The 55,859-nt window shown below is 71.0% G+C and carries 51 protein-coding genes and 1 tRNA gene (1 of these 52 running past the window's edge); 39 read left to right on the top strand and 13 right to left on the bottom strand.

Annotated elements, in window-relative coordinates:
- The 5 genes in view from V6M57_RS11280 to V6M57_RS11260 are tightly spaced (at most 13 nt apart) and all read left to right on the top strand, a layout consistent with a single transcriptional unit that may run on beyond the window.
- On the top strand, positions 1–862 hold the 3' portion of the coding sequence (locus V6M57_RS11280) for an ABC transporter substrate-binding protein (protein WP_332815088.1). The gene continues 122 nt to the left of window position 1, outside the view; the window shows 862 of its 984 coding nt (coding positions 123–984); its start codon lies off the left edge, out of view; its stop codon occupies positions 860–862.
- Positions 862–1,617, top strand: a complete 756-nt coding sequence (locus V6M57_RS11275) for an ABC transporter permease (RefSeq protein WP_332815087.1) — start codon at positions 862–864, stop codon at positions 1,615–1,617. Before V6M57_RS11280 ends, V6M57_RS11275 begins: the two co-directional genes overlap by 1 nt.
- A complete protein-coding gene (locus V6M57_RS11270; protein WP_332815086.1) occupies positions 1,614–2,435 on the top strand; it encodes an ABC transporter ATP-binding protein in 822 nt (273 codons plus the stop codon). The genes V6M57_RS11275 and V6M57_RS11270 overlap by 4 nt, the downstream gene beginning before the upstream one ends.
- A 13-nt stretch (positions 2,436–2,448) precedes the next feature.
- The gene (locus V6M57_RS11265) at positions 2,449–3,204 is read left to right on the top strand and encodes an ABC transporter permease (RefSeq protein WP_332815085.1); all 756 of its coding nucleotides are present in this window, start codon (positions 2,449–2,451) and stop codon (positions 3,202–3,204) included.
- Complete coding sequence (locus V6M57_RS11260) at positions 3,201–3,839, top strand: isochorismatase family protein (protein WP_332815084.1); 639 nt, start codon at positions 3,201–3,203, stop codon at positions 3,837–3,839. Before V6M57_RS11265 ends, V6M57_RS11260 begins: the two co-directional genes overlap by 4 nt.
- 124 nt (positions 3,840–3,963) lie before the next feature.
- On the opposite strand, the gene V6M57_RS11255 is transcribed toward V6M57_RS11260, so the two are convergent.
- Positions 3,964–4,455: a YqaA family protein gene (locus V6M57_RS11255; protein WP_332815083.1), complete on the bottom strand. Its 492-nt coding sequence runs from the start codon at positions 4,453–4,455 to the stop codon at positions 3,964–3,966.
- A 143-nt stretch (positions 4,456–4,598) separates the two neighbouring features.
- Between V6M57_RS11255 and dusB the strand changes: the two genes are divergently transcribed.
- From dusB to purH, 3 genes are read left to right on the top strand one after another with little or no spacing between them, the layout of a single operon-like run.
- Positions 4,599–5,642 carry a tRNA dihydrouridine synthase DusB gene (gene dusB, locus V6M57_RS11250; protein ID WP_332815082.1) on the top strand — a complete coding sequence of 348 codons (1,044 nt, stop codon included), beginning with the start codon at positions 4,599–4,601 and terminating at the stop codon, positions 5,640–5,642.
- A complete protein-coding gene (locus V6M57_RS11245; protein WP_324918258.1) occupies positions 5,639–5,875 on the top strand; it encodes a Fis family transcriptional regulator in 237 nt (78 codons plus the stop codon). Before dusB ends, V6M57_RS11245 begins: the two co-directional genes overlap by 4 nt.
- A 33-nt stretch (positions 5,876–5,908) precedes the next feature.
- Positions 5,909–7,501: a bifunctional phosphoribosylaminoimidazolecarboxamide formyltransferase/IMP cyclohydrolase gene (gene purH, locus V6M57_RS11240; RefSeq protein ID WP_332815081.1), complete on the top strand. Its 1,593-nt coding sequence runs from the start codon at positions 5,909–5,911 to the stop codon at positions 7,499–7,501.
- Positions 7,502–7,573: 72 nt separating this feature from the next.
- On the opposite strand, the gene hemL is transcribed toward purH, so the two are convergent.
- Both hemL and thiD read right to left on the bottom strand, forming a co-directional pair.
- Complete coding sequence (gene hemL / locus V6M57_RS11235) at positions 7,574–8,872, bottom strand: glutamate-1-semialdehyde 2,1-aminomutase (protein WP_332815080.1); 1,299 nt, start codon at positions 8,870–8,872, stop codon at positions 7,574–7,576.
- 101 nt (positions 8,873–8,973) lie between these two features.
- On the bottom strand, positions 8,974–9,900 hold the full coding sequence (gene thiD / locus V6M57_RS11230; protein WP_332815079.1) for a bifunctional hydroxymethylpyrimidine kinase/phosphomethylpyrimidine kinase: 927 nt from the start codon (positions 9,898–9,900) through the stop codon (positions 8,974–8,976).
- A gap of 113 nt (positions 9,901–10,013) precedes the next feature.
- Here thiD and V6M57_RS11225 point away from each other — a divergent pair, with 113 nt between their 5' ends.
- The 12 genes from V6M57_RS11225 (at position 10,014) to V6M57_RS11170 (ending at position 24,675) form a co-directional block, all read left to right on the top strand.
- The gene (locus V6M57_RS11225; protein WP_324918270.1) at positions 10,014–10,166 is read left to right on the top strand and encodes a rubredoxin; all 153 of its coding nucleotides are present in this window, start codon (positions 10,014–10,016) and stop codon (positions 10,164–10,166) included.
- 70 nt (positions 10,167–10,236) lie between these two features.
- Entirely contained in the window at positions 10,237–10,629 is a 393-nt protein-coding gene (locus tag V6M57_RS11220; protein ID WP_332815078.1) for a response regulator, read from the top strand.
- A 28-nt stretch (positions 10,630–10,657) separates the two neighbouring features.
- Positions 10,658–11,023 (top strand): response regulator transcription factor, encoded by a 366-nt coding sequence (locus V6M57_RS11215; RefSeq protein ID WP_332815077.1) that lies wholly within the window; start codon positions 10,658–10,660, stop codon positions 11,021–11,023.
- 19 nt (positions 11,024–11,042) lie between these two features.
- Positions 11,043–11,573 carry a chemotaxis protein CheW gene (locus tag V6M57_RS11210; protein WP_332815076.1) on the top strand — a complete coding sequence of 177 codons (531 nt, stop codon included), beginning with the start codon at positions 11,043–11,045 and terminating at the stop codon, positions 11,571–11,573.
- Positions 11,574–11,598: 25 nt separating this feature from the next.
- The gene (locus tag V6M57_RS11205) at positions 11,599–13,884 is read left to right on the top strand and encodes a methyl-accepting chemotaxis protein (protein WP_332815075.1); all 2,286 of its coding nucleotides are present in this window, start codon (positions 11,599–11,601) and stop codon (positions 13,882–13,884) included.
- A gap of 76 nt (positions 13,885–13,960) precedes the next feature.
- Positions 13,961–20,074 carry a hybrid sensor histidine kinase/response regulator gene (locus V6M57_RS11200; protein WP_332815074.1) on the top strand — a complete coding sequence of 2,038 codons (6,114 nt, stop codon included), beginning with the start codon at positions 13,961–13,963 and terminating at the stop codon, positions 20,072–20,074.
- 71 nt (positions 20,075–20,145) lie between these two features.
- Positions 20,146–20,745, top strand: coding sequence for a YqgE/AlgH family protein (locus tag V6M57_RS11195; RefSeq protein ID WP_332815073.1), 600 nt, complete (start codon positions 20,146–20,148; stop codon positions 20,743–20,745).
- Positions 20,742–21,158: a Holliday junction resolvase RuvX gene (gene ruvX / locus V6M57_RS11190; protein ID WP_332815072.1), complete on the top strand. Its 417-nt coding sequence runs from the start codon at positions 20,742–20,744 to the stop codon at positions 21,156–21,158. Before V6M57_RS11195 ends, ruvX begins: the two co-directional genes overlap by 4 nt.
- The gene (gene pyrR / locus V6M57_RS11185) at positions 21,155–21,649 is read left to right on the top strand and encodes a bifunctional pyr operon transcriptional regulator/uracil phosphoribosyltransferase PyrR (protein WP_332815071.1); all 495 of its coding nucleotides are present in this window, start codon (positions 21,155–21,157) and stop codon (positions 21,647–21,649) included. The genes ruvX and pyrR overlap by 4 nt, the downstream gene beginning before the upstream one ends.
- Positions 21,649–22,611, top strand: a complete 963-nt coding sequence (locus V6M57_RS11180; protein WP_332815070.1) for an aspartate carbamoyltransferase catalytic subunit — start codon at positions 21,649–21,651, stop codon at positions 22,609–22,611. The genes pyrR and V6M57_RS11180 overlap by 1 nt, the downstream gene beginning before the upstream one ends.
- Positions 22,612–22,621: 10 nt before the next feature.
- Positions 22,622–23,932, top strand: coding sequence for a dihydroorotase (locus V6M57_RS11175; protein ID WP_332815069.1), 1,311 nt, complete (start codon positions 22,622–22,624; stop codon positions 23,930–23,932).
- 2 nt (positions 23,933–23,934) lie between these two features.
- Entirely contained in the window at positions 23,935–24,675 is a 741-nt protein-coding gene (locus V6M57_RS11170; RefSeq protein ID WP_332815068.1) for a lysophospholipid acyltransferase family protein, read from the top strand.
- Here V6M57_RS11170 and V6M57_RS11165 read toward each other — a convergent pair.
- Entirely contained in the window at positions 24,663–25,763 is a 1,101-nt protein-coding gene (locus V6M57_RS11165) for an ABC transporter ATP-binding protein (RefSeq protein WP_332815067.1), read from the bottom strand. The two genes, V6M57_RS11170 and V6M57_RS11165, sit on opposite strands and share 13 nt — an antisense overlap.
- A gap of 85 nt (positions 25,764–25,848) precedes the next feature.
- Here V6M57_RS11165 and V6M57_RS11160 point away from each other — a divergent pair, with 85 nt between their 5' ends.
- Positions 25,849–27,459, top strand: coding sequence for an ABC transporter permease (locus tag V6M57_RS11160; RefSeq protein WP_332815066.1), 1,611 nt, complete (start codon positions 25,849–25,851; stop codon positions 27,457–27,459).
- 60 nt (positions 27,460–27,519) lie between these two features.
- Here V6M57_RS11160 and V6M57_RS11155 read toward each other — a convergent pair whose 3' ends face one another.
- A complete protein-coding gene (locus V6M57_RS11155; protein ID WP_332815065.1) occupies positions 27,520–27,753 on the bottom strand; it encodes a hypothetical protein in 234 nt (77 codons plus the stop codon).
- A 203-nt stretch (positions 27,754–27,956) separates the two neighbouring features.
- Here V6M57_RS11155 and V6M57_RS11150 point away from each other — a divergent pair.
- Positions 27,957–28,031 (top strand) — tRNA-Arg (locus V6M57_RS11150).
- Positions 28,032–28,149: 118 nt separating this feature from the next.
- On the opposite strand, the gene V6M57_RS11145 is transcribed toward V6M57_RS11150, so the two are convergent.
- The 3 genes from V6M57_RS11145 to V6M57_RS11135 form a co-directional block, all read right to left on the bottom strand.
- Positions 28,150–29,340, bottom strand: a complete 1,191-nt coding sequence (locus tag V6M57_RS11145; RefSeq protein WP_332815064.1) for a vWA domain-containing protein — start codon at positions 29,338–29,340, stop codon at positions 28,150–28,152.
- A gap of 14 nt (positions 29,341–29,354) precedes the next feature.
- Positions 29,355–29,948 carry a GNAT family N-acetyltransferase gene (locus tag V6M57_RS11140; protein ID WP_332815063.1) on the bottom strand — a complete coding sequence of 198 codons (594 nt, stop codon included), beginning with the start codon at positions 29,946–29,948 and terminating at the stop codon, positions 29,355–29,357.
- A gap of 142 nt (positions 29,949–30,090) precedes the next feature.
- Positions 30,091–30,933 carry an AAA family ATPase gene (locus tag V6M57_RS11135; protein ID WP_332815062.1) on the bottom strand — a complete coding sequence of 281 codons (843 nt, stop codon included), beginning with the start codon at positions 30,931–30,933 and terminating at the stop codon, positions 30,091–30,093.
- An 85-nt stretch (positions 30,934–31,018) separates the two neighbouring features.
- Between V6M57_RS11135 and V6M57_RS11130 the strand changes: the two genes are divergently transcribed.
- Positions 31,019–31,717: a c-type cytochrome gene (locus V6M57_RS11130; RefSeq protein ID WP_332815061.1), complete on the top strand. Its 699-nt coding sequence runs from the start codon at positions 31,019–31,021 to the stop codon at positions 31,715–31,717.
- A gap of 259 nt (positions 31,718–31,976) precedes the next feature.
- Here the strand turns inward: V6M57_RS11130 and V6M57_RS11125 are convergent, their stop codons facing one another.
- The gene (locus V6M57_RS11125) at positions 31,977–32,411 is read right to left on the bottom strand and encodes a DUF1841 family protein (protein ID WP_332815060.1); all 435 of its coding nucleotides are present in this window, start codon (positions 32,409–32,411) and stop codon (positions 31,977–31,979) included.
- Between the two features lie 79 nt (positions 32,412–32,490).
- Here V6M57_RS11125 and pcaF point away from each other — a divergent pair, with 79 nt between their 5' ends.
- The 5 genes from pcaF (at position 32,491) to V6M57_RS11100 (ending at position 37,317) form a co-directional block, all read left to right on the top strand.
- Positions 32,491–33,696, top strand: a complete 1,206-nt coding sequence (pcaF, locus tag V6M57_RS11120; protein ID WP_332815059.1) for a 3-oxoadipyl-CoA thiolase — start codon at positions 32,491–32,493, stop codon at positions 33,694–33,696.
- Entirely contained in the window at positions 33,693–34,454 is a 762-nt protein-coding gene (locus tag V6M57_RS11115; RefSeq protein WP_332815058.1) for a sulfite exporter TauE/SafE family protein, read from the top strand. The genes pcaF and V6M57_RS11115 overlap by 4 nt, the downstream gene beginning before the upstream one ends.
- 89 nt (positions 34,455–34,543) lie before the next feature.
- Positions 34,544–35,161: a ParA family protein gene (locus tag V6M57_RS11110; RefSeq protein ID WP_332815057.1), complete on the top strand. Its 618-nt coding sequence runs from the start codon at positions 34,544–34,546 to the stop codon at positions 35,159–35,161.
- Positions 35,162–35,258: 97 nt separating this feature from the next.
- Positions 35,259–36,092 carry a glycine zipper 2TM domain-containing protein gene (locus tag V6M57_RS11105; protein WP_332815056.1) on the top strand — a complete coding sequence of 278 codons (834 nt, stop codon included), beginning with the start codon at positions 35,259–35,261 and terminating at the stop codon, positions 36,090–36,092.
- A 115-nt stretch (positions 36,093–36,207) separates the two neighbouring features.
- Positions 36,208–37,317 carry a glycosyltransferase family 2 protein gene (locus V6M57_RS11100; RefSeq protein ID WP_332815055.1) on the top strand — a complete coding sequence of 370 codons (1,110 nt, stop codon included), beginning with the start codon at positions 36,208–36,210 and terminating at the stop codon, positions 37,315–37,317.
- A 39-nt stretch (positions 37,318–37,356) separates the two neighbouring features.
- On the opposite strand, the gene V6M57_RS11095 is transcribed toward V6M57_RS11100, so the two are convergent.
- Positions 37,357–38,409: an AraC family transcriptional regulator gene (locus V6M57_RS11095; protein ID WP_332815054.1), complete on the bottom strand. Its 1,053-nt coding sequence runs from the start codon at positions 38,407–38,409 to the stop codon at positions 37,357–37,359.
- A gap of 98 nt (positions 38,410–38,507) precedes the next feature.
- Between V6M57_RS11095 and V6M57_RS11090 the strand changes: the two genes are divergently transcribed.
- The 9 genes from V6M57_RS11090 (at position 38,508) to V6M57_RS11050 (ending at position 47,271) form a co-directional block, all read left to right on the top strand.
- Positions 38,508–40,115: a carboxyl transferase domain-containing protein gene (locus tag V6M57_RS11090; protein WP_332815053.1), complete on the top strand. Its 1,608-nt coding sequence runs from the start codon at positions 38,508–38,510 to the stop codon at positions 40,113–40,115.
- 133 nt (positions 40,116–40,248) lie between these two features.
- The gene (locus tag V6M57_RS11085) at positions 40,249–41,037 is read left to right on the top strand and encodes an enoyl-CoA hydratase/isomerase family protein (RefSeq protein WP_332815052.1); all 789 of its coding nucleotides are present in this window, start codon (positions 40,249–40,251) and stop codon (positions 41,035–41,037) included.
- Between the two features lie 33 nt (positions 41,038–41,070).
- Positions 41,071–41,700, top strand: coding sequence for a DUF4126 domain-containing protein (locus V6M57_RS11080; protein WP_332815051.1), 630 nt, complete (start codon positions 41,071–41,073; stop codon positions 41,698–41,700).
- 150 nt (positions 41,701–41,850) lie between these two features.
- Positions 41,851–43,857 (top strand): acetyl/propionyl/methylcrotonyl-CoA carboxylase subunit alpha, encoded by a 2,007-nt coding sequence (locus tag V6M57_RS11075; protein ID WP_332815050.1) that lies wholly within the window; start codon positions 41,851–41,853, stop codon positions 43,855–43,857.
- A 23-nt stretch (positions 43,858–43,880) separates the two neighbouring features.
- Positions 43,881–44,801 carry a 2-hydroxyacid dehydrogenase gene (locus V6M57_RS11070; protein WP_332815049.1) on the top strand — a complete coding sequence of 307 codons (921 nt, stop codon included), beginning with the start codon at positions 43,881–43,883 and terminating at the stop codon, positions 44,799–44,801.
- Positions 44,802–44,822: 21 nt separating this feature from the next.
- Positions 44,823–45,731, top strand: a complete 909-nt coding sequence (locus V6M57_RS11065; protein ID WP_332815048.1) for a hydroxymethylglutaryl-CoA lyase — start codon at positions 44,823–44,825, stop codon at positions 45,729–45,731.
- A gap of 138 nt (positions 45,732–45,869) precedes the next feature.
- Positions 45,870–46,373, top strand: coding sequence for a YbaK/EbsC family protein (locus V6M57_RS11060; RefSeq protein WP_332815047.1), 504 nt, complete (start codon positions 45,870–45,872; stop codon positions 46,371–46,373).
- Complete coding sequence (locus V6M57_RS11055) at positions 46,370–46,642, top strand: DUF1289 domain-containing protein (RefSeq protein ID WP_442968817.1); 273 nt, start codon at positions 46,370–46,372, stop codon at positions 46,640–46,642. The genes V6M57_RS11060 and V6M57_RS11055 overlap by 4 nt, the downstream gene beginning before the upstream one ends.
- The gene (locus tag V6M57_RS11050; protein ID WP_332815046.1) at positions 46,639–47,271 is read left to right on the top strand and encodes a 2-hydroxychromene-2-carboxylate isomerase; all 633 of its coding nucleotides are present in this window, start codon (positions 46,639–46,641) and stop codon (positions 47,269–47,271) included. The genes V6M57_RS11055 and V6M57_RS11050 overlap by 4 nt, the downstream gene beginning before the upstream one ends.
- A 100-nt stretch (positions 47,272–47,371) precedes the next feature.
- On the opposite strand, the gene V6M57_RS11045 is transcribed toward V6M57_RS11050, so the two are convergent.
- Genes V6M57_RS11045 through V6M57_RS11035 form a run of 3 tightly spaced genes read right to left on the bottom strand, consistent with a single transcriptional unit; the run spans position 47,372 to position 49,017 of the window.
- Complete coding sequence (locus V6M57_RS11045) at positions 47,372–48,151, bottom strand: methyltransferase domain-containing protein (protein WP_332815045.1); 780 nt, start codon at positions 48,149–48,151, stop codon at positions 47,372–47,374.
- A gap of 10 nt (positions 48,152–48,161) precedes the next feature.
- Positions 48,162–48,398, bottom strand: a complete 237-nt coding sequence (locus tag V6M57_RS11040) for a zf-HC2 domain-containing protein (RefSeq protein ID WP_332815044.1) — start codon at positions 48,396–48,398, stop codon at positions 48,162–48,164.
- Complete coding sequence (locus tag V6M57_RS11035; protein ID WP_332815043.1) at positions 48,385–49,017, bottom strand: sigma-70 family RNA polymerase sigma factor; 633 nt, start codon at positions 49,015–49,017, stop codon at positions 48,385–48,387. Before V6M57_RS11035 ends, V6M57_RS11040 begins: the two co-directional genes overlap by 14 nt.
- Positions 49,018–49,163: 146 nt before the next feature.
- On the opposite strand from V6M57_RS11035, the gene V6M57_RS11030 reads away from it, so the two are divergent.
- On the top strand, positions 49,164–49,940 hold the full coding sequence (locus V6M57_RS11030; RefSeq protein WP_332815042.1) for a methyltransferase domain-containing protein: 777 nt from the start codon (positions 49,164–49,166) through the stop codon (positions 49,938–49,940).
- A gap of 132 nt (positions 49,941–50,072) precedes the next feature.
- Positions 50,073–55,859, top strand: a 5,787-nt coding sequence (gene uvrA, locus V6M57_RS11025) for an excinuclease ABC subunit UvrA (RefSeq protein ID WP_332815041.1), incomplete at its 3' end; no start/stop codon positions are given.

The raw sequence follows: 55,859 nt of genomic DNA, 5'->3' as shown, positions 1-55,859 counted from the left end.
GATGGTCCAGTCCTGGTGGCCCACCACGGTCGGGGTCGCCGCGCAACGGCTCAAGCTGTTCGAGAAGGAAGGCATCAACGCCGAGGTCACCGTCTACAAGGGCGGTGCGCCGTCGTTCGAGGCAATGGCCGCCGGTGCCGCCGACTTCAACGTCAACGGCGCGTACCTGGTCGCCCTGGGCCGCGGCAAGGGCGTGAACTCGCGCATCGTGGCCACCGCCGGGACCAAGTACGCCGGCTGGCACCTGGTGGTCAAGGGCAATTCGCCGATCAAGTCGCCGGCCGAACTGGCCGGCAAGAAGGTGGGCATTTCCGCCAACGGCTCGATTTCCGACTTCCTCTCGCTGTGGACGATGGCCAACCGCAACGTGAAGTTCACGCGCGTGCCGCTGGGCGCGGGCGGCATGGTCCCCAGCCTGGCTTCGGGCAACGTCGACGCGATGGTGATCTGGAGCCCGGTGAGCTACAAGATCATGCAGGACGGCACGGCGCGCAGCATCCTGAACTTCGCCGATGCGGTGCAGGAGGACCTGAACGCCGGCTGGATCGCGACCGACGAGATCATTGCCAAGCGGCCGCAGGCCGTGCAGGGCACGCTGAACGCGCTGTACGGTGCGATCCAGTACCTCAAGCAGAACCGCGCCTACGCGATCGACCTGATTGCCGAGGTCAATGACATTCCGAAGGACGTGGCCGCCAAGGAATACGAATCGTCGATCCTGTCCGCTTCGAGCGACGGCGCCATCGACCCGAAGACGGCGGAACGCTCGGTCGAACTGGGCAAGGCGGGCGGCCTGGCCAACTTGGCCCCCGCCCAGGACACCTTCATCCAGAAATTCAAGCCCGTGCCCACCCGCCCGTGATGCGCACGCTGGCCCGTTTCGCGCAGCACCCGCTGTTCGTCGTCGCGCTCTTCTTCGGTGCGTGGGAGGCGGTGGCGCGTACCGGCTTGGTGGCCGCCGCGCTCCTGCCGCCGCTGACGGCGGTCATCGGCGTCCTGGTCGAGCTGCTGCAGCGGCCCACCGTGTGGATGGCCATCGCGGTCACCGCGGGCGAGGTGCTCGCCGCCTTCGCGATCGCGCTGCCGCTGGGCGTGGCGATCGGGCTGGCGTTGAGCGAGAGCCGGTTCTGGGGCGCCGTGTTCAGGCCGGTCTTCCAGTTCCTGTTCAGCATCCCTAAGTCGGTCTTCCTGCCGATGTTCATCCTGGCCATCGGGATCGGCATTCCGCAGAAGATCGCCTATGGCGTGTTCTCCATGATCTTCATCGTGGTCATCAGCATGAGCGCCGCGGTGGAGAGCGTGCGCGGCAGCCACCTGCTGGTGGCGCGCTGCTACGGCGCCACGCGCGCGCAGGTGTTCCGGCACGTCTACCTGCCCAGCATGCTGCCGGCGTTGCTGGAGACCGTCCGGCTGGGAATGATCTTCAACTTCACCGGCGTCATCCTGGCGGAGATGTACGTCTCGCAGGTGGGCATCGGCAAGCTTATCGGTACCTGGGGCGAGAACTACCAGTTGCCCCAGCTGCTGGCCGGCATCCTGCTGGTGTCGGCGGCTGCCGTGCTGTTCAACGAGTCGATCCGTGTCATCGAAACGAAGTACGGACACTGGAGACAATGAACATGAGGAATCTGGAATCGGGTGGGGGCGCAGCTCCGCTAGGCGCGAAGGCGGCCGCCACCGCCATCGACGTGCAGGAGGTCAGCCTCACCTACACGTCCGGCAGCGGCCAGCAGGTGGTCGCCCTGGACCGGGTGTCGTGCTCGATCGAGGCCGGCAAGTTCGTGGTCCTGATCGGCCCGAGCGGCTGCGGCAAGTCGTCGCTGCTGATGATGATGGCGGGCCTGCGCCAGCCGACCCAGGGCGTCATCCGCTGCATGGGCACGCCGATCGCCGGGCCCGACCCGGATCGCGTCGGCGTCGTGTTCCAGGAGGCCAACCTCTACCCCTGGCTCACCGCGCAGAAGAACGTGGAGTTTCCGCTGATGCTGCGCAAGACGCCGCAGGCCGAGCGCAGCCAACTCGCGCGGGAGGCGCTGGAGCTGGTGGGGCTGGCCAAGTTCGCCAACAGCTACCCGCACGAGCTGTCGGGCGGCATGAAGCAGCGCGTCTCGATCGCCCGCGGGCTGGTGCACCACCCGAGCGTGCTGCTGATGGACGAGCCGTTCGCCGCCCTCGACGAGCAGACCCGCCTGACGATGGGCGACGAGCTGCTGCGCATCTGGCAGCGCACCGGGCAGACCCTGGTGTTCGTCACGCACAGCCTCACCGAGGCGGTCTACCTGGCCGACGAGATCATCGTCATGTCGGCGCGGCCCGGGCGGATCGCCGAGCGCCTGCAGATCCCGCTGGCGCGGCCGCGCACCATGGAGATGATGTCGACCGAGCAGTTCGGGCAACTGCGCGGCCGGATCTGGAAACTGATCCAGAACGCATGAGGGCGTGATGCGCATGTCACCGACCACTGCCCGCTGGATCCTGCTGGGCGCCCTGCTGGTGGCCTGGGAGGCGGCGCCCCGGCTCGGCCTGATCCACACGCTGTTCCTGCCGCCGCTGACCGATGCGCTGCAGGCCGCCTGGCGCAGCTGGCCGATGTACCTGGAGAACACGGTGGTGACCCTGTGGCAGATCCTGGCGGCCCTGGCGATCGCGTGCGGCGGCGGCATCGCCCTGGGCGCGCTGATCGGCAGCGTGCCCGGCCTGCGGCGCTCGATGACGCCGCTGCTGTCCAGCGCCTACGCCATCCCGCTGGTGGTGCTGTACCCGCTGATGGCGGCCTGGTTCGGCATCGGCGCGAGCTCGCAGATCGCCTTCGCCGGGCTGTACGGAATCATCCCCGCGGCACTGGCGACGGCCGCCGGCATCCAGAGCATCGACCCGCAGCTGTCGCTGACGGCCCGCAGCATGGGCGCCACGCTGGGCCAGCGCATCGTGCACGTGGTGCTGCCCGCCGCCATTCCTTCCGTGCTCAACGGCATCCGCATCGGTGGGGCGCTGGCGATCGTCGGCGTGGTGCTGGCGCAGATGCTGGTGTCCACCGAAGGCCTGGGCTTCGTGATCACGACCTACCGCACCATGCTGGACGGGGCGCACGTGTTCGCCGCCATCCTGTTCGTCCTGGCCATCGCGCTCGCCTTCGACTGGTGCGTCGGCCTCCTGGAGCGGCGGACCGCCGCCTGGAACCCAAGCTCGGCATCCAAATCATGACGACCATCAAGAATCAAGACATCCTCACCTACCGGCGCCAGGGCTTCGGCGCGCCCCTCCAGATGCTCGCGCCCGTGGGGCTGCTGATCATCGACTTCGTCAACGGGTTCGCCGACCCCGACGCGTTCGGCGGCGGCAACATCCGCAGCGCGATCGACCGGACCGTGGGCCTGCTGCAGTTCGCGCGCGAGCACAAGTGGCCGGTGGCGCACACGCGCATCGTCTATGCCGACGATGCCGCCGACCGGAACGTGTTCGCACTGAAGGTGCCCAGCCTGCTGGGCCTGACCGAGGATGCCCCGGGCAGCGCCATCGTCCCGGAATTGGCGCCCGCCCCTGGAGAACTGGTCGTGCGCAAGACCGCGCCGTCCGGCTTCTTCGGCACCACGCTGGCGGCCTGGCTGACGCAGCAAGGCGTCAAGACGCTGATGGTGGCCGGCTCCACTACCAGCGGGTGCGTCCGCGCTAGCGTGGTCGATGCCATGTGCCACGGCTTCCGGCCGGTGGTGGTGTCGGATTGCGTCGGCGACCGCGCCCTTGCGCCCCATGAGGCCAACCTGTTCGACATGCAGCAGAAGTACGCGGCGGTGATGGACAGGGACGAAGCCTTGCGCGCGGCCGCTCCACTGGGCTGAAGCGGTACCCGGGCCGCGCCGCTCCCGGTTCGCCGGGCTTGCGGTGCGGATCGCCCTGAATGTCGACCGGCCGTCCGGTGTGCTTCCCGGGGCTGCGGGTGTCGCGACAACGTCTGAGCAGGGGTCAGCCTCCTGCGGCGGGCAGGGCGCCCGGGAAGGCCTCCAGCAGTGCGGTGGTCATGACCACGTAGCGCCCGAACTTGCCCACCAGCATCCAGCCGGCGCAGGGCCAGAACGGAAGCCGCAGCCAGCCGGCCACCGCGCACAGCGGGTCGCCGACCACCGGCAGGAAGGACAGGATGCAGGCCTTGGGCCCGAGCTTGCGCAGCCACTCCAGCGCCTTCACGTGCGACGCCGAGTGCCCCCACTTGTCGGCCACGTGGTGCGCGCCATAGCCCATCCACCAGTCGACCATGCCGCCCAGCGTGTTGCCGGCGGTGGCCACCAGCACCGCCGGCCAGAACAGTTCCGGATTGAGCTTGAGCAGGCCGAACAGGGCCGGCTCGGAGCCGAGCGGCAGCAAGGTGGCCGAAACGAACGCGACAAGGAAGAGCGTCGAGAGCCCGAAGCGGGGCAGCGCGAGCAGCGCCAGCAGGGACTCGAGCCACGGGTGCATTCGCGCGCATGTTACGGCACGCGATGCGCGCCGACGCGGGCGATCCGGATCGCTGCGCCGGCCGTGGCCCCTCGGGGCCGGGGCGGGCCGGGCATACAATCGTGCCTCATTTTTCAGCAGCGAACCCGCCCTCGTTCCCTTCCATGCACATCGGCCCGCACCAACTGGCGAACAAGCTGTTCGTCGCACCCATGGCCGGTGTGACGGACCGCCCGTTCCGCCAGCTGTGCCGGCGCCTGGGCGCGGGCCATGCCGTCAGCGAGATGGTGACCTCGCGGCGCGAGCTGTGGAACAGCCTGAAGACCTCGCGCCGCGCCAACCACGAGGGCGAGCCCGGCCCGGTCGCGGTGCAGGTCGCCGGCACCGATGCCGCCATGATGGCCGAGGCCGCGGCCTACAACATCGACCGCGGCGCGCAGATCATCGACATCAACATGGGCTGCCCGGCCAAGAAGGTCTGCAACAAGTGGGCCGGCTCGGCGCTGATGCAGGACGAGCCGCTGGCGCTGGCGATAGCACAGGCGGTGGTGCGGGCCTGCGAGCCGCACGGCGTGCCCGTCACGCTGAAGATGCGCACCGGCTGGAGCGCCGCCCATCGCAACGCGGTGCGGCTGGCGCGCGCGTTCGAAGGCGCCGGCATCCGCATGCTGGCGGTGCACGGGCGCACGCGCGAGCAGGGCTACAAGGGCGAGGCGGAATACGAGACGGTGGCAGCCGTCAAGCAGGCGGTGCGCATCCCGGTGGTGGCCAACGGCGACATCGATTCGCCGGCCAAGGCGCGCGAGGTGCTGGCGATCACGGGCGCCGACGCGCTGATGATCGGCCGCGCGGCCCAGGGCCGGCCGTGGATCTTCCGCGAGGTTGCGCATTTCCTGGCCACGGGCGAGCTGCTGGCTCCGCCGCTGGTGGCGGAAGTCAAGCGGCTGCTGCTCGAGCACCTGCAGGACCACTACGGCCTGTATGGCGAGTACACCGGCGTGCGCAGCGCGCGCAAGCACATCGGCTGGTACGTGCGCGGCCTGCCCGGCGGCGAAGCTTTCCGCGAGTGCATGAACGGCATCGAGGACTGCGCGGCGCAGCTGCAGGCGGTCGCCGCGTACTTCGACGAGCTCGGCGGGCAGGGCGACCGGCTGCCGGCTGCGGGACAACAGAACGACCGGGAACGGACGGCGCGACAGGAAGCATGAGCAAGAAACAGATCGAGGAGTGCGTGCGCAACAGCCTGGAAGGCTATTTCCGCGACCTGCGCGGCACCGAGCCGGACGGCATCTACGAGATGCTGGTCAAGGTCGTCGAAAAGCCGCTGCTGGAAGTGGTGATGGCCAAGGCCGAGCAGAACCAGTCGCGCGCCGCCGAGTGGCTGGGGCTGAACCGCAACACCCTGCGCAAGAAGCTGGTCGAGCACAAGCTTCTCAAGTGATTTCCATCTTCGCGGGCTGACGCCCTGACCACCATGAACGCACTCCTTTCCGTCTCGGACAAGACCGGGATCGTCGAACTCGCCCGCGGCTTGCACGCGCTGGGCATCCGGCTCGTTTCCACCGGCGGCACCGCCCGGCTGCTGGCCGGCGAGGGGCTGCCCGTCACCGAAGTGGCCGAACTGACCGGGTTTCCGGAGATGCTGGACGGCCGCGTCAAGACGCTGCACCCGATGGTGCACGGCGCCCTGCTGGCGCGCCGCGACCGGCCGGCGCACATGGCGGCGCTCGAGGCGCACGGCATCGGCACCATCGACCTGCTGGTGGTGAACCTCTATCCCTTCGAGCAGACGGTCGCGCGGCCGGGCTGCACGCTGGAGGACGCGATCGAGAACATCGACATCGGCGGCCCGGCCATGGTGCGCAGCGCGGCCAAGAACTGGAAGGACGTGGGCGTGCTGACCGACGCCGCGCAGTACGGGCCGGTGCTGGCCGAACTGCGCTCGGCCGGCAAGCTGTCGGACGAGACGCGCTTTGCGCTTTCCGTCGCCGCGTTCAACCGGGTCAGCGACTACGACGGCGCGATCAGCGACTGGCTGTCGCGTGTCCAGTTTTCCGGGTCCAGCCCGGGGCAGGCCCCTGTCCTCGCCCTGTTCGGCGGCCAGGCCAACGGCCGCTTCGTCAAGGTGCAGGACCTGCGCTACGGCGAGAACCCGCACCAGCAGGCCGCGTTCTACCGCGACCTGCACCCGGCCCCGGGCTCGCTGGTGACGGCCCGGCAGTTGCAGGGCAAGGAGCTCTCCTACAACAACATCGCCGATGCCGACGCGGCCTGGGAATGCGTCAAGAGCTTCGACGGGCCGGCCTGCGTGATCGTCAAGCACGCCAACCCGTGCGGGGTGGCGCTGGGCCGCGACCCGCAGCAGGCCTACGCCAAGGCCTTCCAGACCGACCCGACCTCGGCGTTCGGCGGCATCATCGCCTTCAACCGGCCGCTGGACGGCGCCGCGGCCCAGGCGGTCTCGAAGCAGTTCGTCGAGGTGCTGATGGCGCCGGGCTTCTCGCCCGAGGCGCTGGCCGTGTTCAAGGCCAAGGCCAACGTGCGCCTGCTGCAGATCGAGCTGCCGCCGGGCGGCGACACCGACTGGGCCAACGGCCGCAACCTCATGGACATCAAGCGCGTCGGCTCGGGCCTGCTGATGCAGACGGCCGACAACCGCGAGCTGGGCGTGGCGGAGCTGAAGGTGGTGACCGCGAAGCAGCCGTCGCCGCAGCAGCTGCAGGACCTGCTGTTCGCCTGGAAGGTGGCCCGGTTCGTCAAGTCCAACGCCATCGTGTTCTGCAAGGACGGCATGACCATGGGCGTGGGCGCCGGCCAGATGAGCCGGCTCGATTCGGCCCGCATCGCCAGCATCAAGGCCGAGCACGCGAAGCTGTCGCTGAAGGACACCGTGGTGGCGAGCGACGCCTTCTTCCCGTTCCGCGACGGCCTGGACGTGGTGGTGGACGCGGGCGCCGGCTGCGTGATCCAGCCGGGCGGCAGCATGCGCGACGAGGAAGTGATCGCGGCGGCCAACGAGCGCGGCGTCGCGATGGTGTTCACGGGGGTCCGGCACTTCCGGCACTGAGGGCGGCAGGCCGCGCCGCGCCGGGTCGCGCCCATGGATTGCGGGTCAAGCCCGCAAAGACATACTCCGGGGTCAGGCCCGCAGGGAAGCGAACACCTCGCGCGCCGCCGCAACCGTCTCGGCGATCTCCGGCTCGCCATGCGCCGCGCTGACGAAGCCGGCCTCGTACAGCGCCGGGGCGATGTATACGCCCCGGTCCAGCAGGCCGTGGAACAGCTGGTTGAAGCGGGCGCCGTCGGTTTTCATCACCTCGCCGTAGTTGCGTGGCAGCTGCGGCAGCAGGAAGAAGCCGAACATGCCGCCTTCGCTGTCGGCGCAGAAGGGCACGCCGGCCTGTTGCGCGGCAGCGGCCAGCTGCTCCATCAGGCCGCGCGTCTTCGCACCGAGCGACTCGTAGAAACCGGGCTTGCCGACTTGCTGCAGCGTCGCCAGCCCGCAGGCGGTGGCCACCGGATTGCCCGACAGCGTGCCGGCCTGGTAGACCGGCCCCAGCGGCGCGAGCTGTTCCATGATTGCGCGCGGGCCGCCGAAGGCCGCCAGCGGCATGCCGCCGCCGATCACCTTGCCCAGCACCGTCAGGTCGGGGCGGAAGCCGGGAATCCGCTGCGCGTAGTGCGCCTGGGCGCCGCCCAGGCCGACCCGGAAGCCCGTCATCACCTCGTCGAACACCAGCAGCGCGCCATGCTGCGTGCACAGCTCGCGGCAGCGCCGCATGAAGTCGACGCCGGCGCGCACGAAGTTCATGTTGCCGGCGATCGGCTCGATCATCAGGCAGGCGATGTCGGGCCCGTGCAGCGCGAATGCTTCCTCCAGTTGTGCGAGGTTGTTGTATTCGAGCACCAGCGTGTGCTGCACCACCTCGGCCGGCACGCCGGCGCTGGTGGGGTTGCCGAAGGTGGCCAGCCCGGAGCCGGCCTTGACCAGCAGGGAATCGGCGTGTCCGTGGTAGCAACCCTCGAACTTGACCAGCTTGCTGCGCCCGGTGGCGCCGCGCGCCAGCCGGATCGCGCTCATGGCAGCTTCGGTGCCGGAGCTGACCAGCCGCACCATCTCCAGTCCCGGCATCACGGCCGCGATGGCCTCGGCCAGCTCGATCTCGCGCTCGGTCGGCGCGCCGAACGAGAAGCCGTCCCGCACGGCGCGCTGCACGGCCTCGACCACCGCCGGGTGGCCATGCCCCAGGATCATCGGGCCCCAGGAGCCGATGTAGTCGATGTAGCGGCGGCCGTCGGCGTCCCAGAAGAAGGGCCCCTGTGCGCGCGAGACGAAGCGCGGGGTGCCGCCGACCGCGCGGAAGGCGCGCACCGGCGAGTTGACGCCGCCGGGAATGATGCGGCGGGCGCGTTCAAAGAGTTCTTCGTTGCGGTCCATGTGTCCGGTTTCAAGCGACCACCGCAGGGCCGGCTTTGCCGGACCGCAGGTGGCGCCCCCTCGGGCGAGGAGCGGCCGTGGGCCGCTTCGGGGGCGGGTTTTCAGTGTTTGGTGTCATGGGCCGGCATGTCCAGGACCTGCAGGGCCTGGGCTTCCTCCGTGGTGAGCTCGCCGGGATCGCCTTCGGGCTGGGCCCAGAACAGCCGGTCGGGCACCACGTTGCCCATGCCGGGCCGGAACCCGGCATCGAGGCACCGGTCCAGGTAGGCGAGCGCCTCGGTGGTGGCCGCTGCCAGGTCGGTGCCGCTGGCCACCAGCGCGGCCAGCGCGGCCGACAGGGTGTCGCCGGCGCCGGAGAACACGGCCTCGAAGCGCTCGAACTTCTCGCTGCCCAGCACCGACTGCGGCGTGGCCAGCACGTTGTCCAGGTACTGGTCGGGCAGCGGGATGCCGGTGACCAGGGTGTAGGGCACCCCCATGTCCGAGGCGGCCTTGGCGATCTCGCGCGCGCCGGGGCTGCGGTCGCCGCTCCAGTCGGGCAGCAGCCAGCGCCACAGGGTGCTGTGGCTGCCCACCAGCACCGTGACCTGCGGCAGCATCAGCTCGCGGAAGGCGTCCAGGTACAGGTCGGCCTGCGACTCGTCCCACCAGGCCAGGTTCGGCATGTAGGCGATCACCGGCACGTCGGCATAGTCGGCGGCAATGGCGGCCACGGTGCCGACCGCCTCGGGGCTGCCTAGGAAGCCGACCTTGAACACCTGCGCCGGCGTGTCCTCCAGGATGGCGCGCGCCTGCTCGCCGATGGCGTCCTCGTCGAAGGCGAAGTGGTCGTGGATTTCGGCCGTGTCGCGCGCATAGGCCCCCGTGACGACCGGCAGCGCGTGGGCCCCGACCGAGGCGATGGCGGTGACGTCCGCCGCCAGCCCGCCGGCCCCGCTGGGGTCGCTGGCGTTGAACGCCATCACGCATGCGGGACCTGCGTCGTCGTCGTCCTGCGTGCCGGCGCTGGTGGGGTCGGGGTTTGTCATGAGCCTGAATCTTCCAGGCATCGGCACCGTGACGTTTCTGCGCAGGTGCCCTCGATACAATCGTTGCATTCTATTCGAAGGCCCCTTAAGCTGTGACTGAAGCGAGAACCTGGATGTGTCTGATCTGCGGCTGGATCTATGACGAGGCCGCCGGCGCACCGGATCACGGAATTCCCCCCGGCACCCCCTGGGAGCAGATCCCCATGAACTGGACCTGCCCCGAGTGCGGCGCCCGCAAGGAAGACTTCGAGATGGTGCAGGTCTAGGGGGGCGACCCGGATACATACCCGATGGCGGTGCAGCCCCGCGGAAGTTACGAATGAGGAGCGGCGTCAATTGAGCACGACTGGGTTCAAGGTGCTGGTGATCGACGACAGCAACACCATCCGGCGCAGCGCCGAGATCTTCCTGAAGCAGGGTGGCCACGAGGTCCTGCTGGCCGAGGACGGATTCGACGCCCTGTCCAAGGTCAACGACTACCAGCCGCACCTGATCTTCTGCGACATCCTGATGCCGCGCCTGGACGGCTACCAGACCTGCGCCATCATCAAGCGCAACGCGAAATTCGCCTCGGTGCCGGTGGTCATGCTGTCCTCCAAGGACGGCGTGTTCGACAAGGCGCGCGGGCGCATGGTCGGCTCGCAGGACTACCTGACCAAGCCCTTCACCAAAGACCAGTTGCTGCAGACCGTGCAGCAGTTCGGCGCCGCATCGCAGCCGGCGCAGTAAGAAGACCCAGAGGAAAGAGGAGTACGCGATGTCGATCCGGAAAGTGCTCGTGGTGGACGATTCCAAGACCGAGCTGATGTTCATGACCGACCTGTTGCAGAAGAACGGCCTTTCGGTCAAGACGGCCGAGAACGCCGAGGATGCCTTCCGCCGGCTGGCCGAGGAGAAGCCCGACCTGATCCTGATGGACGTGGTGATGCCCGGCCAGAACGGCTTCCAGCTCACCCGCGCGATCACGCGCGACCCGCTCTATGCCGACGTGCCCATCATCATGTGCACCAGCAAGAACCAGGAGACCGACCGGGTCTGGGGCATGCGCCAGGGCGCGCGCGACTACATCACCAAGCCGGTCGACGCCAGCGAGCTGATGGCCAAGATCAAGGCGCTGGGCTGAGCCCCGCCCGACGCCGCCCATGGCCAACCGCGAAGCGCTGCGCGAACTCCAGACCCGCCTGGCCGCCCGCCTGCAGGCGGCGCGCGCCGAGGGCCTGCAGGCTTCGTGGCTGGCGGTCGAGGCGGCCGGCGCCCGCTACCTGTTCCCGCTGGCGCAGTCCGGCGAGATCTTCCCGTTCGCCCAGCCGCAGCCGGTGCCCTACACGCAGCCCTGGTTCCTGGGCGTGGCCAACCTGCGCGGCGGCCTGTACGGCGTGGTCGACCTGGCCGGCTTTGCCAGCGGCCGCCCGCCCGCGGCGCGCACCGAGGCCGGCCGCGCCGAGTCGCGCCTGGTGGCCCTGAACGCCGCGCTGGAAGTCAACTGCGCGCTGCTGGTCGACCGGCTGGCGGGCCTGCGCAACCTGGAGGCCTTCGCCTCCTCCAGCGACCCTCCCGAAGGCTCGCCGCCCTGGTTCGGCAGCGGCTACACCGATGCGGGCGGCGCCCGATGGCAGGAAATCAACCTGCAGGCCCTGTCCCAGCAACCCCAGTTCCTCAGCATCAGCGCTTGAAGCACTTCCGGAAGGCTTTGCAACCATGTCCGTCGTCGACCCCCTGAAGAACCTCTTCGCCAGGAAGAAGAAATCCCCCGCCCAGGAGGACGGCGCCGGCGGCGGTGCCGCGGTCGAGCAGGCCTCCGCCGACCCGCTGGGCGGCAGCACGATCGAGGCCGGCGAGGTGCTGTCCGAAATCGATCCCGACAGCGTCGATTCCCCCGACTCGCTCGATGCGGCCGAACTGGCCGCCGAGGGCGAGCGGGTCAGCGTCCCGCTGCTGGGGCGGCGCACCATCGCCACCCACCAGCGCATCCTGTTCACGCTGCTGGCCTTCGCGCTGCTGGTGCTGGGCTCGGTGGCGGTGTTCGCGGTCAACCAGGGCGACAAGGTCGCCCAGCAGGTGAAGAACACCGGCGACTCGCTGACGCAGTCGCAGCGCCTGGCCAAGTCGGTCGCACAGGCGCTGGTGGGCAGCGAGCAGGCCTTCGTCGAGGTGCGCGACAGCGCCAACGTGCTGGCCCGCTCGGTGCGCGGCCTCAGGTCCGGCGACGCCGGCCTGCGCCTGGACCCGGTCGCCATCGAGTTCCAGGAGGACATGGACAAGATCCTGCCGCTGATGGAGCGCGCCGAGAAGAACGCCGGGGTCGTGCTGGGCCAGCAGAAGATCCTGACCCAGGTGGGCGCCGCGCTGCGCACCATCAACCGCCAGTCGTCCGACCTGCTGGAGATCGCCGAGACGGTGTCCTCGCTCAAGCTGCAGCAGAACGCGTCGGCGGCCGAGATCTCGGCCGCCGGCCAGCTGGTGATGCTGACCCAGCGCATCGGCAAGTCGGCCAACGAGTTCATGACCGCCAGCGAGGGCCTGTCGCCCGAGGCGGTGTTCCTGCTGGGCAAGGACCTCAACTCGTTCAAGGAGATCGCGCAGGGCCTGCTGGAAGGCAGCCCCGAGCTGCGGCTGGGCGGCACCCGGGACGCGCAGACCCGCGAGCGGCTGGAGTCGCTGCTCAAGGTCTATGAGGAAACGCGCAGCCAGGCCAGCGCCATCCTGGGCAACCTGCAGGGCCTGGTGTCCGCGCGCGAGGCACAGGCCGCGATCATCGCGGACTCGGAGCCGCTGCGCCGCTCGATGGAAGAGCTGCAGGGCAAGCTGTCGCTGCAGACCGGCCTGGGCGTCGGCGCCATCGCCGCGCTGGCGCTGGCCGCCGCCTTCGCCATCCTGTGCTCGATCGGGCTGGCCTACGTGCAGCTGCAGGACAGCCGCAAGCGCCAGGAAGTGGCCGAGGGGCAGCGCCAGGAGGCCGAGCGCCAGGAGCAGGAGGCCAAGCGCGTCAACGACGCCAACCAGGCGGCCATTCTTCGCCTGATGAACGAGCTGCAGACGGTGGCCGAAGGCGACCTGACGCAGGAAGCCACGGTGACCGAGGACATCACGGGCGCCATCGCCGACTCGGTGAACTACACGGTGGAGGAACTGCGCCAGCTGGTGGGCAACGTGCAGAACACGGCCACCAAGGTGGCGCAGACCACGGCACAGGTGGAAAACACCTCCACCGAGCTGCTGGCGGCGTCGACCGAGCAGCTGCGCGAGATCCGCGAGACCGGCCAGTCGGTGCTCGACATGGCCGGGCGAATCAACCAGGTGTCGGGCCAGGCGCAGGAGTCGGCGCAGGTGGCGCGCCAGTCGCTGCAGGCGGCCGAGTCGGGCCTGCAGGCCGTGCAGAACGCCATCGGCGGCATGAACTCGATCCGCGACCAGATCCAGGAGACCTCCAAGCGGATCAAGCGGCTGGGCGAATCCTCGCAGGAGATCGGCGAGATCACCGAACTGATCTCCGACATCACCGAACAGACCAACGTGCTGGCCCTGAACGCCGCCATCCAGGCCGCGTCGGCCGGCGAGGCGGGCCGCGGCTTCTCGGTGGTGGCCGAGGAAGTGCAGCGGCTGGCCGAGCGCTCCGCCGACGCCACGCGCCAGATCTCGGCGCTGGTGAAGGCGATCCAGACCGACACCCAGGACGCGGTGGCCGCCATGGAGCGCTCCACCCAGGGCGTGGTGGAAGGGGCCAAGCTGTCCGACAACGCCGGCACCGCGCTGACCAAGATCGACCAGGTGTCGCGCCGCCTCGCCGAGCTGATCGAGCAGATTTCCGCCTCGGCGTCCAAGGAGGCCGAGTCCGCCAACGTGGTGGCCGGCAACATCCAGCACATCTTCGCGGTGACCGAGCAGACCGGCGAGGGCACGCGTTCGACGGCGCAGCAGGTGCGCGAGCTCTCGCGCATGGCCGAGGAACTGCGGCAGTCGGTGGCGCGATTCAAGATCGCATGACGGACGGCGCGATGGCGAGCGACCGGTTCGTCATCCGTCCTTGAGCGCAGCGAAGGCATTCGTCATGGAAACGAGCATGCAAGCAGCAACCGACATCGACCTGTCGACCCATGACCTCGGGCCGCTGGCCTGGGTGCTCGACGAGCTGCGCAAGTCGCTCGAGTCCGCGTCCGCGGCCCTGCGGCGCTTCGTGCGCGACGCGGCGCTGGCGCGCGGCCAGGACATGGCCTCGGTCGACGACGGCCAGCTGCGCATCGCCCGCCAGCAACTGCACCAGGCGGTCGGCGCGCTCGAGATGGTGGGCCTGGCCGCCCCGGCGCTGATCCTGCGCGCCATGGAAGCCGCGGTGCAGAAGTTCGTCGAGCGGCCCGAGCTGTGCAGCGAGGCCGCCGCCGCCAAGGTCGAGCGCGCCGGCTTCGCGCTCACCGAATACCTCGAGGCCGTGCTGCTCGGCAAGCCGCTTTCGCCGGTGGCCCTGTTCCCGCAGTACAGGGAGGTGCAGGAGCTGGCCGGCGGCGATCGCGTGCACCCGGCCGACCTGTGGGTGATCGACTGGCGCTGGCAGGAGCCGCAATCCCCGGCGCCGCCCGCCCGGCTGGTCTACGACCCGGCGGTGCGCGCGCGCATGGACCAGGCCGTGCTGCGCATCGTCAAGGCGGCCGACGCCACGGCCGCGCGCGAGTTGGCCGACATCGGCCTGGGCCTGGCCGCCGGGCAGGACGAGCGGCAGCCGCGCATCTTCTGGAAGCTGTGCGCCGGCTACTTCGAGGCGATGGCGCTCGGCCTGCTGCCGGCCGATGTCTACGTCAAGCGGGGCGGCTCGCGCGTGCTGCTGCAGTACGCCACGCTGGCCAAGGGGGACCCGGGCGTGTCCGACCGGCTGGCGCAGGACCTGCTGTTCTACTGCGCGCAGGCGGTGCCGCCCGCCGAGGCGCAGGCGCCCGCGCTGGCCGCGGTGCGCAGCGCCTGGGGCCTGGCCCGCTACACGCCGGTCGACTACCACACGGCGAAGTTCGGCCGCTTCGATCCCCTGCTGCTGGGCCAGGTGCGCAAGCGCATCGGCGCCGCCAAGGAAAGCTGGTCGGCCGTTTCCGGCGGCGACCTCGGCAAGCTCAAGTCCGTCGCCGATCCGTTCGGCCAGCTCGGCGAGGTGCTCACCCGGCTGCACCCGCCCAGCGCGCCGCTGGCGCAGGCCCTGGTCACCTGCGTCGAGGCGGTGGCACGCTCGGGCCGCGCGCCGCAACCCGAACTGGCGATGGAAGTGGCCACCGCCGTGCTGTACCTGGAAGCGGCCTTCCAGGACCTGGATCCGACCGACTCCCAGCTCGAGCGGCGCACGGCGCGCCTGGCCGAGCGCTTGCAGCAGGTCCGGCAGGGAGGGCAGGCTCCGGCCCTGGAGACCTGGATGGAGGAGCTGTACCGCCGCGTCAGCGACCGCCAGACGATGGGCAGCGTGGTGGGCGAGTTGCGCGGCACCCTGGCCGAGCTGGAAAAGCTGCTCGATGCCTTCTTCCGCAACCCGCAGGACAAGGCGCCGCTCGCCAACGCCCCCAGCCACCTGCTGCAGATGCGCGGCGTGCTGTCCGTACTGGGCCTGGACCAGGCCGGCCACGCGGTGGCCCGCATGCGCGAGGCGGTGGAGGAGATCATCCTCGCCGAAGTCGACGAGGCGATGGCGCACAAGGCCGGCACCTTCGACCGGCTGGGCAACAACCTGGGCGCGCTCGGCTTCCTGATCGACATGCTCAACTACCAGCCGGCGCTGGCCAAGAAGCTGTTCGTCTACGACGAAGCCAACGGCGAGTTGCGGCCCCTGATGGGGCGCACGGCCGCGGCCGCGCCGGATCCGGCATCGGTCCACGCTTCCGCCGCCGAACCGCGGGCGGCCGCGCCCGCCGCCCCGGCATCCGGGGTTGCCTCCGGGTCACCGGCACCGGCACCCGCGCCGGCGACCGGCCCCGCCGTTGCCCAGGCGGCGGCCGCGCGGCCAACGGCTCCGGCCGCACCGGCCGAGGACGAGGACGACGGCGAACTGCGCGAGATCTTCCTGGAGGAAGCGCGCGAGGTGGTCGGCAATGGGCTGGCGGCCATCGAGGTGCTGGCGGCCAACCCGGGCGACCTCGGCGAGCTCACCACCCTGCGGCGGGCCTTCCACACGCTCAAGGGCAGCTCGCGCATGGTGGGCCTGAACGAATTCGGCGAAGCCGGCTGGGCGATGGAGCAGGTGCTCAACACCTGGCTGGCCGACCAGAAACCGGCCTCGGACGACCTGCGCACGCTCTCGGCCGAGGCCTTGCGCGGCTTCGGCCGCTGGATCGACGACATTGCCGCGCGCAGCGATGCCACCTGGAAGTCGGCCCTGTTCCGCGGCCCGGCCGATGCGCTGCGCACCGAAGGGCGCCTGCTGGCCCTGACCCTCCCCGGTGCCCCCGCGGCGGCCGGAAGCATCGAAACGGCCTTGCCGCCGGCACCGGCTGCGGAGCCGGCGCCCGCCGCCTTCGAATTCGATGCACCGGACCTTGCCGCCGCTGCCGAGGCGATGCTCCCCGAGCTGCCCGGGGTGCCCGAGCTGGCGGAGTTGCGCTTCGAGCTGCCGGCCATCGAGCTGCCGGCCATCGAGCTGCCGCCGAGTGCGCCTCCCGCGACCGGAACGCCGCCACGCACGCCTGCTTCCGGATGGGAGTCCGGGCTCGACACCGCGGCGCCCGAGGTGCCGCCGGAGATCGCCGACGATCCACGGTTTGCCACCACGCAGACGCTCCATGTGCGGGTCACGCCGCCGCCACAGGAGCCGGTCGAGCCCGAGTTGCCGGCCGACTTCGAACTGGACCTCGGCGAGGCCGCCCCGCCGGCCGAGCCCGCCCGTCCCCCGGGGGCCCCGGCCGAGATCGAAGCGATCGACTTCGCCAGCCTGGCCGACCTGTCCGGCCCCGCGCCGGCACCGGTGGCATCGACCGACGCGATCGATGCGCTGCCGGTCTTCGACTGGCCGGTGGCCCCGGAGGTCGAAGCTGCGCCTGGACCGGCACCGGCCGATGGCGCGCCGACGCCGGCCGAACCCCAGCCGGGCGAGGCTGCGTTCGCCGAAGCCGCTGCGGCCGAGCCGGCGCCCGAAACGGCCGCTGCGGAGTGGCCCGCCGGGCTCGACGCCGCCGACGTGGAAGTGATCGAAGTCACCGCGTCCGACCCGCCGCCCGAAGCCCCACCGGAGGGCGAACTCGCGGCGGACTCGGCCGCCATGCCGCTGGACGACCAGACCAAGGTGATAGGGACGCTGCGCATCGGCATCCCGCTCTACAACGTCTACCTGAACGAGGCCGACGAGTGGTCGCGCCGGCTCGAACACGACCTGGGCGAATGGGCGCTGCAGGTCGGCGAGCCGGTTCCCGACGCGGTGGTCGGCCTGGCGCATGCGCTGGGCGGCAGTTCCGCCACGGTCGGCTTCGAGGCCCTGTCCGAAGTCGCGCGCGCGCTGGAAAACGCGCTGCAGCGTGCGCAGATGCTGGCCTGGGGCACCCAGCAGCATGGCCGCACCTTCGTGCGGGCGACCGCCGAGATCCGCCGGCTGCTGCACCAGTTCGCGGCCGGGTTCCTGAAGGAGGCCGATCCCGCCGTCATCGAGGCGCTTGCCGCGCTGGAACAACTGGACGTCCCGCGCCGCACCGACCTGCCCGACAGCGGCCGGCTGGGGCTGGACGACGACCTCGGGTTCGACGAGTCCATGGCGCCGGTCGCCGCGGCGCCCGCCGCCCAGGCGCCGGTGGCGCGGCCGGAACCGCTGCCAGCCACCGCGCCCGCCGTCACGCCGCAGCGCTTCGAGGGCGAGGGCGAGGAAGACTTCGACGTCGCCGACGCCATCGACCCCGACCTGTTCCCGATCTTCGAGGACGAAGCGCTCGAATTGCTGCCGCGCATGGGCGCCGCCCTGCGCCAGTGGGCGCAGCACGGCCAGCGCGCCGGCCGCGACGAGGTGCTGCGCGCCTTGCACACGCTCAAGGGCAGCGCCCGCCTGGCCGGCGCGCTGCGGCTGGGCGAACTGGCCCACCGGATGGAGTCCAGCGTCGAAGCCGTCGCCGCCGAGGCCGCGCCGGCCGAGCTGGAACCGCTGCTGCACCGCTTCGACAGCCTGCAGGCGCGCTTCGACGCGCTGCGTGCCGGCGCCGGGGAGCCTGCCGGTGCAACGCCAGCGGAAGCGCCGGACGGCGCGGCGCCACCCGTCCAGCAGCAAGGCGAGGCTGCCACGGCCGCCGCGCCCAGTCCCAGCCGCGCCGTGCTGGCGGCCCCGGTCACCACCCAGCTGGCGCCGCAGCGTGCCGCCGCCGGCCAGGCCGTGCGCGTGCGCTCGCAACTGCTGGACCGCCTGATGAACCAGGCCGGCGAGGTGATCATCACCCGTTCGCGCCTGGAAAACGAGCTGCGCAACCTGCGCGGCTCGTTGCACGACCTCACCGGCAACCTCGACCGGCTGCGCACGCAGTTGCGCGACATCGAACTGCAGGCCGAGACGCAGATGCAGTCGCGGCTGGCGCAGGCCAAGGACTCGGCCGGCTTCGACCCGCTGGAATTCGACCGCTTCACGCGGGTGCAGGAGCTCACCCGCATGATGGCCGAGTCGGTCAACGACGTGGCCACCGTGCAGCGCAACCTGCAGCGCACGGTGGAGGCCACCGAAGACGACCTGATCGCGCAGGCCCGCCAGACCCGCGAGCTGCAACGCGACCTGCTGCGCACGCGCATGATGGAGTTCGACGGCATCTCCGACCGCCTGTACCGCGTGGTGCGCCTGGCGTCCAAGGAAACCGGCAAGCAGGTCAAGCTGGACATCACCGGCGGCTCCATCGAGATGGACCGCGGCGTGCTCGATCGCATGACGCCGGCCTTCGAGCACCTGCTGCGCAACTGCGTGGCCCACGGCATCGAGGCCACCGAAGCGCGCCAGGCGGCCGGCAAGGATGCCGCCGGCACGATCGTGATCGACGTGCGCCAGGAAGGCAACGACGTGTCGGTGGAGTTCCGCGACGATGGCGCCGGCCTGGACCTGGCACGCATCCGCGACAAGGCGCTGCAGCAAGGCCTGGTCTCGCCCGCGCAGCAGCTGAGCGATGCCGAGGCCGCCAACCTGATCTTCATGCCCGGTTTCTCCACCGCCGCCCAGGTGACCGAGCTGGCCGGCCGCGGCATCGGCATGGACGTGGTGCGCTCCGAAGTGAATGCGCTCGGCGGCCGCATCGAAACCAGCACCGCCCGCGGCCAGGGCACCCGCTTCAAGCTGGTGCTGCCCCTGACCACGGCGGTGACGCAGGTGGTCATGGTGCGCAGCGGCAGCCTGTCGGTCGGCGTGCCGGCCAACCTGGTGGAAATCGTGCGCCGCGCCAGTGCCAAGGAGATCCAGCAGGCCTACAACAGCGGCAGCTACGAGCTGGCCGGCGAGCCGGTCCCGTTCTTCTGGTCGGGTGCGCTGCTGCAGTCCTCGGCGCGCAGCAACGAGCCCCAGGCGCGGACGCTGCCGGTGGTGGTCTTCCGCAGCGCGGCTCAGCGGGTGGCCGTGCACGTGGACGAAGTGCTGGGCAACCAGGAAGTCGTGGTGAAGAACCTGGGGCCGCAGCTGGCCCGCCTGCCCGGCCTGGCCGGCATGACGGTGCTGGCCTCCGGCGCCGTGGTCCTGATCTACAACCCGGTGGCGCTCTCGGCGGTCTACGGCGAGCAGGCCCGCCGCCTGAGCGCCGACCGGGCCCAGCCCGAAGTCCTGGAGCAGGCCGGCGGCGCCGCGGCGGTGGCCGAGCTGGTGCCGGCCGCGCCGCAGGTCCCGCTGGTGCTGGTGGTGGACGACTCGATCACGGTGCGCCGGGTGACGCAGCGGCTGCTGCAGCGCGAGGGCTACCGGGTGGCGCTGGCCGCCGACGGCCTGCAGGCGCTCGAGCGGCTGGCCGAGGAGCGGCCGGCGGTGGTGCTGTCCGACATCGAGATGCCGCGCATGGACGGCTTCGACCTGGCGCGCAACATCCGCTCCGATGCGCGCTGGGCCAGCCTGCCGATCGTGATGATCACCTCGCGCATCGCCGAAAAGCACCGCGAGCACGCCCGCGAGCTGGGCGTCAACCACTACCTGGGCAAGCCGTACTCGGAAGAGGAACTGCTCAGCCTGGTCAGGCACTACTGCACGGCAGCGACGGCGGCGGCACCGGCCTGAGCGGCGTCGGCAGGCGGGAGATTTCGCCCAGCCGGGTGCCCGCGCGGGCCCCCCTTGGCTAGAATCCGGCCATGCCGGCCGAAGCCACGCCCATGAACCTGACGCATCACTTCCTGATCGCGATGCCGGGGCTGGAGGACGAGTCGTTCGCCGGCAGCGTGGTCTACCTGTGCGAGCACAGCTCGCGCGGCGCGCTGGGGCTGGTGATCAACAAGCCCAGCGACATCAAGCTGAAGAACCTGTTCGAGAAAGTCGACCTGCCGCTCACGCGCGACGACCTGGCCGGCGCGCCGGTGTTCCAGGGCGGCCCGGTGCAGACCGAGCGCGGTTTCGTGCTGCACGAGGCCGTGCTGGCCGACCAGGCCCAGCCCGACGAACCGGTGTACGCATCCACCATGACCATCCCCGGCGGGCTGGAGATGACCACCTCCAAGGACGTGCTCGAGGCCATGTCCACCGGCGCCGGGCCGCGCAAGGTGCTGGTCTCGCTCGGCTACTCGGCCTGGGGCGAGGGCCAACTCGAATCGGAACTGGCCGAGAACAGCTGGCTGACCGTCGCCGCCGACCCGCAGGTGATCTTCGACACGCCGGTCGAGCAGCGCTACGACAAGGCGCTGTCGCTGCTGGGCCTGCAGGCCTGGATGCTGTCGCCCGAGGCCGGTCACGCATGAGCGTGCCGCCGCGCCCCGACGTTCCCCGCCACTTCACCACTTTTCTTGCTTTCGACTACGGGGTGCGCCGCACCGGCGTCGCCGTGGGCAATCGCCTGCTGCGCAGCGCCACGCCGCAGCCCACCATCCGCGCCGAGGGGCGGGCCCGCCTGGACGCCGCCGAGCAACGGGTGCGCCAGTGGCAACCCGATGCCCTGGTCGTGGGCGTGCCGTTCCACCCCGACGGCACGCCGCACGAAAATACGGCCCGGGCGCGCCGGTTCGGCCGCCAGCTGGCGGCCCGCGCCCGGCTGGACGTGTACGAGGTCGACGAGCGTTACAGCACCACCGAGGCGCTGGCGGCCGGCGCCGCCGACGCCGATGCCGGTGCGGCCTGCGTCATCCTGGAGCAATTCCTGAGGAGCATCGAATGAGCGATTTGCGGCTGGACGCCGAGGCGCTGTACCGCGAGCTGCTGCGCGGCGTGCCGGCGCTGCGCGGCCCGGCCGGGCGGCTGGTGGGCATCACCTCCGGCGGCGCCTGGCTGGCGCAGCGCCTGCAGCAGGACCTGGGGCTCCATGGGGAGGCCGGCACCATCTCTTCTTCCATGCACCGCGACGACTTCGCGCAGCGCGGCCTGTCCGCCTCCGGGGCGCAGACCTCGCTGCCGTTCGACGTCGAGGGCGCGCACATCGTGCTGCTCGACGACGTGCTGTACACCGGGCGCACGCTGCGCGCCGTGCTCAACGAGCTGTTCGACTACGGCCGGCCGGCCAGCGTGAAGCTGGCCGTGCTGGTGGATCGCGGCGGCCGCGAGCTGCCGGTGCAGGCCGACTTCGCCGCCGCCCGCGTGGCCCTGCCCGGGGACCAGTCGCTGCAGCTCGCGCGCGACGACCAGGGCCGCTTCAGCTTCCAGGTGAATTGATGCCGTACCGACGCAATCCGCAGTTGAACCGCAACGGCGAGCTGATCCACCTGCTGTCGGTGGAAGGGCTGCCGCGCGAGATCGTGACCCACATCCTGGACACCGCGCAGAAGTTCGTCGGCGTCAGCGACCGCGAGGTCAAGAAGGTGCCGCTGCTGCGCGGCAAGAGCGTGTTCAACCTGTTCTTCGAGAACAGCACGCGCACCCGCACCACCTTCGAGATCGCGGCGACGCGCCTCTCGGCCGACGTGATCAACCTGGACATTGCCCGCTCCTCGGCCAGCAAGGGCGAGTCGCTGCTGGACACCATCGCCAACCTGTCGGCGATGGCGGCCGACCTGTTCGTGGTGCGGCACGGCGAGTCGGGCGCGCCCTACCTGATCGCCCAGCACGTGGCACCGCACGTGCACGTGATCAACGCCGGCGACGGGCGGCACGCGCACCCGACCCAGGGGCTGCTCGACATGTACACCATCCGCCACTACAAGAAGGACTTCTCCAACCTGACGGTGGCGATCGTCGGCGACGTGCTGCATTCGCGGGTGGCGCGCTCGGACATCCACGCGCTCAACACGCTGGGCTGCGCCGAGGTGCGGGTGGTCGGCCCCAAGACGCTGGTGCCGGGCGACATGGCGCCGATGGGCGTGCGGGTGTGCCACACGCTGGAGGAGGGCATCCGCGACTGCGACGTGGTGATCATGCTGCGGCTGCAGAACGAGCGCATGAGCGGCGCGCTGCTGCCCTCGTCGCAGGAGTTCTTCAAGAGCTTCGGCCTCACGCCCGAGAAGCTGCGGCTGGCCAAGCCGGACGCGATCGTGATGCACCCGGGGCCGATCAACCGCGGCGTGGAGATCGACTCCGCCGTGGTCGATGGCCGCCAGAGCGTGATCCTGCCGCAGGTCACTTTTGGCATCGCGGTGCGCATGGCCGTCATGAGCATCGTGGCGGGGAACGAAGCTTGAGCGGAACAAGATGAAGATCCTGATCAGGAACGGCCGGGTGATCGACCCGGCCAGCAACCGCGACGAGATCGCCGACGTCGCGCTGGCGGCGGGGCGCATCGTCGCGATCGGCGGCACGCCGGCCGGCTTCAGCCCGAGCCGGGTCCTCGACGCGCGCGGCTGCATCGTGGCGCCCGGGCTGGTGGACCTGGCGGTGCGGCTGCGCGAGCCCGGCCACGAGCACGAGGGCATGCTGGAGTCGGAGATGGCCGCGGCCGTGGCCGGCGGCGTCACCAGCCTGGTCTGCCCGCCCGACACCGACCCGGTGCTGGACGAGCCCGGGCTGGTGGAGATGCTGCGCATGCGCGCCGAGAAGCTGCACCAGGCGCGCGTGTTCCCGCTCGGGGCGCTGACGCGCGGGCTGGCGGGCGAGGTGCTGACCGAGATGGCCGAACTGACCGAAGCCGGCTGCGTCGGCTTCAGCCAGGCCGAGGTGAGCCTTGCCAACACCCAGGTACTGCAGCGCGCGCTGCAGTACGCAGCGACCTTCGGCTACACGGTCTGGCTGCGCCCGCAGGAGCTGCACCTGGGCAAGGGCGTGGCCGCCAGCGGGCCGCTGGCGACGCGGCTGGGGCTGCCCGGCGTGCCGGTGGCGGCCGAGACGATCGCGCTGCACACGATCTTCGAGCTGGTCAAGGCCACTGGCGCCCGGGTGCACCTGTGCCGCATCAGCAGCGCGGCCGGCGTCGAACTGGTGCGGCAGGCCAGGGACCAGGCACTGCCGGTCACCTGCGACGTGAGCATCAACTCGCTGCACCTGACCGACGCCGACATCGGCTATTTCGACAGCCGCATGCGGCTGTCGCCGCCGCTGCGCCAGCTGCGCGACCGCGACGCGCTGCGCGAGGGCCTAGCCGACGGCACGATCGATGCGGTGGTGTCCGACCACACGCCGGTGGACGAGGACGCCAAGACGCTGCCCTTCGCGGAAGCGGAGCCGGGCGCCACCGGGCTGGAGCTGCTGCTGTCGCTGGCGCTCCAGTGGGGGCAGGAAAGCGGCGTCGGCCTGGCCCGCGCCCTGGCGGTGCTGAGCAGCGAGCCGGCGCGCGTGCTCGGGCCGGCGCTGGGCACGCTGCAGGCCAGCTGCGGCCGGCTCGCCGAAGGCGGCGTGGCCGACCTGTGCGTGTTCGATCCGCAGGTGCACTGGACGGTCGAGCCCGGCGCGCTGCGCAGCCAGGGCAAGTACACGCCCTTCTCCGGCCACGAGCTGCCGGGACGGGTGCGCTGGACCATCGCCGCCGGCCAGGTCGCCTGGGATGCCGGCCCGGTCGCAACCGACTGACGATGGGATCGCTGCGCGCCGCGTGGCGGCTGCTGCGGGCGCTGCTGCATGCGCTGCGCGGGCTGGCGACCATCCGCTTCGTTTTTGCGCGGCTGTCCGAGGAGCAGCGCCACCAGCGGGTGCAGGCCTGGGCCCGTCGCATGCTGCAGGTGCTAGGCATCGCGCTGCAGGTGCGCGGCCAGCCGCCGCTGCGCGGCCCCGTGCTGCTGGTGTCCAACCACATCTCCTGGCTCGACATCCTGGTGCTGCACGCCGCGCGCCACTGCCGCTTCGTGTCCAAGGCCGAGGTGAAGCGCTGGCCGCTGGTCGGCGCGCTGGCCACCGGCGCCGGCACGCTGTACATCGAGCGCGAGTCGCGCCGCGACGCCATGCGGGTGGTGCACCACATGGCCGCCAGCCTGCAGTCGGGCGACATCCTGGCGGTGTTCCCGGAGGGCACCACCAGCGACGGCATCGACCTGCTGCCCTTCCATGCCAACCTGGTGCAGGCCGCGATCTCGGCGCACAGTCCGGCCCAGCCGGTGGCGCTGCAGTTCATCGAGACCCACAGCGGGCGCATGAGCCTGTCGCCCTGCTACATCGGCGACGACAGCCTGGTCGCATCGCTCTGGCGCACGCTGTCGGGGCCGCCGATCACCGCGGTGGTGGCCTTCGGTGCCCCCCAGCACGCCGGCAGCCGCGACCGCCGCGCGTGGGCCGCGGACCTGCGCGCCGCCGTGCAGCGCCTGCGTCAGGACGCGTAGGGCATGGGCGGCGCGCCCGCGCCGGAGCCGCGCTCGAAGGTGACCACGTGGTCCACCTCGGCACGGATGCCGATCCACTCGCCGACCTTGTGGTCGTGGTGGCTGGGCACGTGGGCCAGTACGGTCTCGCCGCTGCGCAGCCGCAGGGTGTAGAGGAATTCCGAGCCGCGGAAGGCCTTGCGCAGGATCTGCGCCTTCACCGGGGCATGGTCGTCGTGCACGATGTCGTCGGCGCGCAGCAGCACCTCGCACAGGCCGGCGCCGAAGGCGGTGGGCAGCGGGCACTCGGCCACGTCGGTCAGCGAGCCCAGCGGGGTGTCGACCACCACCTGGCCGCCGACCTCGCGCAGCGTCGCCGGGGCGAACACGCCATGGCCGATGAAGTCGGCCACGAAACGCGTGGCCGGGCGGTGGTACAGCGTGTACGCATCGTCCCACTGGTGCAGCCGGCCCTGGTGCATCACGCCGATCGTGTCGCCGATGGCGAAGGCCTCCAGCTGGTCGTGGGTGACGAACAGCGCCGTGGTGCGCGCCGCCTTCAGGATGCCGCGGATCTCGTGCGCCAGCCGCTCGCGCAGCTCGACGTCCAGGTTGGAGAAGGGCTCGTCCAGCAGCAGCAGCTGGGGCCTGGGCGCCAGCGCGCGGGCCAGCGCCACGCGCTGCTGCTGGCCGCCCGACAGCTCGTGCGGCATGCGCCGCTCGATCCCGGCCAGGCCCACCAGCGCCAGCACCTCGGCGACGCGCGGCGCGCGCGCCGCGCGCGGCAGGCCGCCCAGGCCGAAGCCGACGTTGCGGCCCACGTCCAGGTGCGGGAACAGCGCGTAGTCCTGGAACACCATGCCGATGCGGCGCGCCTCCGGCGCGAGGTGCACCTGCGGACTCTCGACCACCTGGCCGGACAGGCGGATCTCGCCGCCGCTGGCCCGCTCCAGGCCGGCGACCGCGCGCAGCAGGGTGGTCTTGCCGCAGCCGGACGGCCCGATCAGCACGCCGATGCCCCCGTCGGGCAGCCCGAGCGAGACCTCGTCCACGGCGGGCCTTTCCTGGCCGCGGTACCGGACGCTCACTCGCGACAGTTCGACGTGCATGAGCCCGATTTTAGATGAGTACAATTCTCATTTGCGTTGGTGCAGATCAAGCGCGGCCGGGGGCGGCGCCCGCCCAATCCCATCCATGACCTTCGCGCGGCTGCAAGATTTCCTGCTGCTCGGCCTGGCCACCCTGATCGTGCTGCCCGTGGCGGCCGTGGTCGGCTCCTGGCTGCAGTGGGACGCCCAGAGCGCCGCCATCCTGCGCGAGATGGCGGACACGGTGCTGCCCGGCTACACCTTCACCAGCCTGGGACTGTGCGTCGCCGTGGGCGCGGGGGTGGCCGTGGTCGGCATGGCCTCGGCGGCCGCGGTCACCCTGTTCGACTTCCCCGGGCGCCGGTTCTTCGAGTGGGCGCTGCTGCTGCCGCTGGCGGTGCCTTCGTACGTGGTGGCCTATGCGTACACCGACTTCCTGCAGTTCAGCGGACCGCTGCAGTCCTGGCTGCGCGCCAGCTTCGGGCTGGAAGGCCGGGTGTTCCCGGAAATCCGCAACGTCACGGGCGCCACGGTGGTGTTCGTCTTCACGCTCTACCCCTACGTCTACCTGCTGGCGCGCACCGCGCTGGCCGAGCGCGCCACCCAGCTGATGGAGGCGGCGCGCCTGCTCGGTGCGCCGCTGCGCACGCGGGTGCTGCGGGTGGCGCTGCCGCTGGCGCGCCCGGCGGTCGCCGCCGGAGTCGCGCTGGCGCTGATGGAGACCCTGGCCGATTTCGGCGTGGCCAGCTATTTCGGCATCACGACCTTCACCACCGGCATCTACAAGGCCTGGCTGGCCATGGACAACCGCGTCGCCGCGGCCCAGCTCTCGACCACCCTGCTGCTCGTGGTCGTCGTCCTGCTGGCGCTGGAGCACCGGGCCCAGCGGCGCATGCGCTTTTCCGCCGCGCGCGGCGGCCGCGCCGGCTCGGGCGAGGCGCAGCCGGTGCCGCTGGCGGGGCGGCGCGCCGGGGCCGCCATCGCCGTCTGTTCGCTGCCGGTGCTCATGGGCTTCGTGCTGCCGGTGCTGTTCATGCTGCGGCCGCTGCTGGCCGACTGGTCGGCGCTGCCGTGGGACCGCTTCCTGCTATGGGCCGGCAACAGCGTGCGGCTGGGCGGGATCAGCGCGGTGCTGGCCGTCGCCATCGCCATGCTGCTGGCCTACAGCCTGCGCCGCAGCGGCGACGCGGTGACGCGCGGCGTGGTCCGGCTGGCCGGGCTGGGCTACGCGATCCCCGGTGCCGTGATCGTGGTGGGGCTGCTGCTGCCGGTGGGCTGGCTGCAGCGGACCGCGCCCGACACGCCCACCGTCTACTGGGTGACCGGCACGGCGCTGGGCATCGTCTGGGCCTACCTGGTGCGCTTCATGTCGGTGGCGCTGCAGTCGATGCAGAGCGGCTATGCGCGCATCCCGGCCAGCTTCGACGACTCGGCGCGCATGCTGGGCACCGGCCGGCTGGCGCTGCTGGCGCGGGTGCACTGGCCGCTGTTGCGGCGCTCGGCGGCCGCCGCGGCGCTGCTGGTGTTCGTCGACGTGATGAAGGAACTGCCGGCCACGCTGCTGCTGCGGCCCTTCAACAGCGACACGCTGGCGGTGGTGGCCTACCAGCTGGCCCGCGACGAGCGCCTGGGCGAGGCGGCGCTGCCGTCGCTGGCGCTGGTGCTGGTGGGGCTGCTGCCGGTGATCCTGCTCAGCCGGGCGCTGCGCTCGCGCTGAGCGGCGCCTGCAACGCAACCGGTCAGCTTGGGAAGTGAGCGGGCGGCGGCCCGCCCGGAGTCAGGCTTCGTCCGGCCCCTCGGCGCGTTTGCGGCTCTGTTTGCGGAAGACGATTTCGCCGGTGGGCACGTGCACCACGCGGATCTCCTGGCCACCCGGACGGGTGGTGCTCTTGGCAGCGACCGTGACCGCCAGGGCGCGGTCGCTGACGAAATACTGCTGGGCGCCGGACACGGGAAGCAGGCAGCTCGCGATGGGGGAACTGCTCTCGATGCGGTAATCCGCGGAAGTCATGGAGATCCTCTCTGTCTCGTTTGTCTTGCTGGTGCGTCCTGAGGGCGGCGCGGGCACGAGGTTGTTCTTGTTGGGGGACCCGGCCTGCCTCGGATGTCGGCTGCCACACAGCTTATCGGCCGACGCCGGCCTGTCTGTAGGACGCCACCGCGGGGAGGTAAAGCCCGACGGCGGCGACGGCGCGCCTACAATGGCGCGCCGTCGCCGCCGTAGTTCAATGGATAGAACGAGCGCCTCCTAAGCGCTAGATGCAGGTTCGATTCCTGCCGGGGGCGCCAGGGGGCGGAGAATCGGATCCCCGCCTTCGCGGGGAGACTTCGCTCGCTGCGCAAGGAAGCCTGGATCCCTGCTTTCGCTGCGCTCGCGGGGATGACTTCGCTCACTGCGTTCGCGAAGTCACTTGGACAGCAGGCGCATGGCTTCTTCGAGGCCGTTGATCGTCAGCGGGTACATGCGCCGGTTCATCAGCTGCTGGATGACCGAGATGCTCTGGCGGTACTGCCACACGCCCTGCGGCTCGGGGTTGATCCAGGCGAACTTGGGGAAGGCGCTGGTCAGGCGCTGCAGCCACTCGGCGCCGGCTTCCTCGTTGTTGTATTCGACGCTGCCGCCCGGCTGCAGGATCTCGTACGGGCTCATGGTGGCGTCGCCCACGAAGACCAGCTTGTAGTCCTTGTTGTACTTGCGGATGATGTCCCAGGTCGGGAACTTCTCCGAGAAGCGGCGGCGGTTGTTCTTCCACATGAAGTCGTAGACGCAGTTGTGGAAGTAATAGAACTCCAGGTGCTTGAACTCGGCCTTGGCCGCCGAGAACAGCTCCTCGACGCGGTGGATGTGCTCGTCCATGGTGCCGCCCACGTCCATCAGCAGCAGCACCTTCACGTTGTTGTGCCGCTCCGGCACCATCTTGATGTCCAGCCAGCCGGCGTTGGCCGCGGTGGACCGGATGGTGTCGTCCAGGTCCAGTTCCTCCTCGGCTCCTTCGCGCGCGAACTTGCGCAGCCGGCGCAACGCGACCTTGATGTTGCGCGTGCCCAGTTCCTGGCTGTCGTCGTAGTCCTTGTAGGCGCGCTGGTCCCAGACCTTCACGGCACTGCGGTTGCGGCCCTTGTCCTGGCCGATGCGGATGCCCTGCGGGTTGAAGCCGTAGGCGCCGAACGGCGAGGTGCCACCGGTGCCGATCCACTTGCTGCCGCCCTCGTGGCGCTCCTTCTGCTCCTCGAAGCGCTTCTTCAGCGTCTCCATGAGCTCGTCCCAGCCCATCTTCTCGATCTTCGCCTTGTCCTCCGGCGACAGCTCGAGCTCCAGGTTCTTGCGCAGCCACTCCAGCGGGACGTCCCGGGTGAAGTCGGCCAGCAGCTCCACGCCCTTGAAGTAGGCGGCGAAGGCGCGGTCGAACTTGTCGTAGTGCTTCTCGTCCTTGACCAGCGTGGTGCGCGCCAGGTAGTAGAAGTCGTCGACCGAGTAGCCGTCCTCGCTGGTCGGGCCGACCACGCCTTCCTTCAGCGCTTCGAGCAGGACCAGGTATTCCTTGACGGACACGGGCAGCTTGGCGCTGCGCAGGGTGTAGAAGAAGTCGATCAGCATCGGGGACCTCCGGCTCAGGCGCGCGGGCGCTCCAGCTGGTACTGCAGGTGGGCCTTGACCTGCGGCCACTCGCCGGCCGCGAGGCTGTACATGACCGTATCACGAACGGTGCCGTCGCGCCGCAACGCATGGTGGCGCAGCACGCCGTCCTTGCGGGCGCCCAGGCGCTCGATCGCGCGCTGGCTGGCGAAGTTGTCGTTGTCGGTGCGCCAGCCCACCAGCCGCGCGCCCAGCGCCTCGAAGGCATGCGTCATCAGCAGCAGCTTGCAGCTGGTGTTGACGTGGGTGCGCTGGCAGCGGGCGGCGTACCAGGTGTAGCCGATCTCCAGGCGCTCCACCGCGGGCACGATGTCGTGGTAGCGGGTGCTGCCGACTACCTCGCCCGCGGCGTCCAGCACAACGAACGGCAGCATGTGGCCGGCGGCCTGGCCGGCGAGGGCGGTCTCGACGTATGCCGCCTCCTCGCCGGGCGCCGGCACCGACGTGACGCGCAGCTTCCACAGCTCGCCGTCGCGCGCAGCGGCGGCCAGCGCCTGCGCGTGTTCGCGCGCCATCGGCACCAGCCGCACGCGGCGGCCTTCGAGGCTGACGGGCTCGGGCTTGCGCATCTCAAGTTTCCACGGTGCGCCTCCTGGCGCGCAAACGACTAAAAGCGCGGCGCCTGGTCCGGCGCCACCGCGGAACCGGCTTTGCCGGGCCGCTGGTGGCGCCCCTCGGCGGGAGGCGCCACAGGCGCTTCGGGGTGGGCCACTATCGGTTGTGCCGCTGCATGAAGACCAGTTTCTCGAACAGCGTCACGTCCTGCTCGTTCTTGAGCAGCGCGCCCACCAGCGGGGGCACGGCGACCTTGTCGTCCTTGGCGTGCAGCGCCTCGGGCGGGATGTCCTCGGCCACCAGCAGCTTGAGCCAGTCGAGCAGCTCCGAGGTGCTGGGCTTCTTCTTCAGGCCCGGCAGGTTGCGCACGTCGTAGAAGGTCTTCATCGCGGCCGACAGCAGCTCCTGCTTCAGGCCGGGGAAGTGCACCTCCACGATCTTCTTCATCGTGTCGGCGTCGGGGAACTTGATGTAGTGGAAGAAGCAGCGGCGCAGGAAGGCGTCGGGCAGCTCCTTCTCGTTGTTGGAGGTGATGAACACCAGCGGCCGGTGCTTCGCCCTGACCAGCTCGCGCGTCTCGTAGACGTAGAACTCCATCCGGTCCAGCTCGCGCAGCAGGTCGTTGGGGAATTCGATGTCGGCCTTGTCGATCTCGTCGATCAGCAACGCGACCGGCTGGTCGGCGCTGAAGGCCTGCCACAGCACGCCCTTGACGATGTAGTTGTGGATGTCCCTGACCTTTTCGTCACCGAGCTGCGAATCGCGCAGGCGCGAGACCGCGTCGTACTCGTACAGGCCCTGCTGCGCCTTGGTGGTGGACTTGATGTGCCATTGCAGCAGCGGCATGCCCAGCGCCTGCGCCACCTCCTCGGCCAGCATGGTCTTGCCGGTGCCCGGCTCGCCCTTGACCAGCAGCGGCCGCTTGAGCGTGATGGATGCATTGACCGCCAGCATCAAATCCTGCGTGGCGACGTAGTTCTGTGAGCCTTGGAACTTCATAGGAGGGGAATCATCGGGGCTGTTGAGGTGACCCCTATAATCGTCCGTTGATCTGGATCAGACGCTCTTCGATTGTGCGCTCAAAATGAATCAGTTGTTGACCACGCTCATGGCCCTCGTTGTCGCTTCTGCGACCGGGTTTGCACACGCGCAGGCCGCGTCGGCGCCGGGCGCGGCTGCCGCGCCGGCGGCGGCAGCGTCCGCCAGCCCGGCGGCCCTGCAGGCCAAGATCGCCATGTGCCTGGGTTGCCACAACATCCCCGGCTACCAGGCCAGCTTCCCCGAAGTGCACAAGGTCCCGATGATCGCCGGCCAGGGCGCCGCCTACATCGAGGCCGCGCTGGCTGCCTACAAGACCGGTGAGCGCCGGCACCCGACCATGCGCAGCATCGCCGAGTCGCTGTCCGAGCAGGACATGAAGGACGTCGCGGCCTACTACGCCGGCCTCGGCACCAACGAGCCGGTGGCCGAGAAGCCGAGCCGCGAGCCCAGCCCGCAGGTGGCGGCCCTGCTGCAGAAGGCGGCCTGCGTCTCCTGCCACGGCGCCAACTTCTCCAAGCCGATCGCGCCCAACTACCCCAAGATCGCGGGCCAGCACAAGGACTACCTGTTCGTGGCGCTGAAGTCGTACAAGGCCGATCCTTCGGGCCTGGTGGGCCGGGGCAATGCCATCATGGGCGGCATCGCCAAGCAGTTCAGCAACGCCGAACTCCGGGCCATGGCCGACTACATCGGCAGCCTGCAGGGCGAGCTGGAGACGGTGCCGGAAAGCCGGTTCAAGTAGGACTGGCCGCCGGCCGCACTGACACCCGCGGCGCCGACAACTGCATGCGGCGCCGACGACTGCATGCGGCGCCGACAACTGCATGTCATCCCGGCGAACGCCGGGATCCATCTCCCGGCCCTGGTATGCGGTCGTGCGCTGTTCCGGCGCCGGGTGATGGATTGCGGCTCAAGGCCGCAATGACACCCTTGCCGGCCGCAATGACACCGTTGCCGGCCGCCATGACACGTCGCGCCGCCGGCGGGCCTCCCGCCCGGGCTCAGTCCCGGGTCGCCCGCCGCTGCACGCAGGCGACGTAGTCGTCGCCGTCGGGCGGGCGGCCGGCGCGCTGGCTTTCCCACAGCATCTGCCCCAGGCATTCCATGGCTTCGTGGTGGGCGTCGTGCAGCGAGCCGCGGCGCGCCGCCAGCAGCTCCACGGCCTGGCGGATGCCGCGCGGCTGGTCGATCGAGCACTGCTCGCTGATCGACAGGTGCATGGACAGGTGCAGGAAGGGGTTGGACTGGCCGTCGCTGCCGTCGTAGACGCGGGCCACCGCCGCCTCGGCGTCCGCGAGGTCGGGGTCGTACTCCGGGTGCTCCCGCAGCCACTGGCTGGCCAGCGTCTCCAGCGCATCCAGCGGCTGGCCGGCGTGCGCCCTGGCGTGGACGCTGCAGAAGAAGCGCCGGACGTCCTGCTGTGAGGGATTGAACATGGGGCGAGGCTAACACCCGCGGGGGTCGGCGAAAATCGCCCGTTCGCGCCGGCACCTGCCGGCGCCCTCCGGAGCATTCATGAGCCAGCAAGCCTTCATCTGCGACGCCATCCGCACCCCGTTCGGCCGCTATGGCGGCGCCCTGTCGCCGGTGCGCACCGACGACCTCGCCGCGCTGCCGATCAAGGCCCTGGTGGCACGCAATCCCAAGGTCGACTGGCAGGCGGTCGACGACGTGCTGTACGGCTGCGCCAACCAGGCCGGCGAGGACAACCGCAACGTCGCCCGCATGGCCGCGCTGCTGGCCGGCTTGCCGGTGGAAGTGCCCGGCGCCACCCTCAACCGCCTGTGCGGCTCGGGGCTGGACGCGGTCGGCAGCGCCGCGCGCGCCATCAAGGCCGGCGAAGCCTCGCTGGTGATCGCCGGCGGCGTGGAGAGCATGAGCCGGGCGCCGTTCGTGATGCCCAAGGCCGAGGCCGCGTTCTCGCGCGCCAATGCGGTGTACGACACCACCATCGGCTGGCGCTTCGTCAACCGGCTGATGAAGGAGCGCTACGGCATCGACTCCATGCCGGAGACGGCCGAGAACGTGGCGGCCGAATTCGGCATCGAGCGCGAGGCCCAGGACCGCATGGCGCTGGCCTCCCAGCTCAAGGCGGTGGCCGCGCAGAAGGCCGGCTTCTTCGACGCCGAGATCACCCCGGTGACCATTGCACAGAAGAAGGGCGAGCCGGTCGTGGTGGCGAAGGACGAGCACCCGCGCGAGACCTCCATGGAGGCACTCGCCAGGCTCAAGGGCGTGGTGCGGCCGGACGGCAGCGTGACCGCCGGCAACGCCAGCGGCGTCAACGACGGTGCCTGCGCCCTGCTGCTGGCCGACGAAGGCACGGCCGCCCGGCACGGCCTCACGCCGCGCGCCCGCGTGGTCGGCATGGCCAGCGCCGGCGTGCCGCCGCGCATCATGGGCATGGGCCCGGCGCCGGCGACGCAGAAGGTGCTGGCGCTCACCGGGCTGAAGCTGGAGCAGATCGACGTGATCGAGCTGAACGAGGCCTTCGCCGCCCAGGGCCTGGCGGTGCTGCGGCAACTCGGGCTGCGCGACGACGACCCGCGCGTCAACCCGAACGGCGGTGCCATCGCGCTGGGCCACCCCCTCGGCGCGTCGGGCGCGCGCCTGGCCACCACCGCGGTGAACCAGCTGCACCGCAGCGGCGGGCGCTACGCGCTGTGCACCATGTGCATCGGGGTCGGGCAGGGCATCGCGGTGATCCTCGAGCGGGTTTGAACTTCCCGCTGATCACCGACGCCGGTTTCTACGCGGTCGCGATTCCCGCGGTCCTGCTGCTGGGGATCAGCAAGAGCGGCTTCGGCGCGGGCTTCGGCTCGCTCGCCGTGCCGCTGATGGCGATGTCGGTCACCGTGCCGCAGGCCGCGGCCATCCTGATGCCGCTGCTGTTCGTGATGGACGTGCTGGGCCTGCGCGCCTGGCGCGGGCACTTCGACTGGAAGCTGATCCGCTTCCTGCTGCCCTTCGGCCTGCTCGGCACGGGGGTCGGCACCGTGCTGTTCAAGCTGCTCGACGCGCGCCTGGTGGCCGGCATCGTGGGCCTCTTCACGCTGGTGTTCCTGGCCCAGCGGGTCTTCTTCCCCCCGCGCAAGGACAGCCCGGCGCCGCCGGCCTGGCTGGGCGCGGTGCTGACCACCACCTCCGGCTTCACCAGCTTCATCGCCCATGCCGGCGGCCCGCCGGTGAATGCCTACGTGCTGCCGATGCGGCTGGCGCCCACGGTCTACACGGCCTCGATGGCGGTCTTCTTCTTCGCCGTCAACCTGAGCAAGTGGATCCCCTACGCCTGGCTGGGCCTGCTGGACCTGCGCAACATGGCGACCTCCGTCGTCCTGCTGCCGCTGGCGCCGGTCGGGGTCGTGATCGGGGTGAAGCTGGCACACCGCATCCGGCCGCTGCTGTTCTACCGGCTGGTCTACCTGGGCATGCTGCTGACCGGGCTCAAGTTGACCTGGGACGGCTTCGGCGCCGGCTGATCGCGGTCGGTGGCCCGGGCTCATCCGTGCAGCTAACATAGGGCGCAAGCGGCCCTGCCGGATCGGACCGCTCCCTTTCGGAGGTGCCCATGCCGGTCGTGGTCGTTGCCAATCCCAAGGGCGGTGTCGGGAAGTCCACCCTCGCCACCCACATCGCGGGCCATTTCGCCAGCCAGGGCCATCCGGTCATGCTCGGCGACGCCGACCGCCAGCAGTCCAGCCGGCTGTGGCTGAACCTGCGGCCGCCCTCGGCGCGCCCCATCCGGGGCTGGGAGATAGGCGAGGGCCAGGTCGCGCGCCCGCCCAAGGGCACCACCCACGTCGTGGTCGACACGCCCGCCGGGCTGCACGGCAAGGAACTGCGCGACCTGCTGCTGCCGGCCAGCAAGGTGATCGTGCCGCTGGCGCCCAGCGTGTTCGACATCTTCGCCACCCGCGCCTTCCTGGATGAGTTGGCCGGACACCACAAGACGCGCGGGCTCCCGATCGGCATCGTCGGCACCCGCGTCGACAACCGCACGCTGGCGGCCGACCAGCTGCGCGCCTTCGTCAAGGGCCTGGGCCTGCCCGTCGTCGGCGAGTTGCGCCCGACCCAGAACTACGTGCACCTGGCGGCCCGCGGCCTGACCCTGTTCGACCTGTCGCCGGCGCGCGTCGAGCGCGACCTGGCGCAGTGGGCACCGATCGCGCGCTGGCTCGACAGCTAGCGGCTCCGACACGAAGCGACACAAAGTTCAACACAGCCGACGTGCTCGCGCCCAAGCTCGGCCGTTATAAACGGACCAACAACCCGCGAGCCCTTCCATGACTGCAGCCCTGAATCCCACCGCCCCGCAACCCAGCGCCCCGTCCAGTTCCCTGGCCGCGGTGCCGCGAGCCATGTGGGTGGCGCTCGGCGTGCTGGCCCTGGCCACCGCGGCCCTGGGGGGCGCGCTGGTGATGCGCTCCCTCGACAGCCCCGAGCCGCCGCAACTGGCGACGGCTTCGCAGGTCGCTCCCACCCAGGTCGCCGGCCAGCAACAGGTCGCGCCGGCCCAGTTGCAGGCGGCGGCCCAGCCGGCCGCCCCGGTGGCGCAGCCGGCACCGGCTCCTGCGCCGGCCAAGGTCGCGCGCCCGGCGCCGCCCAGGCCGGTGGTGCAGCAGGCCAGCGGCTCGGCGCATCGCCAGCCGGTCCAGCAGCCGCAGGTCGTCGCCCAGGCCCCGGCCTACCCGCAGCCGGTGCCGGTCCAGGCCACCCGCGCCGCCATCTGCGTCACCTGCGGCACGGTGCAGGCCGTGCACGAGGTGAAGGAAAAAGGCCAGGGCAGTGGCCTCGGCGCGGTCGGCGGTGCCGTGGTCGGTGGCCTGCTCGGCAACCAGGTCGGCGGCGGCAACGGCAAGAAGGTCATGACCGTGATCGGCGCCGTCGGCGGCGGCCTGGCCGGCCACGAAGTGGAAAAGCGCGCGCGCTCCACCGTCGCCTACGACGTGCAGGTGCGCATGGAAGACGGCAGCGTGCGCACCATCCGCCGCCCGGAGCCGGTGGCCGTCGGCACCCGGGTGTTCGTCGAAGGCGGCGAACTGCGCGTGGGCGGCCCCGGCGTCGGCAGCGTGCAGCCCGGCACGCTGCGCACCTCGGCACCCGGCTCCGGCGCCTGAATCCCGCAAACTGATCGCGGCGCGCTGCCGCCGTACGAGCGCCGCGGCAGCGCGCCGCCGCTCGAGGCCCTAATGGGCTATCGCAGCCTCAGCCTTTGCGGACCAGAATGGCTGCATGGGAGCCACGAGAACGACGCGTGCCGCTGCGGCGACCGACCCACTCCCTGTAGATCCGTCGGCGGTGGCGCCGCAGGCGGATCCCTCGGCCCTTCCGTTCTCGGTGGTGGTGCCGCTCTACAACAAGGCGCCCTTCGTTCGCAGTTCGCTCGGCTCGGTGCTGGCACAGACCTTCGGCCGCTTCGAACTGCTGGTGCTGGATGACGGCTCCACCGACGGCGGCGCCGAACGGGCCGAAACCCTGGGCGACCCGCGGGTGCGCGTCGTGCGCCAGCGCAACGCCGGCGTGTCCGCGGCCCGCAATGCCGCCATCGCCATGGCGCGCGGGGAGTGGGTGCTGTTCCTCGATGCCGACGACTGGCAGCACCCGCAGCTGCTGGCGGTGCTGCGCGCCACCCAACGCGCCTGCCCGCAGGCGGACTGCGTGGCCACCCGCTTCGTCGAGTTCACCGACCCGACCGGCTCGCCGCCGCCGCGCTGGCCGGTGCCGCCCGGGCCGCCCCGCGTCGAGCTGATCGACGACCTGGCCGCACACTGGATGCGCGGGCCCACGCTGTTCACCGGCTCGATCGCCGTGCGGCGCCGGCTGCTGGAGCAGTTGCAGCCGTGCTTCCAGCCCGGCGAGAGCTTCGGCGAGGACCTCGAGCTGTGGTTCCGCATTTCCGAGCGCACGCCGATCGCGCTGGTGCACGCGCCGTTGGCGGCCTACCGGGCCTGCGTGCGGGGCAGCCTGTCCGATGCGCCCCGGCCCTGGCGCCTGCCGCCCTGGGTAGGGCGGATGCGCCGGCGCGTGCAGTCGGCCGGCTTCGATCCGCGGCGGCGCCGCTCCGCGCTGGTGCTGGCCGACCAGCTCAGCCTGAACATGGCGCGCGAAGCGATCGCGGCCGGGCACCGCGGCGCCGCCCTCACCCTGCTGGCCGAAGCCTTTCGCGCCATCGCGGGCCGGCGCTGGTGGGTGACGGCTGCCATGGCCCTGTGCTGCCCGAGAGGACTGGCGCTGAAGGTCCTGCAGCGCGGGGCCCGGGGCGCCGCGCCCGAGGGTGCCGGCGAACAGGCCGCCTGGCCGCCACCGTCGCCGCTGATCCCGCCGGCGACGCGCCGGATCTGAGCGGCGCGCCGCGCCGGAGCGAGGCCCTCGACGCCGGCGTCAGGCGCTGCCGCCGGCGCGGAACTCGCCCGGTGCCACGCCCATGCGGGCCTTGAAGGCGCGCGCGAAGCTCTTCTCGTTGCGAAAGCCCGCTGCCGCGGCCACCTGCTTGAGCGGGCGCGCGGTGCGCAACAGCAGGTCGCGCGCCCGCTCGAAACGCACCTCGTCCTTCAGCTGCTGCAGGCTGGCCCCTTCGACCTTCAGCTGCCGGTGCAGGGTGCGCGCCGACACGTGCAGCAGCTCGGCCACCGCCTCGGCGCTGTGGCTGCGCCCGGGCTGGGCGGCCAGCGCCTGGCGCACCTGCGGCACCAGCAGCCGGTCGCGCCGGTACTGCAGCACCGTGAGGCTGAGCGCGCGCTGGCGCAGCATCAGCGACAGCGCCTTCTCGTCGCGGCGCAGCGGCAGCGACAGGTAGCGGGCGTCGAAGCGGATGGCGGCCGGCGCGCCGCCGTCGCCGAAGGACAGCGCCCCGCCGGGGAACATGTGCGAGTAGGCATCGGCATGCGCCGGCGCGGCGAACGGAAAGCTCGCCCCCTGCAGCGGGATGCGCGAATCGACGAACCAGCAGGCCAGCCCGTGCACGTTGCGCAGGATGAAGGCGATCGACAGTTCGCGCGCGGCGGCCGGCAGCGGCCGCGTCTCGTGCAGGCTGATCGTGGCGAGGTCGCCGCCGGCGGCCAGCGCGAGCCGGACGTCGGGGACCAGCAGGCCATGGTGGCGGCACCAGCGGCTCAGGGCCACGCCCAGGTCGGGTGCGGTGAGCGAAGCGCGCGCCAGCATGCCGTAGCTGCCCCAGGGCAGCTTGCGGCTGAACGCGCCCAGGCCCTCGTCGTCCAGTTCCTGCATGGCGGCGGCCGACAGCAGCTCCATCTGGCGGGACGTCATCCGGCCGTTCGGCTCGCACAGCTGCGCTGGCGCGATCTGTGCCGCCTGCAGGGCCCCGTCCGGCGCCTGCCCGTAACGCCGGTAGGCGGCGGCGATGGCTCGGGCAAAGGCGATCGGCGTGACGGCGGCGGGGGCCTGGCCCGACGCCTGGCCGGCAGCGGCTGGCATGCCGGGAGTGTGGCACGATTTGCAACCCACGCGGCAGGCGGGCGGCGGCGCGCTGGCGTAGCCTCCCGGCCAGCTGCGGCTGACCACGCGAGAGACACATGCCCGTTCTGGAGACCCAACTCAATTCCCGTTCCGCCGAGTTCCAGGCCAATGCGCAAGCCATGCGCGAGCTGGTGGCCGACCTGCAGGCCCAGGTCGGGCGGCACGCCCTGGGCGGCGGCGAAGCCGCGCGCGCGAAGCACACCGCCCGCGGCAAGCTGCTGCCGCGCGACCGGGTGCAGATGCTGCTGGATCCCGGCACGCCCTTCCTCGAGCTGTCGCCGATGGCGGCGCACGGCATGTACGACGAAGCCGCCCCCAGCGCCGGCGTGATCACCGGCATCGGCCGGGTGGGCGGCCGCGAGGTGGTGATCGTCTGCAACGACGCCACCGTCAAGGGCGGCACCTACTACCCGATGACGGTGAAGAAGCACCTGCGCGCGCAGGAGATCGCGCAGCAGAACCGGCTGCCCTGCATCTACCTGGTCGACTCGGGCGGCGCCAACCTGCCCAACCAGGACGAGGTGTTCCCCGACCGCGAGCACTTCGGCCGCATCTTCTACAACCAGGCCAACCTGTCGGCCCAGGGCATCGCGCAGATCGCCGTGGTGATGGGCTCGTGCACGGCCGGCGGCGCCTACGTGCCGGCCATGAGCGACGAGGCCATCATCGTGAAGAACCAGGGCACCATCTTCCTGGGCGGCCCGCCGCTGGTGAAGGCCGCGATCGGCGAGGTGGTCTCGGCCGAGGACCTGGGCGGCGGCGACGTGCACACGCGCCTGTCCGGGGTGGCCGACCACCTGGCCCACGACGACCTGCACGCGCTGTCGCTGGCGCGCCAGGTGGTGGGCACGCTGCCTCGCGACAAGGCGTTGCCGCCGCAAACGCGCGAGCCGCGCCCGCCCAGGTACGACCCAAAGGAACTGCACGGCGTGGTGCCCAGCGACACGCGCAAGCCCTACGACGTGCGCGAGATCATCGCCCGCATCGTCGACGGCTCCGAGTTCCACGAGTTCAAGGCGCGCTACGGCACCACGCTGGTGTGCGGCTTCGCCCACATCGAGGGCATGCCGGTGGGCATCGTCGCCAACAACGGCATCCTGTTCTCCGAGAGCGCGCAGAAGGCCGCCCATTTCATCGAGCTGTGCTGCCAGCGCAAGGTGCCGCTGGTGTTCCTGCAGAACATCACCGGCTTCATGGTCGGGCGCAAGTACGAGAACGAGGGCATCGCCCGGCACGGCGCCAAGATGGTGACCGCGGTGGCGACCGCCAGCGTGCCCAAGTTCACGGTGATCATCGGCGGCAGCTTCGGCGCCGGCAACTACGGCATGTGCGGGCGCGCCTACTCGCCGCGCTTCCTGTGGATCTGGCCGAACGCGCGCATCTCCGTCATGGGCGGCGAGCAGGCCGCCAGCGTGCTGGCCACCGTCAAGCGCGACGGCATCGAGTCGCGCGGCGGCCACTGGAGCGCCGACGAGGAAGAGGCCTTCCGTGCGCCCATCCGCGAGCAGTACGAATTCCAGGGCCACCCCTACTACGCCACCGCCCGCCTGTGGGACGATGGCGTGATCGACCCGGCCGACACCCGCCGCGTGCTGGCGCTGGGCCTGTCGGCCGCGTTCAACGCGCCGATCGGCGAGCCGAAGTTCGGCGTGTTCCGGATGTAGGCGCATGGGCGGCGCGTGGACGTTGCAGAGCGCCGCAGCCTCGATGCCGGCGTGCTGCCGTCCAGCGGCTGAAGGACGCGCCCTGCAGATGTTGGAAGAAGTGGCCAAGCGCTACTGAAAACGTGGAGCGACGATGAAGAACCTGGAACTGCGCTACGAGGCCGGCGTCTCGACCGTGACGCTGAACCGTCCCGAGGTCCGCAATGCCTTCAACGACGAGGTCATCACGGAACTGACCGCGGTGCTGCACGAGCTCGGGCAGCGCCCCGAGGTGCGCTGCGTGGTGCTGGCCGGCAACGGCCCGGCCTTCTGCGCCGGCGCCGACCTCAACTGGATGAAGCGGGTGGCCGGCTACACGCGCGAGCAGAACCTGGAGGACGCCGGCGGACTGGCCCGCATGCTGGAAGTCCTCTACCGCCTGCCCAAGCCGACCGTGGCGCGCGTGCATGGCGACACCTACGCCGGCGGCATGGGGCTCGTCAGTGCCTGCGACATCGCGGTGGCGGCCGATCCCGTGCAGTTCTGCCTCAGCGAAGTGAAGCTGGGCCTGATCCCCGCCACCATCAGCCCCTACGTGATCCGCGCCATGGGCGCGCGCGCGGCGCACCGCTGGTTCCTCACGGCCGAACGCTTCTCGGCGGCCGAGGCGCACCGCATCGGCTTCGTGCACGAGGTGGTGCCGGCGGCGCAGCTCGACGCCAAGGTGGCCGAGATCGCGCGCGCACTGGTCAGCGCCGGCCCGGAAGCGGTCAAGGCCGGCAAGCAGCTGGTGCACGACGTGGCCGGCCGCGAGATCGGCGCCGGCCTGATCCGCCGCACGGTCGAGGGCATTGCGGACATCCGCTCCAGCGAGGAGGGCCGCGAAGGCGTGCGCTCGTTCCTGGAAAAGCGCAAGCCCAACTGGCTGCTGCCGCCGGGGTGAGCGCGACGGACGTGCACCCCATGATGGTTTCCGATGGACTCCCTGCCCGCCCTCATCGATCCGCCGCAGTTCCTGGCGCTGGCGGCGGCGCTGGGCTTCGCCAGCGGGTTCCGGCTGTACGCGGCGGTGTTCTTCACCGGCCTGGCCGGCTTCATGGGCTGGGTCGAGCTGCCCGCCGGCCTGCACGTGCTCGAGCACCCGGCGGTGCTGGGTGCCAGCGGCTTCATGCTGTTCGTGGAGTTCTTCGCCGACAAGATCCCCTACGTGGACTCGGTCTGGGACGCGGCCCACACGCTGATCCGCATTCCGGCCGGCGCGGCGCTGGCGGCGGGGGCGTTGGGCGCCGACAGCACCGCCATGGCCTGGATCGCCGCGCTGGTCGGCGGCGGGCTGGCGGCCACCAGCCATGCCACCAAGATGACCGCGCGCGCCGCGGTCAACACGTCGCCCGAGCCGTTCTCCAACGTGGCCGTGTCGCTGTTCGAGGACGGCTGGGTGCTGTTCCTGTTGTGGCTGTCGGCCACCCACCCCGCGATCTTCACCGTGGTACTGGTCGCCAGCGTGGTCGCCGCCATCGTGCTGCTGGTGGTGCTTGTGAAGTTCCTGCAGGCGGCGGTGCGGGAGTTGCGTGACTTTTTCGCCGGACGCCGCCTGCCGAAATGACCCACCCCCGAAGCGCCTTCGGCGCCTCCCCCCCGAGGGGGCGCCACCAGCGGACCGGCGGAGCCGGATCCGCGGTGGCACTTGGTTTGGCCGTGCGCTTGCGTGCGTCGCGCGCGCTTCGATGCATGGTGGAGAGTTGAAGAGGAAGCAATGTTCAAGAAGATCCTGATTGCCAACCGCGGCGAGATTGCCTGCCGCGTGGCCGCCACCGCGCGCCGCCTGGGCGTGAAGACGGTGGCGGTGTATTCCGAAGCCGACGCCCACGCCAAGCACGTCGCGGCCTGCGACGAGGCGGTCGCCATCGGCGCCGCCGCACCCAAGGACAGCTACCTGCGCTGGGAGCGCATCCTCGAGGCGGCCCGTGCCACCGGCGCGCAGGCCATCCACCCGGGCTACGGCTTCCTCAGCGAGAACGAGGACTTCGCGCGCGCCTGCGCCGAGGCCGGGCTGGTGTTCATCGGCCCGCCCGCGTCCGCGATCCAGGCGATGGGCCTGAAGGCCGAATCCAAGCGGCTGATGGAGCAGGCCGGCGTGCCGCTGGTGCCCGGCTACCACGGCGCCGACCAGGATCCGGCCCTGCTGCGGCGCGAGGCGGCGCGCATCGGCTACCCGGTGCTGATCAAGGCCAGCGCGGGCGGCGGCGGCAAGGGCATGCGCGCGGTCGACAAGGCCGAGGACTTCGACGCGGCGCTGGCGTCCTGCCAGCGCGAGGCGCGCAACAGCTTCGGCGACGACGCCGTGCTGATCGAGAAGTACGTGCAGCGGCCGCGGCACATCGAGATCCAGGTGTTCGGCGACACCCAGGGCAACCTGGTCTGGCTGTTCGAGCGCGACTGCTCGGTGCAGCGCCGCCACCAGAAGGTGCTGGAGGAAGCGCCCGCCCCGGGCATGACGCCGCAGCTGCGCCAGCGCATGGGCGAAGCCGCGGTCGCCGCCGCCCGTGCGGTCGGCTACGTCGGCGCGGGAACCGTGGAGTTCATCGTCGAGCAGCGGCCCGGCGGCGAAATGGACTTCTTCTTCATGGAGATGAACACCCGCCTGCAGGTCGAGCACCCGGTGACCGAGGCGATCACCGGCCTGGACCTGGTCGAGTGGCAGTTGCGCGTGGCCGCCGGCGAGCCGCTGCCGCTGAAGCAGGACGGGCTGCGGATGCACGGCCACGCGATCGAGGCGCGCATCTGCGCCGAGAACCCGGAGAACAACTTCCTGCCGGCCACCGGCCAGCTGGTGGTGTACCGGACGCCGGACTGCGTGGCCTTCACGCCGGCCGCGCAGGGCCGGCCGCGCATCGACGGCGGGGTGCGCGAAGACGATGCCATCACTCCCTTCTACGACTCCATGATCGCCAAGCTGATCGTGCACGGCGACACGCGCGAGCAGGCCCTGGCGCGGCTGGACGAGGCGCTGTCGCGCACGCACATCGTCGGCCTGGCCACCAACGTGCAGTTCCTGCGCCGGGTGGTCCGCAGCCGGTCCTTCTCGCAGGCCGACCTGGACACCGCGCTGATCCCGCGCGAGCAGGCGGCGCTGTTCGGCCAGGAGCCGATCGGCTTCGCCGTCGCGGCCGCGGCGGCCGTGGCCAGCACGCTGCTGCGCGAACGGGCTGCCGAGGGCGCCGATCCCTTCAGCCGCCGCGACGGCTGGCGTGCGTACGGGGAAGCCAGCCGGCGCTTTGCCTTCGAGTTCGGCGGCGAGCCGCGCGGGGCCGAGCTGGTCTACCGGCGCGACGGCTCCCTGCACCTGACGGCCGACGGCCTGGCCGGCCCGCTGCAATTCAGTGCAGGCGCCGACGGCGCCATCGACCTGCAGTTCGCCGGCCAGCGCACCCCGGTGCAGGTCTACGCGCAGGGCGAGACCGACCACGTCTTCACGCCCGCCGGCGCCACCCGGATCGTCGCCATGGACCCGCTGGCGCACGCCGGCGAAGGGGAGACCGAGGGCGGCCGGCTGACGGCACCCATGCCCGGCAAGGTGGTGTCCTTCGCGGTCAAGGCGGGCGATGCGGTGAAGAAGGGCCAGCCGCTGGCCGTGCTGGAAGCGATGAAGATGGAGCACACCATCGCCGCACCGGCCGACGGCACCGTGGCCGAACTGCTGTACGCGCCCGGCGACCCGGTGGACGAGGGCGCCGAACTGCTGCGCCTGGACGCGACCTGAGGCGGGGCGCCGACAATAGCCGGATGCGAATCCTGTTCCATGCGGCCGGCCACAAGCCGGCCCCCTGGCTCGAAGGCCTGGAGGCCGCCTTGCCGCAGGCCGAGGTGGCCGAATGGGTGCCCGGCGCGCCGCCGGCCGACTACGCGGTGGTCTGGGCCCCGCCCCAGCAGCTGCTCGACGAGCAGCCCCGGCTCAAGGCCCTGTTCAACATGGGCGCCGGCGTCGATGCGCTGATGCCGCTGCGCCTGCCCGCGGCCACGCAGCTGGTGCGGCTGGACGATGCCGGCATGTCGGTGCAGATGGCCGAGTTCGTCTGCCACGCCGTCATCCGCCACTTCCGCGAGCTCGACGGCTACGAGGCCGACGTGCGCGCCGGCAAGTGGTCGTTCCGCCGGCCGCGCCTGCGCGGGGAATGGCCGGTGGGCGTCATGGGCCTGGGCGTGCTCGGCACGCGGGTGGCGCGGGCACTGCAGGGCTTCGACTTTCCGCTCAACGGCTGGAGCCGATCGCCGAAGGCGCTGGCGGGCGTGCGCTGCTTCGCCGGCCGCGGACAGCTGGATGCCTTCCTGGCCGCCAGCCGCATCCTGGTCTGCCTGCTGCCGCTGACGCCCGATACCGCCGACATCCTGAACCGCGACACGCTCGGGCGGCTGATGCCCGGGGGCTACCTGGTCAACGTGGCGCGCGGCGGCCACCTGGTCGAGCAGGACCTGCTGGCGCTGCTGGCACAGGGGCAGCTGGCCGGCGCCACCCTCGACGTGCTGCGCGAGGAGCCGCCGCCGCCGGAGCACCCGTTCTGGCGCCACCCGAAGATCACGCTGACGCCGCACACCTCGGCGCGCACGCTGCGCGAGGAGAGCATCGCCCAGATCGCCGGCAAGATCGGGGCGATGGAGCGCGGTGAACCCGTGGCGGGTGTGGTCGATCGGGAGCGGGGATACTGATGCCGATTTGCGAGTGAAGCCATGAAACTGCCATCCCGAGTCAAGATCGTCGACGTCGGCCCGCGCGACGGGCTGCAGAACGAGAAGGGCCACGTGCCCGCCGAGGTCAAGATCGGCCTCGTCCACCGCCTGCAGGACGCCGGCCTGAAGGAGATCGAGGTCACCAGCTTCGTCTCGCCCAAGTGGGTGCCGCAGATGGCCGACGCGGCCGAGGTGATGGCCGGCATCCAGCGCCGGCCCGACGTGCGCTACTCGGTGCTGACGCCCAACATGAAGGGCTTCGAGGCGGCGCTGCCCAGCCGCCCCGACGAGATCGTGGTGTTCGGCGCGGCCAGCGAGGCCTTCAGCCGGAAGAACATCAACTGCTCGATCGCCGAGAGCATCGAGCGCTTCGCGCCGGTGGTCGAGGCGGCGCGCGCCAAGGGCATCCATGTGCGCGGCGCCATCTCCACCGCGGTCGGCTGCCCGTACGAGGGCGAGGTGGCGCCGGAGCGGGTCGAGCTGGTGGCGCGGCTGATGAAGCAGATCGGCGTGCAGCACATCGGGGTGGCCGACACCATCGGCGTCGGCACGCCGCGCAAGGTGCAGGCGGCGATGGAAGCGGCGCTGAAGCACTATGGCCTGGACGACGTCTCCGGCCATTTCCACGACACCTACGGCCAGGCGCTGGGCAACACCCTGGCCTGCCTGGAAATGGGCGTCTGGCAGTTCGACACCTCCTGCGCCGGCCTGGGCGGCTGCCCGTACGCCAAGGGCGCCACCGGCAACGTCGCCACCGAAGACGTGGTCTACATGCTGCACGGCCTGGGCATAGAGACCGGCATCGACCTGGACCAGCTGGTCGATGCGGGCCGGTACATCAGCGACTTCCTGCAGCGCAAGCCGAACTCGCGGGCGGCGACGGCGATCCTCAACAAGCGGGCCGGGTGAGCCTCCGATTCAGTCATCCCGGCGAAAGCCGGGATCCATCTCCCGCGGTGCGGGCACGCGCAGCGCCTGTTCGCAGGCCCGGGACGGCGGGCCGAGCGAGCCCGCCACGACACCATCGAAGCGCCCAGTCGAGAACGTATGTGCGGAGCTGAATTGAGTTCATTACCCGACGGCGTGCAGCGCGTCGCCCGCATCCTGCAGGACCAGGGCCACCCCCACGCCCCCGTGATGCTGGACGAAGCCGCGCGCACGGCGCAGCAGGCGGCCGATGCACTGGGTATCGCGGTCGGCCAGATCGCCAAGAGCATCATCTTCCGGCGCAAGTCCGACGATGCGGCGGTGCTGGTGGTCACCTCGGGCGACCGGCGGGTGGACGAGAGGAAGGTCGACGCGCTGGTCGGCAAGACCGGCCGCGCCGACGCCGACTTCGTCAAGGCGCGCACCGGCTACTCGATCGGCGGCGTGTCGCCGGTCGGCCATGCGCACGCGCCGGTCACGCTGATCGACCGCGAGCTGTTCCGCTTCGCGGAGATCTGGGCCGCCGCCGGCCATCCGCACGGCGTCTTCAAGCTGCGGCCGCAGGACCTGGAGCGCCTGACCGGCGCGCCCGTGGCCGACGTGGTGCAGGAGCCGGCCGAGTGACGTCGTACGCGGCCAGGCAGGTGCGGCGCAAGCTGCGCGACATCGCCGCGCTGCCCGCCGGCGAGCCGGTGCCCTCGCCCTGCATCTGCATCTGCCGCGTGGATCCGCGCAGCGGCCTGTGCGACGGCTGCCTGCGCACGATCGACGAGATCGCCGGCTGGACGTCGATGAGCGACGCCGGCAAGCGCGAAGTCTGGACGCGCCTGGGTGAACGCGCCGGCGCGGCCGGCGCCGCGGTGCCGCAGGACGCGGGAGCACCGAAGCCATGAAAGCCATCACCTTCTACCTCGACTTCATCTCGCCGTATGCCTACCTCGCCTTCGAGCAGCTGCCGCAGGCGCTGGAAGGCCTGAGCTACCAGGTCGAGTACCGGCCGGTACTGTTCGCCGGGCTGCTCAAGCACCATGGCCAGCTGGGTCCGGCCGAGATCGCCGGCAAGCGCGAATGGACCTACCGGCAGGTCCTCTGGCTCGCGCATGCCAACGGCATCCCGATGCAGATGCCGTCGGCGCACCCCTTCAATCCGCTCGGCCTGTTGCGGCTGGCGCTGGCCTGCGGGCCGAACCGCTTCGTGTGCGAAACCCTGTTCCGCCACGTCTGGCGCGGTGGCGCCGATGCGGCCGACGCCGGCCGGCTGCAGGCGCTGCAGAAGGACCTGGCTCCGGCGCGCGACCCTGGCAGCGAGGACGTGAAGAACGAGCTGAAACAGGCCACCCAGGACGCCATCGCGCGCGGCCTGTTCGGCGTGCCCACCCTCGCGGTGGACGACAAGTTGTTCTGGGGCTTCGATTCGCTGCCCATGCTGCGTGCGTATCTCGAAGGCGACCGCTGGTTCGAGACGCAGTGGCCGGCCGTGGCCCAGCTGCCGCCGGGGCAGGGCCGGGTGGCCAGGCCCTAGTCTGGGCCGGGTCGACGTGACGCCGGGCGTGCAGGCGTACAGGGTGCCGCCGCGCGCGACGAAATAGCGCATGTGATCGGCCAGCGGGTCGCGCTGGGGATCAGGCAATGCGCAGGCCCCGCAGCGTGATGGCATGCGCACCCAGCGCTTTCGCGGCGCGCCGGGTGTCCGGGTTGGCGCTGCCGCTGAAGTAGTCCTGCCGCCCGATGACCTCGGCCTCGAGGCCGGCTTCCCGCAGCAGGCGCAGGTAGTCCGCCTCGGTGACGGCCCCCACCACGCACTCCGCCCACAGCTTGGGGTCGCTGCGGCACCGGTCGGAAGCGGGATTGTCCAGCGCGATGTCCGAGACCTGCAGGCGGCCGCCCGGGCGCAGCACGCGCGCGATTTCCGCGAAGGCCAAGGGCTTGTCCGGGACCAGGTTGAGCACGCCGTTGCTGGTGACCACGTCGACGCTGGCGGGTGACAAGGGGATAGCCTCCGCGTTGCCTTCCAGCACCTCCACGTTGCCGCGGCCCATCTCGGCGGCGTTGCGGCGCAGCTTCAGCAGCATGGACGCCGTGATGTCGATCGCATGGACCGTGCCCTGCGGCGCCATCGTGCTGGCCAGCAGGGTGTCCGTGCCGGAGCCGGAGCCGATGTCCAGCACGACGTCGCGCTCGCCGATGACGGCGGCACCGAACGGATAGCCCACACCGGCGAACGATTCCACCGCGGCGACCGGCAGCAGGTCCAGTTGCGCCGCCGGGTAGCCGACGAACAGGCAGGCCAGCCGGCCGGTCGGGAAGTGGAAGGTGCGCTCCGGGTGTTGGGCGACCTGGCCGTACATCTCGGTGACGGCGCGGAAGATGAAGTCCTTCCTGTCGGAGAAGATGGCCACCATCGCCCGGCCCTCAAAAGGTCTGGAGCAGCCGGCGGATGCGGCCGACGGCGCGTGCGGCCGGCTCCAGCGGGCGTGTTTCGCGCAGCTTCGCCTTCAGTCGCCGCTCGAAGTCGGCCCGCGACCAGCAACTCCTGCAGGTGGCCAGGTGGCGCTGCATGGCGTCGCGCTCGTCGCCGTCGAGCTCGTGGTCGAGGAAGTCGAACAGCCGGCTCAGGGCCTGTTCACAGTCGAGGTCATGCTGGGTCATGGGCGCCTCCGGTCCCGAACGCTGCCGGTCGTGCGGCCGCGGCGGCGGCCAGTCCGGCGTCCTGCGCCTGCCGCCACAAGAGCTTCTGCAAGGCGGCACGGCCCCGCGCCAGGCGGGAGCGCACGGTTCCCAGCGGAACGTCCAGCGCCTGCGCAATCTCGGCGTAGCCCAGCTCTTCCACGTCGGCCAGCACCACGACCATGCGGTGGTGGGGCGGCAGCGCGGCCAGGGCGTTCTCGATGTCTTCCCGCAGGAGCTTGTCCAGGAAGGCCTGCTCGGGATGGCTGAACCACAGCAGGAACGGCTGGTGCATCCGTTCGAACAGCCAGAACGGCGGCTCGTCGTCGTCTTCGGCGTCCGGGTCGAGCGGCTCGGTCGCGGGGCGCGCCTGGTTCCGGCGGCATTCGCTGATGAAGGTGTTGTGCAGGATCCGGAACAGCCAGCCGCGCAAGGCCGCATCGCACTCGAGCGTGGGCAGGGCACGCCAGGCGCGCGTGACGCTTTCCGCCACCAGGTCCTCGGCGTCCTCGTCATTGCGGGTGAGCCGGCGTGCCACGCCCAGCAGCCTGGGCAGCAAAGCCATCACTTCCCGTGCGAACACGTCCCGGCCGATCGCCATGTGCACCCCTGTGGAATCCACAAGACGCGTGGCGCCCGCAAACGGTTCCGCCCATCCGGCACCCGGGGGCCCCCGGGTTTTCCCGTGGGACGAACCGGTGGCGCCGGCGTCTCGGCACAGACCCACTGCCATCCCAAGGAGCTGCCATGACGACGATCGTCACCCTCGACACCGCCGCGCTCGAGCAGAAGGTCAAGGCCATGTACCGCGCCGTTGCCGAGGACCCGGACGGTGAATTCCATTTCGAGATGGGCCGGGCCCTCGCGCAGCGGCTGGGCTATGCGCCGGACGAGCTGGACCGCATTCCGGCGGAGGCCATCCGCTCCTTCGCGGGGGTGGGTTGCTACTTCGACCTCGCCGAGGCGAAGGCCGGCCAGGCCGTGGTGGATCTCGGTAGCGGCTCGGGGATGGACAGCTTCATCGCCGGCCTGCGCGTGGGCCCGTCCGGCCGGGTGATCGGCATCGACATGACCGACGAGCAGTTGGCCAAGGCGCGCCGGCTGGCCGCGTCCGGCGGCTGGCCGCAGCTGTCGTTTCGCAAGGCTTACATCCAGGCCACGGGGCTCGACGAGGCCTGCTGCGACCTGGTGATCAGCAACGGCGTCATCAACCTGGCGCCGGACAAGCGCGAGGTGTTCCGGGAAGCTGCCCGCATCCTGCGGCCCGGCGGGCGGCTGGCGCTGGCGGACATCGTGACCGAGACGCAGTTGCCCGAAGGTATTACCTGCGATGCGACCTTGTGGGCCGCATGCATCGGCGGCGCCATGCAGTCCGGCGAGTACGTGGCGGCCGTCGAGGCCGCCGGACTGCGCATCCTGCGCTACCGCGAGAACCCCGAGTACCGCTTCATCTCGGCCAATGCAGCCAAGGCCTCCGCGAAGTTCGGGGTCAAGAGCATCTCGCTGAGCGCCGTCAAGGCATAGCCCAGGGCGGGCGTGCCGGCGCCGGGATCCGCGCGGGACGGAGTTGCCGCGCGGGTGCCCGATACCCCTCCAGGTCTCGCTGCGCAGGGGCAATCCCTAGAATGTTCGGCCTTCAAGCAAAAGAACGGCCGTATGACCCAGGGTCTGATCCGCATCCGCGGCGCTAGGCAGCACAACCTCAAGAACCTCGACCTCGACCTGCGCACCGGCGAACTGACGGTGGTCACCGGCCCCAGCGGCTCCGGCAAGTCCAGCCTGGTGTTCGACACGCTCTATGCGGAGGGGCAGCGCCGCTACGTGGAGACCTTCTCCGCCTATGCGCGCCAGTTCCTGGACCGCATGGACAAGCCCGCGGTGGACCGGGTCGAGGGCGTGCCGCCGGCAATCGCGATCGACCAGACCAACCCGGTGCGCTCGTCGCGCTCCACGGTCGGGACGATGACCGAGTTGAACGACCACCTCAAGCTGCTGTTCGCGCGGGCGGCGGAGCTGTTCGACCGCAAGACCGGCCAGCGGGTGCGGCACGACACGCCGGAGACGGTCTATGCGGAACTGATGGCGCGCACGCGGGTCATCGCCGCCGGGCCGCCCCAAGGCGATGACGCCCCCCTCAGGGGGGAGGCGCGAAGCGCTTCGGGGGGAGCCGGTCTCGACCCGCGCCTGGTCCTGACGTTCCCGGTGGAGTTGCCGGCGAGCGCGACGCCCGCAGAGGTCGAGCAATGGCTGGCGGCCAGCGGCTTTACCCGCGTGCAGGCCGAGCGCGAAGTGGCCACGCCCACCGGGCCGCGCAAGGTCCTGGACGTGGTGGCCGACCGCTTCCGCATCCAGGGCGTGGAGAAGATCCGCGCGATCGAGGCGATCGAGGTGGCGCTCAAGCGCGGGGCGGGGCGGATGGCGGTGTACGCAACCGCCGGCGAGGAGCCGGCGGAGGTCTGGCGCTTCTCCACCGGCCTGCACTGCCCCGACAGCGACCTGCGCTACGCCGACCCGATCCCCTCGATGTTCTCGTTCAACTCGCCGGTGGGCGCGTGCGAGACCTGCCGCGGCTTCGGCCGCGTGATCGGGGTCGACTACGGGCTGGTGATCCCGAACGACAAGCTGACGCTGCGCGCCGGCGCCATCAAGCCGATGCAGACACCGGCCTGGCAGGAGTGCCAGGACGACCTGATGCGGCACGCGGAAAGCGCCGGCATCCCGCGCGACACGCCCTGGTACAAGCTCACGCCCGAGCAGCGGCACTGGGTGATCCACGGCACGCCCAACTACAAGGAGGGCAACTGGAACAAGCAGTGGTACGGGGTGCGGCGCTTCTTCGAGTACCTGGAGAGCAAGGCCTACAAGATGCACATCCGGGTGCTGCTGTCCAAGTACCGCAGCTACACGCCCTGCGAGGCCTGCGGTGGCGCCCGCCTCAAGCTGGACAGCCTGCTGTGGCGCCTGGGCAGCCAGGACGATGCCGACGCGGTACTGGAGCCCGGCCAGCGCTTCCTGCCGGTCGGGGTGGACTGGACCCGCGGGCAGCTGGAGGCGCTGCCGGGGCTGTCGCTGCACGACCTGATGCTGCTGCCGATCGATCGGCTGCGGAAGTTCTTCGCGCGGCTGCAGCCGCAGGCGGACAGCGGGGCGCCGGCCGGCGAGCACCAGGCCCTGAAGCTGCTGTTCGAGGAGATCAACACCCGGCTGAAGTACCTGGTCGACGTCGGCATCGGCTATCTCACGCTGGATCGCCAGAGCCGCACGCTCTCCGGCGGCGAGGTGCAGCGCATCAACCTGACCACGGCGCTCGGCACCTCGCTGGTCAACACGCTGTTCGTGCTCGACGAGCCCAGCATCGGCCTGCACCCGCGCGACATGGGCCGCATCACCGAAGCGATGAAACGGCTGCGCGACGCCGGCAACACCCTGGTGGTGGTGGAGCACGACCCCGCGGTGATGCTGGCCGCCGATCGCATGATCGACATGGGGCCGGGCCCGGGCGAGCGCGGCGGGCAGATCGTGTTCGACGGGCCCACCGACGAACTGCGCCGCGCCGACACCCTGACCGGTGCCTACCTGGGCGGCCGCAAGCAGGTCGGCATGGGCTTCAAGCGCGCCGTCACCGACGCCACGCCGCGCCTGGTGATGGAGGGCGCCTGCGAGCACAACCTGAAGAACCTGTCGGTGGAGTTCCCGCTGCAGCGGCTGGTGTGCGTGACCGGCGTGTCCGGTTCGGGCAAGTCGACGCTGGTGCAGGACATCCTGGCGCCGGCGCTGCTGCGCCACTTCGGCCGTGCCACCGAGACGCCCGGCCACCACGAGCGCCTGCTGGGCGCCGACCACCTGGGCGACGTGGTGTTCGTCGACCAGTCGCCGATCGGCAAGACGGCGCGCTCCAACCCGGTCAGCTACGTCGGCGCCTGGGACTGCATCCGCGAAATCTTCGCCAACTCGCCGATGGCGCGGCAGCGCAGCTATACCGCCGCCAAGTTCAGCTTCAACAGCGGCGACGGCCGCTGCCCCACCTGCGGCGGCTCCGGCTTCGAGCACGTGGAGATGCAGTTCCTCTCCGACGTCTACCTGCGCTGCCCCGACTGCGACGGCCGCCGCTACCGCCCCGAGATCCTCGAAGTCACCATCGAGCGGAAATCGGGGTCGGATACGCATTTGCGCCGGCTGAACGTGGCCGACGTGCTGGAACTCACCGTGAGCGAGGCGGCCGCGCTGTTCGCCGGCGACCGCGACGTGATCCGCGCGCTGCAGCCGATCGTCGACGTCGGCCTGGAGTACGTGAAGCTGGGCCAGCCGGTGCCCACGCTGTCGGGCGGCGAGTCGCAGCGCCTGAAGCTGGCCGGCTTCCTGGCCGAGGCGGCCAAGTCGGCCAGCAACAGCCGCCAGGGCCTGGCGCGCAAGGGCACGCTGTTCCTGTTCGACGAGCCGACCACCGGCCTGCACTTCGACGACATCGCCAAGCTGATGCGCGCGCTGCGCAAGCTGCTGGAGGCCGGCCACTCGCTGGTCGTGATCGAGCACAACCTGGACGTGATCCGCGCCGCCGACTGGCTGGTGGACCTGGGCCCGGAAGGCGGCGAGGGCGGCGGCCTGCTGGTGGCCGAAGGGCCGCCGGAGGAAGTGAAGAAGCACCCGGCCTCGCACACGGCCAGGGCGCTGCGGGAGTACGACGGGACGATCGGGGTTGCCGAGTCCCTGCCGGTCGGGAACGGCCCGCGCGCGGCGCGCGACGGTGCCGCGGCATCGGCCATCCAGATCGTCAACGCCCACGAGCACAACCTGAAGAACCTGTCGGTCGACATCCCGCACAACCGCTTCAGCGTGATCACCGGCGTGTCGGGCTCGGGCAAGTCCACGCTGGCCTTCGACATCCTGTTCAACGAGGGCCAGCGCCGCTACCTGGAGTCGCTCAACGCCTATGCGCGCAGCATCGTGCAGCCGGCCGGCCGGCCCGAGGTGGATGCGGTGTACGGCATCCCGCCGACGGTGGCGATCGAGCAGCGCCTGTCGCGCGGCGGCCGCAAGTCCACGGTGGGCACCACCACCGAGGTCTGGCACTTCCTGCGCCTGCTGTACGTCAAGCTGGGCGTGCAGCACTGCGTGAACGACGGCGCCGAGGTGCGCCCGCAGACGCCCGACAGCATCGCCGCGCAGATCATGCGGCGCTACCGCGGCCAGCACGTCGGCCTGCTGGCGCCGCTGGTGGTCAACCGCAAGGGCGTCTACACCGAGCTGGCCGAGTGGGCGCGCGCGCGCCGCTACACCCACCTGCGGGTGGACGGCAATTTCCTGCCCACCACCGGCTTCCCGCGCATCGACCGCTTCAAGGAGCACACCATCGAACTGCCGGTGTGCGACCTGGACGTGACGCCCGCGAACGAGCCATTGCTGCGCGACAAGCTGGCCGAGGCGCTGGAGCACGGCAAGGGCGTGCTGCACCTGCTGGCGCCGCTGGACGGGCTGCGCGACGCCTTCGCCAACGGCGAGGCGCAACACCGGCACATCGGCCAGGTCGAGGTGTTCTCCACCCGGCGCGCCTGCCCGGTGTGCAGCACCAGCTACGCCGAGCTGGACCCGCGCCTGTTCTCCTACAACAGCAAGCACGGCTGGTGCCCCGAGTGCGTGGGCACCGGCGTGCGGCTGACGCGCGAGCAGCGCAAGGCCTTCGACGACACCGTGCTCGGCGTGGACGACAACAAGGGCCGCGAGCAGACCTTCGCCGAGCCCGAGGTGGAAGACCTCACCGACGAGTGCTGCCCGGCCTGCCAGGGCACGCGCCTGAACGCGCAGGCGCGTGCGGTGAAGTTCGACGGCATCGGCATCGCCGACATCGCCGCGCTCTCGGTCACCGAGGTGCGGCGCTGGGTCGAGCGCCTGCAGGGCGCGGGCGGCCTGAGCGAGCGCGAGCAGGGCATCGCGCGCGACCTGATCCCGGAGATCCGCAGCCGGCTGGAGTTCCTGGAGGAAGTGGGGCTGGGCTACCTGACGCTGGACCGCGGCGCGCCCACCCTGTCGGGCGGCGAGGCGCAGCGCATCCGGCTGGCGGCGCAGCTCGGCTCCAACCTGCAGGGCGTGTGCTACGTGCTGGACGAGCCCACCATCGGCCTGCACGCGCGCGACAACCAGATCCTGCTGGACGCGCTGCACAAGCTGGGCGAGAAGGGCAACACGCTGGTGGTGGTGGAGCACGACGAGGACACCATCCGCCGGGCCGACCACATCATCGACATCGGCCCGGGCGCGGGCAAGCGCGGCGGGCGCGTGATCGCGCACGGCACGGCGCAGGAACTGGTGGCCAGCGAGGATTCGCTGACCGGGCGCTACCTGCTGCACGCGATGCGGCATCCGCTGAAGGCGCGGCGCGACGCCGTAGCGCCGGAGCAGCTCCTCCTCCGGGGCGCCCGGCTGCACAACCTGCGCGACATCGACATCGCCATCCCGCTGCGCCGGCTGGTCGCCGTCACCGGCGTGTCCGGTTCCGGCAAGTCCACGCTGGCGCGCGACGTGCTGCTGCACAACGTGCAGGCCGCCGTGCAGCAGCGCAGCACCCGGGCCGGCCGCGACGCCGACGACCGTGGCAAGCATCCGGCGTGGTCCGGCTGCGAAGCGCTGGACGGCTATCAGGTGATCGACCGCGTGCTCGAAGTCGACCAGACCCCGATCGGCAAGACGCCGCGCTCCTGCCCGGCCACCTACATCGGTTTCTGGGACACGATCCGCAAGCTGTTCGCCGACACGCTGGAGGCCCGGGCGCGCGGCTACGCGCCGGGCCGCTTCTCCTTCAACACCGGCGAAGGCCGCTGCCCCACCTGCGAGGGCCAGGGCGTGCGCACCATCGCGATGAGCTTCCTGCCCGACGTGAAGGTGCCCTGCGAGTCCTGCCACGGCGCGCGCTTCAACCCGGAGACGCTGGCCGTCACCTGGCGCGGCAAGAGCATCGGCGACGTGCTGCAGATGGAAGTGGACGAAGCCGTCGAGTTCTTCGCCTCCATGCCCAACGTGAGCCATCCGCTGCAGCTGCTCAAGGACGTCGGCCTGGGTTACCTTACGCTGGGCCAGCCTTCGCCCACGCTCTCGGGCGGCGAGGCGCAGCGCATCAAGCTGGTGACCGAGCTGTCCAAGGTGCGCGACGACATCACCCGCCGCGGCCAGAAGGCGCCGCACACCCTGTACGTGCTGGACGAACCCACCGTCGGCCTGCACATGGCCGACGTGGAAAAGCTGATCCGCGTGCTGCACCGGCTGGTGGACGGCGGCCACAGCGTGATGGTGATCGAACACGATCTCGACGTGATCGCCGAGGCCGACTGGATCATCGACCTCGGGCCGGAAGGCGGCCATGCCGGCGGCCAGGTGGTCGCCGCCGCGCCCCCGGAGGAGGTGGTGCGGCTGGGGACGCACACGGGGAAGGCGCTGGAGGCGGTGCTGGCG

The sequence above is a fragment of the Ramlibacter sp. genome, from assembly GCF_036676645.1.
GTDB lineage: Bacteria > Pseudomonadota > Gammaproteobacteria > Burkholderiales > Burkholderiaceae_C > Ramlibacter.
The sequence above is the reverse complement of the archived record's forward strand: the minus strand, read 5'-3'. Positions and strand labels throughout refer to the sequence as shown.

Coding starts and splice junctions, on each gene's coding strand:
- V6M57_RS11100 (WP_332815055.1), top strand. CDS start 36,208: ATGGGAGCCACGAGAACGACGCGTGCCGCTGCGGCGACCGACCCACTC.
- V6M57_RS11255 (WP_332815083.1), bottom strand. CDS start 4,455: ATGCACCCGTGGCTCGAGTCCCTGCTGGCGCTGCTCGCGCTGCCCCGC.
- V6M57_RS11260 (WP_332815084.1), top strand. CDS start 3,201: ATGACGACCATCAAGAATCAAGACATCCTCACCTACCGGCGCCAGGGC.
- V6M57_RS11205 (WP_332815075.1), top strand. CDS start 11,599: ATGTCCGTCGTCGACCCCCTGAAGAACCTCTTCGCCAGGAAGAAGAAA.
- V6M57_RS11030 (WP_332815042.1), top strand. CDS start 49,164: ATGACGACGATCGTCACCCTCGACACCGCCGCGCTCGAGCAGAAGGTC.
- V6M57_RS11210 (WP_332815076.1), top strand. CDS start 11,043: ATGGCCAACCGCGAAGCGCTGCGCGAACTCCAGACCCGCCTGGCCGCC.
- V6M57_RS11050 (WP_332815046.1), top strand. CDS start 46,639: ATGAAAGCCATCACCTTCTACCTCGACTTCATCTCGCCGTATGCCTAC.
- V6M57_RS11095 (WP_332815054.1), bottom strand. CDS start 38,409: ATGCCAGCCGCTGCCGGCCAGGCGTCGGGCCAGGCCCCCGCCGCCGTC.
- V6M57_RS11215 (WP_332815077.1), top strand. CDS start 10,658: ATGTCGATCCGGAAAGTGCTCGTGGTGGACGATTCCAAGACCGAGCTG.
- V6M57_RS11135 (WP_332815062.1), bottom strand. CDS start 30,933: ATGAAGTTCCAAGGCTCACAGAACTACGTCGCCACGCAGGATTTGATG.
- V6M57_RS11140 (WP_332815063.1), bottom strand. CDS start 29,948: ATGCGCAAGCCCGAGCCCGTCAGCCTCGAAGGCCGCCGCGTGCGGCTG.
- V6M57_RS11225 (WP_324918270.1), top strand. CDS start 10,014: ATGTGTCTGATCTGCGGCTGGATCTATGACGAGGCCGCCGGCGCACCG.
- V6M57_RS11245 (WP_324918258.1), top strand. CDS start 5,639: ATGAGCAAGAAACAGATCGAGGAGTGCGTGCGCAACAGCCTGGAAGGC.
- V6M57_RS11110 (WP_332815057.1), top strand. CDS start 34,544: ATGCCGGTCGTGGTCGTTGCCAATCCCAAGGGCGGTGTCGGGAAGTCC.
- V6M57_RS11035 (WP_332815043.1), bottom strand. CDS start 49,017: ATGGCGATCGGCCGGGACGTGTTCGCACGGGAAGTGATGGCTTTGCTG.
- V6M57_RS11040 (WP_332815044.1), bottom strand. CDS start 48,398: ATGACCCAGCATGACCTCGACTGTGAACAGGCCCTGAGCCGGCTGTTC.
- pcaF (WP_332815059.1), top strand. CDS start 32,491: ATGAGCCAGCAAGCCTTCATCTGCGACGCCATCCGCACCCCGTTCGGC.
- pyrR (WP_332815071.1), top strand. CDS start 21,155: ATGAGCGATTTGCGGCTGGACGCCGAGGCGCTGTACCGCGAGCTGCTG.
- V6M57_RS11090 (WP_332815053.1), top strand. CDS start 38,508: ATGCCCGTTCTGGAGACCCAACTCAATTCCCGTTCCGCCGAGTTCCAG.
- V6M57_RS11275 (WP_332815087.1), top strand. CDS start 862: ATGCGCACGCTGGCCCGTTTCGCGCAGCACCCGCTGTTCGTCGTCGCG.
- V6M57_RS11060 (WP_332815047.1), top strand. CDS start 45,870: ATGTGCGGAGCTGAATTGAGTTCATTACCCGACGGCGTGCAGCGCGTC.
- V6M57_RS11080 (WP_332815051.1), top strand. CDS start 41,071: ATGGACTCCCTGCCCGCCCTCATCGATCCGCCGCAGTTCCTGGCGCTG.
- V6M57_RS11155 (WP_332815065.1), bottom strand. CDS start 27,753: ATGACTTCCGCGGATTACCGCATCGAGAGCAGTTCCCCCATCGCGAGC.
- V6M57_RS11145 (WP_332815064.1), bottom strand. CDS start 29,340: ATGCTGATCGACTTCTTCTACACCCTGCGCAGCGCCAAGCTGCCCGTG.
- V6M57_RS11130 (WP_332815061.1), top strand. CDS start 31,019: ATGAATCAGTTGTTGACCACGCTCATGGCCCTCGTTGTCGCTTCTGCG.
- V6M57_RS11175 (WP_332815069.1), top strand. CDS start 22,622: ATGAAGATCCTGATCAGGAACGGCCGGGTGATCGACCCGGCCAGCAAC.
- V6M57_RS11085 (WP_332815052.1), top strand. CDS start 40,249: ATGAAGAACCTGGAACTGCGCTACGAGGCCGGCGTCTCGACCGTGACG.
- V6M57_RS11105 (WP_332815056.1), top strand. CDS start 35,259: ATGACTGCAGCCCTGAATCCCACCGCCCCGCAACCCAGCGCCCCGTCC.
- purH (WP_332815081.1), top strand. CDS start 5,909: ATGAACGCACTCCTTTCCGTCTCGGACAAGACCGGGATCGTCGAACTC.
- V6M57_RS11065 (WP_332815048.1), top strand. CDS start 44,823: ATGAAACTGCCATCCCGAGTCAAGATCGTCGACGTCGGCCCGCGCGAC.
- V6M57_RS11125 (WP_332815060.1), bottom strand. CDS start 32,411: ATGTTCAATCCCTCACAGCAGGACGTCCGGCGCTTCTTCTGCAGCGTC.
- V6M57_RS11180 (WP_332815070.1), top strand. CDS start 21,649: ATGCCGTACCGACGCAATCCGCAGTTGAACCGCAACGGCGAGCTGATC.
- hemL (WP_332815080.1), bottom strand. CDS start 8,872: ATGGACCGCAACGAAGAACTCTTTGAACGCGCCCGCCGCATCATTCCC.
- V6M57_RS11045 (WP_332815045.1), bottom strand. CDS start 48,151: ATGGTGGCCATCTTCTCCGACAGGAAGGACTTCATCTTCCGCGCCGTC.
- V6M57_RS11165 (WP_332815067.1), bottom strand. CDS start 25,763: ATGCACGTCGAACTGTCGCGAGTGAGCGTCCGGTACCGCGGCCAGGAA.
- V6M57_RS11070 (WP_332815049.1), top strand. CDS start 43,881: ATGCGAATCCTGTTCCATGCGGCCGGCCACAAGCCGGCCCCCTGGCTC.
- V6M57_RS11270 (WP_332815086.1), top strand. CDS start 1,614: ATGAACATGAGGAATCTGGAATCGGGTGGGGGCGCAGCTCCGCTAGGC.
- ruvX (WP_332815072.1), top strand. CDS start 20,742: ATGAGCGTGCCGCCGCGCCCCGACGTTCCCCGCCACTTCACCACTTTT.
- thiD (WP_332815079.1), bottom strand. CDS start 9,900: ATGACAAACCCCGACCCCACCAGCGCCGGCACGCAGGACGACGACGAC.
- V6M57_RS11160 (WP_332815066.1), top strand. CDS start 25,849: ATGACCTTCGCGCGGCTGCAAGATTTCCTGCTGCTCGGCCTGGCCACC.
- dusB (WP_332815082.1), top strand. CDS start 4,599: ATGCACATCGGCCCGCACCAACTGGCGAACAAGCTGTTCGTCGCACCC.
- V6M57_RS11200 (WP_332815074.1), top strand. CDS start 13,961: ATGCAAGCAGCAACCGACATCGACCTGTCGACCCATGACCTCGGGCCG.
- V6M57_RS11170 (WP_332815068.1), top strand. CDS start 23,935: ATGGGATCGCTGCGCGCCGCGTGGCGGCTGCTGCGGGCGCTGCTGCAT.
- V6M57_RS11265 (WP_332815085.1), top strand. CDS start 2,449: ATGTCACCGACCACTGCCCGCTGGATCCTGCTGGGCGCCCTGCTGGTG.
- V6M57_RS11075 (WP_332815050.1), top strand. CDS start 41,851: ATGTTCAAGAAGATCCTGATTGCCAACCGCGGCGAGATTGCCTGCCGC.
- V6M57_RS11195 (WP_332815073.1), top strand. CDS start 20,146: ATGCCGGCCGAAGCCACGCCCATGAACCTGACGCATCACTTCCTGATC.